Genomic DNA, 57,671 nt, shown 5'->3' on the forward strand with positions numbered 1-57,671 from the left:
GCTGGCAAGAACTTCCCTGAAGAAGCTGCCGCAAAACTACGCGACAACATCATTCATGCGCAGGGACTTCTCGCTGACATGAAGCTGCAGTCAGCAGCTGATCAGAACGCTCTGGACGGTATCGACCGCAACATGCAGTACCTGCAACAGCAGGTATCCACCATTGTTTCAGGCTCCTATCAAAGCAACTATCACTGGGGTGATCGCTGATGCTTGAGATATACACCATTTATGGCGGGGGTATGTGGAAAACGGCGCTGGACGCCGTTGTTACCCTTGTCGGTCAGAATACCTTCCACACCTTAATGCGTATTGCCGGCACCTTTGGGGTGCTGGCCGTACTGCTTACTTTCATTAAACAACGTAACCCAATGCTTTTCGTCCAGTGGTTGGCTGTCTTCATGATCCTGACATCCATCCTGCTGGTACCGAAACGCTCAGTGCAGGTTATTGACCTCTCTGACCCGGGTACGGTCTGGGTCACCGATAACGTACCGGTTGGCCTGGCGGCTATTGCGTCTCTTACGACCAGTATCGGGTACAAGATGGCGTCGGTTTACGACATGCTGATGGCCAGACCCGACTCAGTGACCTACAGCAAAACCGGGATGCTTTTTGGCTCGCAGATTGTGGCGGAAACCAGTGACTTCACGACGCAAAATCCGGAGCTGGCGCAGATGCTGCCGGACTACGTGGAAAACTGTGTGATCGGCGACATTCTTCTGAATGGAAAATACACCATTAATCAGCTGCTCAATTCTACTGACCCGCTGACGTTGATAACCAGTAACCCAAGCCCGCTGCGGGGAATCTTTAAGATGACCTCCACCTCGCGTCAGTTCCTGACCTGCCAGCAGGCCGCAACGGAGATCCAGAAGCTTGCCAATACTGACGTTAACCCGGGCAGTGCGACGTTCACCTGGCTGACGAGAAAGGTCTTTGGCAACAAGCTGAATGGTGCGTCGCTTCTGGCCAACTCAATGGGGGACAGTTATGGGTTCTTCTATGCCGGTGGTATGACTGCTGCGCAGATCATGAAGAACAACATCACGAACAGTGCAGTACGGCAAGGGATCAAGGGCTTTGCCGCTCGCTCATCAGACACGGCTAACCTGCTTAATCTGGCCACCGAGAACGCTGCAACAAAACAGCGTCTTGCCTGGGCTGCAGGTAACGAGCTGGCGACCCGCACGCTGCCGTTTGCACAGTCTCTGCTGATGCTTATCCTGGTGTGCCTGTTCCCGCTGATGATTGCGCTGGCCGCGTCAAATTACACTATGTTTGGCCTGAACACCCTGAAAATATACGTTTCCGGGTTTATCTATTTCCAGATGTGGCCGGTGATGTTCGCCATTCTTAACTATGCCGCCAACTACTGGCTGCAGAGCCAGTCCGGGGGCACGCCGCTGGTGCTGGCCAACAAGGATGTGGTTGCGCTGCAGCATTCGGACGTGGCGAATCTGGCAGGGTATTTGTCCCTTTCCATTCCGGTGCTGTCGTTCTATCTGACCAAAGGTGCTGCGGCGATGGGCTCTCAGGTGGCAGGGAGTGTACTCAGCTCGGGCGCCTTCACGTCAGCAGGTGTGGCCGCGACCACAGCGGACGGAAACTGGTCGTTTAACAACATGTCGATGGACAATGTCAGCCAGAACAAGATGGATACCAACCTGATGCAGCGTCAGGGTCAGCAAACGTGGCAGGCAGATAACGGCTCCACGCAGACTCAGACGGCCGGTGGCCATACGGTTATCGACGGCTCGGGTGCAATGTCGAACCTGCCGGTGAACATGAAGCTTAGCCAGCTGGCAAGCAGTGGATTCCAGGAGTCCGCCCGTCAGTCGCAGGTACAGGCGCAGACTGCACTCGATGGCTACAACCACAGCGTTACCAGTGGCTGGTCGCAGCTCTCTCAGCTTTCTAATCAGACCAGTACCAGCGACAGCCTGATCAAAGGCAGTGAAAACAGCCAGGCCACTAATGCAACACGCGGTGCTGGCATGATGTTGTCTGCCGCTGAAAGTTATGCGAAAGCAAACAACATCTCGACGCAGGAAGCCTATAACAAACTGATGGATATCAGTAATCAGGGATCAGTATCTGCAGGTATTAAAGGTACTGCTGGGGCAGGCGTCAATTTAGGTGTTGTTAAATTTGGTGCTGAAGGAAGTGTTTCTGGCGATTTGCGGCACTCGACGGGCAGTTCAAGAGGCGTTCAGGACTCGGGCTCCCAAACACAAGATTCGCGACATGATCAGAACAGCCAGGCAGTTAATGACTTCCGCCAGGGGATGGATATGGTTAAAAGCAGCCGTATCACTGATGGTGCGAATCATTCCGAAAATGCTGCAAGCAGTAATGTTCAGCAGCTGGCCGCAACACTCAATGATGCTGAAAGCAAGTACCATCAGTACACCACCAGTTCTACACAGAGTAGCGAGTTCAGTCGGATGGCCACCGTTGCGCAGAATCAGAGCGCAAGCCTCGATACGAACTATACGCAGGAGTTTGTGGACTGGGCGGCTAATAAATACGGTGATAAGGCTCAGTCCATGCTGACAAGTGCGCCGTCGGCGCGAGAAGCAGCGATGGAATTCGTAAATGAACGTCTCAAACCTGAAATTATGGGGGATTATCAGCAGGGTCGTTCAGATCTCACCAGCGGCCAGGAGCATGCAGCATTCAGTGGTGAGCATATTGTTCAGCCAGCGCGTGGCAGTCAGCAGGTATCAGGTTCATCTGGTCATGATGCTGGAGTCAGTTACAGCTCTCAGGATGGCGGTACTCTTAGCTCGGTAGGTGTTAGCAGTATCCAGCCTTACGGAACGACTCAGGTTGCTGAATATGGAAGCCAGCAGGGTGGGAATTATTCTGCCAGAACAAACGATTCTGTTTCGCCGGGTATTGAGCATTCAACTGTACATCAGGGACAAGCAGCCGGACAGAGAAGCAGCTCGGGTAATATCACCTCGTCGGCAGGCATGGTTGTTTCCGGTGGACGCACCACTGCAGATGAAAGGACCGGTCACATTGCAGAATCGCACCCGGAGTTCCATCATTCAGGAGCCATTAGGGAGAAAGGAAACACGTATGGCCAGGAGAGTGAAGTTACTCATAGCCGTTCAGGAATTAATGTTGGCGGCGAAAAAGTACGTGGTGATGCTATGCAGGAGTCCTACAAAGAAAATCAGGCTAAGTTGCATGAACATTCTACTCAGGGTTTTGCTCCCCAGAATGAATTACAGCGCAGAGTGGCGGAACAAAGATCTGAAAATGAGCATAAAATCAACGAATCTGCTGGAGAAATTGATAAAAAACAATCCACTGTTCAGGCATCCAGTGATATCCTGAAAGGAGAGAATTTAAACGCAACCGGTAATTTCAAAATTCAACGAAAAGAAGCCGAGATTGACCAGCAAACGCCAGTTATAGACAGTGCTGAAAAAAGGAAGTTAGAAGAGCAGTTGCTGGAATTGAGGAAAAGAGCCGGCTAGGAGGATAAATGCTAAAGGCTAATCTATGTAGAATTTCGTACATTCCTGTATTTAGTATATATGCTGCTATTCCACTCATTCATGATGTAATACCTAACCATAACGGGTATTACAGCGAGGATTGGATCGCATTGGCAGGGATGTACGCGTTAGGCACATTGATATCCTTACCATTGTTCTATCTTCTTAAAAATGCGGATAAGAGCGGCAGTGGTGTTTCAATTGCCTCGCTCTTTCCACGCTTGATTGCTTCAATTTTAGCGCAAGTAATATGTCTCTATTTCCTCTGGGAAAATTCAGTATATCTTTATCTGTCGATGTCCACAGTTATGGTTCTTTCCGCCGTTTTATTTGGGGCTGGAAGGAAGGGGTTAAACCTCTTGAAGGATAAAGATACAGGCAATGTCTATGAAATACGCGGGAGTAAAGCGTATAGACTCTCAGATGAAATGGCCGCCAGATATCAAACAAGTATGTCTGGCAAGGGAATAGCATTGGCTGAGTTTTCTTCGAGCCAATATTCAGGGCTAGACACAAATTCATCTGTTCTACCTATCAATTTCGGTGCGAGTCATACGGATATCAGTCAAGGGATTGCTATAAATCCTTCGTCAGGAATGCCAATGGTTGGTGGCATTTCTGGCCTTGATATACACGGAAACAGTTGGGGAACAAACTTCAACGAACCTTCAAATACGTATGACCCTAACCGGGGATACTGAGAGTAAGGGGGCATTGGCCCCCTTAATTTTTGTAGTAATCTAAGTAAGCCATCTATTTAACCTAAATTCCCTTTCAAATCAGCCGATAACGTCTCTGTTAGCTATATCTCGCTAACGGGGACGTTTTTCTATGCACAGGATGAATTCATGAAATTAAAACAATTAGCCGTTGTTGGTCTGATCGCGTCTACTCTCGCTCTGTCTGGTTGTGGTGCCATGTCCACAGCGGTGAAGAAACGTAACCTCGATGTCAAAACCCAGATGAGTGAAACCATCTGGCTGGAGCCATCATCAGAGAAGACTGTTTATTTGCAGATCCGTAATACCTCTGACAAGGATATGTCTGGTCTGCAGGCACAGATTACAAATGAACTGGCCGCGAAAGGTTACCGCGTCTCCAGCTCCCCGGACACGGCCTACTACTGGATTCAGGCAAACGTGCTGAAAGCCGAGAAAATGGATCTACGTGATGCCCAGGGCTTCCTTAAGACCGGGTATGAAGGTGCGGCAATGGGTGCGGCACTGGGCGCGGGTATTACGGCGTATAACTCGTCGTCTGCTGGCGCAACGCTGGGTGTAGGGCTGGCCACCGGGCTGATTGGTATGGCTGCTGATGCAATGGTCGAAGACGTTAACTACACGATGGTGACCGATCTGCAAATCTCCGAGCGCAGCAAAGCTGCCGTCACTACCGACAATATTGCCGCCCTGAAACAGGGCACATCAGGTATTAAGCTGCAGACCAGCACGGAGCAGGGCAACCGCGCTAAATACCAGACTCGTGTGGTATCCAACGCCAACAAGGTGAACCTCAAGTTTGAAGAGGCAAAACCTGTCCTGGAAGCACAGCTGGCCAAGTCCATCGCCGGCATCATGTAATACCCGCGGCTGCGGCGATCGTCGCAGCCGTTCTCCCTCACAGCTGATTTTTAACCGTGTTCATTCCGGGCAGGGTGCGTCAGTGCTTTCTGTCAGTTACCAGTAATTACGCTTCCTCGCATGACTGCGCCTGGCGCAGCCCTGTCTGCGGCGAGCGTTGCGTCCTTAATTTCAAAGGAGTTCGTCCATCATGATGCATCAGATATATGAACGTGCAGATTACTCAGCTGAATTCTGGTCGCTTATCCATCTTGAAAGCGAGCTGATGGTGGCGAAGGCCTATCTGAATGTATTTGGTTCACTTCCGGAGGGGCAGGGAATGACCATCATTGCTGGCTGGGCTGGCTATGAATTCACCCTTTATGATCTGAAACCTCAGGAATGGCATTCAGCGGTTTATAAGGATGTGGCCTCTTCAGTCCGTTCTCTGGCCGCATGTATTAATGAACAGGACTGGGAGGACGGGTGCCAGCAGGCCAGATATGAGCTGAGCCTGATGTAATAAACCGGCGCTTTACCCTCGCGATACCACGTTTTACAGCAACCTTTTCAACTTTTCTTCTCTGATAACACACATCACCGCGCAGGTGATGCGATAACGGCCGGACAACACTCTATGAGCTTCGCAGGAAAAAACCTCACACAGGGCGGGCAGATGACCGCCTATCGCTGGCGCATGTTCATTCAGGTGAACAACTGGATAGGATTCTGGATCTTCATCCTGTTCGCCGTGCTGACTACCGCCATTTTTCTCTGGCGAATTCCACAGGAAGCCCTTGATAACGGCTCCCTGTGGTGGTTCGCCAGTATCAACAGCAGTTTTATCGATCTGATGCCGGCAACGGGGACGCCAAAAATTTACGACGTCCACTACTGGTATGCGCCAACGGCGACGATGATGGTGCTCAAAATGACCATGCCGCAGATCTATGCGGACCCGTACATGCAGGCTATGGGTGACCAGTGCCTGACTGAGCTGCAATGGGCGGCTGGCGCCAGTGGGTTGTTCAGTATGGTGGTGTTTATCGCCGTGACATGGTTTATCGCCAATATCGGTCGTAAGGAAAGTGAAGACGAATACATTTCCGGTATGCGGCTGACCGACAAACCTGCTGAAGTGAATAAGCTGCTACGTAAAAACGGTGAATTGTCCGATCTGCGGGTGGCTGATTTACACATGGTTAAACGGGCTGAGGTAATGAACTTCCTCATGCATGGCACCATTAACGTGGGTAAATCAACCATCATCCGCTGGCTCCTGGACTACATACGCAAACGTGGTGATCGGGCCATCATCTACGACTCTGGCTGTACCTTTACCGAAACCCATTACAACCCGTCCACCGATTTCATCCTGAATGCCCACGACGAACGCTGTGCCAACTGGCAGATGTGGGGTGAGTGTATTGATGCAGTCGATTATGACAACCTGGCTGCCAGCCTCATTCCGGTGGAAGGGGAGTCCGATCCATTCTGGGTTTCAAGTTCACGGACCATCTGCGCTGACCTCGCGATACGTATGTCGGTTGACCCGGACAGGAGTATAGAGAAGTTTCTCAAAACCCTGCTGTCACTCAGCATGAAAAGTTTACGTGAATATCTTGTCAATACGCCTTCAGCCAACCTGGTTGAGGAGAAGATCGAGAAAACAGCAATCTCCATTCGCTCGGTGGTGACCAACTACGCCAAAGCGCTGCGGTTTCTTCAGGGGCTGGATGACGGCACCAAACCACCTTTCACCATTCGGGAGTGGATGACGCAGGAGCGTTATGACAACAGCTGGCTGTTTATTTCCACTCAGGCCCGACACCGCAAGAGTGTGCGACCACTGATTTCACTCTGGGTGTCACTGGCCACATTGTTACTGCAGAGCATGGGTGAAAACAGCGAGCGCCGCGTGTGGTTCATTCTTGATGAAGCCCCGAGCCTTCAGCGCATCCCGGAACTGGCTGAAACGCTGGCGGAAGCGCGTAAATTCGGCGGGTGTTTTGTTCTGGGCATGCAGAACATGGCGCAGCTGGTTCACGTTTACGGCCGCGAGCTTGCCAGAAGCATCTTTGACCTGATGAACACCCGTATGTACGGCCGTTCGCCGAGCGCCGAGATGGCCGAAGTGGTGCAAAAGGAGCTGGGCAACCAGCGTAAGCGCAAAATCCGTGAGCAGAACAGCTACGGTCTGGACCAGGTGCGTGACGGTGTGTCCCTTGGCAAGGACGAGGTGAATAACCCGATTGTTGACTACGAGCAGATCATGCGTCTGCCAAACCTCAACTTCTACGTGCGACTCCCGGGTGAGTATCCGGTCGTCCGCCTGAAGCTGAAATATCGTCCATTCAAAAAACGTCATGCTGGCCTTATTGAGCGCAATATCCGTGATGCGCTCAGTCCGGAGCTGGAGAGGGTTATTCAGGAGAACGAGCGCGCAGCTGCAGCTGCAGGTCTGACGTTCCCAACCGGTGATGAAGTGCTGGAGAAGGGGAGCGAGACATCCTCTGCAGATGACGGTCCTGCTCCGGTTTCGTCTGCAGGGGCATCCGGCTCGCCGGCAACATCGGCCGTCGAAAAAGTGGCGCGTACTCCGGCGGAAGAAAATAAACCTTCGCGCAGCGCTGCACCTGAACGGAAGCCAGTACCAGCCAGGGAGCCCGTCACATCGCGAACAGCGCCTGTGGTTACGCAAGTCGTAACTGAAAATCACAGCGCGGTGACAGACCCTGTCACCGAAGACAAAAAAGACAACGTCGTTTCACTTCGGTCTTCTCCTCCTTCAGTAACTCGTCAAAAAGAGACTGCGCCCCTCAAACCGGAAATACCTGCAGCACTGCAAAAAATCCGCAGCAGAACCCAGCTGGATGCTCCCTCCGAGCCAGCTGCAGTCGGCGCGCTGGGGATGCTGAAACGGAGGCTCAATACCGGAGCGACCTCAGGCGGAGGCGAAGATCAGGCCAGCGAGAATGCGGGCGAATCAATGAACCTGGATATGAAGGTGACGGCACTGCCTGACGGCGGCCTGAGTCTGACGACGGCAGGGAATTCAGTGACACCGCAGACCCAGGATGAAGCCCACAGCACCCACCGTCAGCTGGCGCAGGAAGAAGAGAACATTTTACTTCACCGCCACGCGGACGACCCGGGTTACGACGAAAACGACCATCACTATTACGAGAGAGAGCATGACCTATGATGTCTGTCGCCCCAGTAGCGTCAGCCGGTGAGGCTGCAGGCTACTACAGCAATTCCGATAACTACTATTTTCTGGGCAACCTGCAGAGCCTCTGGATGGGGGAAGGTGCAAAAGAGCTGGGCCTTGAGGGCAATGTTCGTGGCGATGATCTGACGGCCGTGCTCGAGGGCCGTCTGCCGCACGGCTCACGGCTTGGAAAGGAGGTTAACGGACAGCACGTCCACCGCCCGGGCCATGACCTGACCTTTTCCGCTCCCAAGAGCGTGTCCATTCTGGCGCTCATTGGCAATGATAAAGAAATGGTGGAAGCACATAACCATGCCGTCCGCGTGGCGGCCGGCTATGTGGAGAAGCTCATCTCGGCCCGCGACACGAAAGACGGCGTTACGTCCATCGTACACACCGGCAAGATGGTAGCGGCCGCCTATACGCATGATACCTCGCGCAATCTTGATCCTCAGCTGCACACCCATCTCCTGATTGCCAACATGACGGAGTATGCGGGCAAATGGAAAGCCCTGGCCACGGACTATATCCATAACGCCGGCTTTATCGAAACCGTCATGAAGCACCAGGTCACCCTCGGGAAAATCTATCGCAGCGCGCTGCGCGAGCGGGTTGAAGCGCTCGGCCATGAAGTGGAAGAAGTAGGCAAGCATGGGATGTGGGAAATCAAGGGCGTTCCGGAAGAAGTCAGGGACGAATATTCATCACGGGGCCGGGAAATTCAGGGGGCCGTGGGGGCTGAAGCCACGCTGCGCAGCCGGGATGTGGCCGCCAAAGACACCCGCAGGGCGAAAGTCGATCCTTCGAGGATGCGCCTGATGGAACGCTGGCTGGGACAGATGAAGGAGAAGGGATTTGACCTGAAGGCGTATCAGGAAAGCGTGGTGCCGCGTGATGCAGGTCTTCGTGAGACCGCGCCGCAGCCGGAGCGAGATCACCAGGCTAAAGCGGTTCCTGCCGTGCCTGAACAGGCTTCTTTGCAGACGTCGTCCACGGCAGAAAAGAGCGTCGACACACCTGCTCAATCCGCAGAACGGGAGAGCCAGTCCCGTCAGCCAGTACCACAGCAGACTGACACGCTGAGTCAGCCGGCACAGACCGTTCCCGAAAAGACGCCGGCGACCAGGAGCTTACCTGCCGCGCAGCTGGACACTGAAATACCCCGCCCGGAACTGACTGAAGCTGTCCGGCTGGCCATCTCGCAGCTCAGCGACAGTAAAACGCGCTTCACCTTTGGCGAGCTGATGATGACCACCGCTGAGCTGAGTGAACGGCTGCCGGAGATTAAGGATATTCGTGTGGCCATCGATGCGGCGCTGAAGAACGGCATGATTGTGCCGCTGGACAGTGAGAAAGGGGTTTTCACCTCCCGTATTCACCTGCTGGATGAACTCTCGATCCAGGCGCTGAGTCAGGAGCATCTCAAATCCACAAAAGTCGTCAGTTTCACCCGCCCGGCGCAGTACGCGCCGGCGGCGCTTGAAGTTGTGGAGAAGGACGCCCTGGTTCTGATAAATGCCCCGTCAGGCGTGGCGGGCATCCGTGACCTGACCGCGCAGCTGGCCGGTATTGCCGGCGCGAACGGTCGTGACGTGCAGGTGCTGGCCAGCTCTGCCGAGCGCGCCATTTCGCTGGCGAAATCCGACGATTTGCGGGAACGGATTATCAGCCGGCAGCATGTTCTGAGCGGTGATTTCCACCTGAAACCCCAGAGCACGCTGATTATCGAAGGGGCAGAGCGTCTGGGATTAAAGGAGACGCTGGTTCTGCTGGGCGAAGCGCGCGCGCAGGACGCACAGCTGGTCTTTCTCGACAGTGCCGGACGGCAGGCGAACGGTAACGCCATGTCCGTTCTGGAGTCCGCGGGGGTTGCCCGCTCCCGCCGCACGGAGCCTGCGCCCGGGCTTGAGGCCGAAGTGGTCAGTATTCCGAACAAACGCGACCGTTACGAGGCGCTGGCCAACCGGTTTGCAGAGCTGAGCGGAGGAACTGATAACGTCACCGCCGTCGTGGTCGGCAAACGTGAACAGGCGCAGCTGACGGGCCTGGTACGTGAGGCGCTGCAGAACGCAGGGCAGCTGGGGCGTGACGGCGTGGAGATAGAGGCCCGGCAGCCGGTGTGGCTCGACAGCAAAACGCGCCGCATGCCAGGTTCGTACCGTCCCGGCATGGTGCTTGAAGATCGCACGGACGCAAAAGAGCGTAAGTCCTATGTGATTGACCGGGTGCATGAGGACACGCGAGTCCTCTCGCTCATCGACGGGGATGGCGTGCTGACCCGGATGAAAATCGGTGATATCAGCGCTGACTGGCGTCTCTTCAGCCGTGAAACCCTCAGCGTGGCCACCGGCGAAAAACTGCTGTCCGTGGCGGGCGACCGCGAGCACAGCCTGAAGGCCAAAGATCGTCTTGAGGTGACCGGGATAAGTGAAAAGGGGATTGAGGTTAAACGGGGGGAAGACACACTGACGCTGCCAAAAGACCAGCCGCTCTATCTGTCACATGCTTACGTGACCGCGCCGTGTGGACGGGATAACGACACCGGCGTGGTGCTGGCCGCGCTCAACAGCCGCGACATATCGACCCAGACCATGAACTCGCTGGCACAGAGTGGCCACCGGGCGGAAGTGTTCACCGCCGAAGTGCAGGACCGGGCTGAAGCCCGGCTGCAGCGCATGAAGACCAATGCCTCTCCCGTGCAGCTGGTCAGAAACCTGAGCGGTCACCAGGACGTCAGTCAGGCGGTTGATTCACTGCATCACAGCGTCCGGACGGACGCGGGTCTGGCCGTGTGGCGTGCCATTAACGACCAGCGCACCGTGGTGATCAGCGAGCTTAAACTGGCGACGGAAGCGCAGAAATATCATCCCGACCTCGAAGCCATCGGGAATGAAATTGGCGCGATGATTAAAAATGGCGAGCTGTTGTCCGTATCCGCAGGGGGAGAGCCGGTACTGGTGTCCCGGTCCACCTGGGAGATGGAGAAAGCCATTCTGCGCGTGGTGGAGGAAGGGAAAGGTACGCAGCAGCCGTTGCTGGAACAGGTACCGGAGGCCGTGCTGAACAGACTCACCGATGGCCAGAAAAAGGCGACCACCCTGGTGCTGGGTACCACGGATCAGTTTATCGGGATTCAGGGCTATGCCGGCGTGGGGAAAACCACGCAGCTGAAGGCGGTGATATCTGCACTGGAGACCCTACCGGCTGACGTTCGTCCGGTGATGACGGGGCTTGCTCCTACGCATCAGGCGGTGAAAGAAATGAGCGACGTCGGTGTACGGGCGCAGACCATCAAATCCTTTGTCGTTGAGCATGACCAGGCGACGGCCGCAGGCGGGAAACCTGACTATAAAGGACAGGTGTTTCTTATCGATGAATCATCAATGGCAGGCAACCAGGATACGGCGGCATTGTTCCATGCCATAGCCAGCGGCGGCGGACGTGCAGTCTCGATGGGGGATATCGACCAGTTTGAAGCGGTCGACGTGGGCGCGCCGTTTAAGCTGATGCAGGAGCGAAGCCCGATGGATGTGGCCATCATGAAGCAAATCGTCCGTCAGAAAGACCTGCAGTTGCGCGGCGCCGTTCACGACATCATCGATAACCGGATCGATGCGGCCCTGCAGCGCATTGAAACCCAGCCGGCTGACCGTGTGGCGCGTAGCGCTTCAGCCGCGCTCCCGGAAAGTGCGATTCAGGAAACGGAGACGCCTGTTAACGACATCGTGGCGGACTGGAAGGACCGGACGTCGGAGGCGCGGTCCCGTACGCTCATCATTGCGCAGCTGAACGCCGACCGTAAAGCGATAAATGCCGGCATTCATGCCGCGCTTGCAGCGCGGGGAGAACTGGGGGAGAAGGCCATTAAGGTGCCTGTGCTCGATAAAATCACCCATACGCGCCATGAATTCAACAAAACAGAGGCCTGGGAAGCCGGGATGGTGGTTAAACGCGGTGACCGCTACCAGGATGTGGTGGCCGTTGACCGTAACGGCAGAACGGTGACGGTACGTGATGAGGAAGGGAAGATTGCTCTGGTTTCACCGAAGGAGCTGATCACCGGTGACGTGCAGCTGTTTCGCCGCAGCGAGATGGAAGTCCGTTCCGGCGATCTGCTTAAGTTCACGGCGACCGATCGCGAACAGGGGCAGATGGCCAACCAGCGCTATACGGTGGAGTCAGTCAGCGAGGAGGGGAATATCCGTCTGAAAGGGGAGAACGGTCGCGTCACCATCAATCCGGAGAAGGTCCGGGCGCAGCAGCATATCGACTACGGCTGGGCCGTCACCGGCTACGGTGCACAGGGGGCCAGTAGCGATTATGTCATTGCGCTTGAGGGCACGAAAGACGGGCGTAAGGCACTGGCTTCCCGTCGTGCCTTCTACATTTCAGCCTCACGAGTGAAAGAGCACGTCCAGATATACACCGACGGGAAAGCGGACTGGGTTAAGGCGGTAAAAACACCGGAGCGTGATATCAAAACGGCGCACGATGCGCTGGCACCGGAAACGCAGCGCAAACAGGCGAAAGCCATCTGGGCAATGGGGCAGCCGGTGAATAAAACGGCCATCGGACGCGCCTGGGTGCGCCATCAGGGCATACAGGAGGCGTCACTGAAGGCAAAAATCATCCCGGCCACCCGGCGCTTTCCTGAACCGGCGCTGGCGCTGCCGGTGTATGACAACAATGGCAGGAGTGCGGGCCTGGCCCTGGTTTCCCTGGTTTCCAGCCCGGAAGGACGGATGACTCAGGGGGAGACACGAATGGTCATGACAGAGCGTGCCCGTGGCGCCGTGCTGCAGCGGAGTCAGTCCGGAAACACGATTGTGGCCAGCAACCTGACGGCTGCACTCGATGCAGTACGAAATCATCCAAAGGACGGCGTGGTCTGGCAGACCGGTGATGAACCGCCTTCAGCATGGCTGCTTAAGGTAAGCGGTGGGACAAAACAGGATGTTTCCCCGGGTATTGTCTCCACGCTGTCGGACGAACAGAACGTACAGCAGCTGCGCGAGCAAATGCTGGCAGACCAGGTTCGCAATGAAGAAGCCGGACGGCGCAGGCAGCCGGAGTCGTTGCTGGCGGAAGTTCCACAGGAAGAGGTGATCAGACTGAAACCGGAAGACATTAACCCGCGTAAACCGGAACCACTCAACCCGGATGCGGATGTGATCGCCAGGGTCAGAGGTGAGGAAAACACCGATGGACAGGAAATGAAAGCCGCTGCAGGCGTCAGAAGCGAGCTGGAAGGTGCTGACAAGACCGCCGGTGAACATTCGCGGGCATCGCGTGTGATTGCAGATCTGGCAAACGCTGAACGAGACATGCTCAGGGCGGCAGAAAATACTGAACGCGGGCGCATGCCGGAGCGTGAAGAACAGACCCTCACCCGAACCATTCAGAAAGAACGTTAATCTCCCTTTTAACCATGAGAATCAGACAATGAAAGCAAACAAATTAGCCGCATTAATAGTTACAACATACATTGGCTTTATTTCAACGGCACACGCTTCGGCACCTCAGCCCTTATTCAGCCCGGAGCAGGAGGCTCGTATCGGCGAAATCGCTGCCGACTATCTGGTATCTCACCCGGAGATTCTGGTGACCGTCAGTAATAAGCTGCAGGAACAGCAGGAGGCACGTAAGCAGAAGATGTTTGCACTCAACGTGATGGAGAATCAGGCGAACCTTCTGCATGATCCGGACACCCCGGCTTACGGGCCTGATAATGCAAAGGTCGCGGTGATTGAATTCTTTGATTACCAGTGCGTGTTCTGCAGCCGCTTCGCGCCGGAGCTGGAGAAGGTCATGAAAGCGCAGCCGGACGTCCGCTACCTCTTTAAGGAGTGGCCAATATTTGGTGGTCGCTGGGAAGCTTCACTTCAGGCTGCACAGCAGGGGCTGACGGTCTGGCAAAAGAAAGGGCCGCAGGCCTATGTCACCTATCACAATGCCATCTACGCCACCGGCCATAATGAAGGCAAGCTGACGGCAGATGATATACTCGCGGCAGCGTCAAAGGCAGGGCTGGCCGCCTCTGTGCCGGGCGAACATACCGCATCCCTTGAGAAAAACAGTAACCTGGCTGAGGCGCTGGGACTCACCGGAACGCCGGGGATCGTCGTCATGCCCGTTAGTGGGGCGACTCCTGACACCATCACGGTTTTCCCGGAAGCCGTTACCGATGAAAGACTCCAGGCAGCAATCCGGAAAGCCTCACGCACACAGTGACCCCGGTCCTGTAGATCGTCTCCCGCCAGAGGCTGATCTTGAGATTCAGCGCGTAAATGCCATCTTCCCGTTCCGTTCTCCTGCGCTTCCTCGATCGGCCTGATACTGCGGCGAGCGCTGCCGGTTATAGTCTATAGTCCCTTAAGGGCAATTAACATGCAAACTATGGACGGTTATCTGGTCTAACATCTGGAAAAATTACTTACGAGAAGGTAGTATTCGGATCGTCAGCGATCGTCTTGTGGTGGGACAGATTGTTGATTCAGATTACTTTCGTGACCTAACTCAAACTGACGGTTTGACTGCTTTGTGGTGAGGCAGACGGGTGGCAGAAGATGGTTTTACGGAAGAAATGCGGACTTCCGGAAACAAACAGGGACAGGACGTGTCCAGTAAAACGTTCAGGAGCAGGTGACGGGATTTCCCGGAGCCTGAATGCACAAACCCCCCGAAATCTGTCATCAACTTGGCGGAAGAGTCAGATATCAGGGGGTCCAAAAGCAGGCGCGTTGCCCGTGAAGGATTATAACGCATGCACCATAGAAAACAACACCCGGCCGCCATAAGAACAGGCCGCCGTGAATGACAATCAGATTTCTGTTCACTGGTCAGATCTACCGAAAGATGAGCTAACCCGTTTCTGGCAGGATGTCGATGCCGGTACTCAGGGTAATTTCCTCATTGCACCGGTCAAAAAACTGACCCGCCGCAAACGCGGTGAGCATTCCACAAAAGCCAAATGTGAGAACCCGGCCTGGTATCGCCCGGAGCATTATAAAAAGCTCTCCGGACAGCTCGGTCATGCCTACAATCGCCTGGTGAAAAAAGATAAAGAAACCGGGCAGGTCAGCCTGCGCATGCATGTTTCTCGTCACCCTCTCTATGTCGCCGGCCGCCGTAAGGCGGGACGTAAATATGGCTTCCGTCCGGAACGTCAGCGCCTGCTCGATGCGCTCTGGCCAGTGCTCATCAGCTTCTGTGATGCCGGCAGGCATACCGTCGGCATGTGTATCTCCCGTCTTGCAAAAGAACTCAGTGCAAAGGACGCAAAAGGCAATGTTATTCCTGAAACGGAGGTGACAGTGTCACGCCTTTCTCGGCTTATTGAGGAACAGGTACGGTTTGGCGTGCTGGGCCTCGCGGAAGAACGCGCCTGGGATCGTGAATCCCGCACCTGGCTGCCAACGTATGTCTATATCACCCCCGTGGGATTCCAGATGCTGGGCGTCGATATGGACAAGCTGTTTAAAGAGCAGGAGAAGAAGCTCCGTCAGAGCGCCGAGCGTGAGCAGCTGATCCGGGAAGGGGTGATGAGCGAACATGATGATGTTCAGGCCCACTCTGCGCGGAAATGCTGGTCCGGCCGTAAGCGCCGGGAGGCACTCGTTTACCGCCGCAAAAAAGGCGCGGAGCGTAAACGTGCCAACAATCTGATTAAGCTGCCGGCAGATGAACGACTCCATGCAATGTCTGAATGGATTTACCGCACCCTGCCGCCTGACGAAGCGTACTGGTGCACATCTGAGCGCCTGAAGGCTCTGGCTATCCAGCATCTTTACCAGCTGGATCTGGCGCTTTCTCCACCGGACTAGTCACAGACGACACAACAGTCTTCTTGTTTACAGGCCCCTCACCGGGGCTTTTCGTGCTTGTTTTTTTCGGCCGTTCTGCTCATTTTTCATCCTTCACTCCTTTCTTCTTCCGGTCACCATGACGTTCTGCCGGTTGTTATGGCCCGCAGTGGCCACAGTCTCTTTTTTTTACACAGAAAACCGCAAATGAATAAATGAAGTAACCCGGAAATGAATAAAAGACATTCCGCAAAACAATCTTACTTCACCTTTTTTATCTCTCTGTTCATTACATTCCAGAGTAGATCTTTGTCTTCGGCCACTCTGTGGATAACGTAAAATGCCTTCGCATGCAGCGGCCTCACGGCCGCGCGCTCAGAAAGAAATCAAAAGTACCTCCCGTCGCAAGCGCCGGGCCCCGTTCTCGCCAGAACCAGGCGCGCATACATACCTGACCCCTGCTAAACCGACGCCGCCCCGGCCCAAAGGGCCGGAACACCCTCGTTTTAAAAGGGATGTTGTAACTAGAGTTCAGCGTGGCGGCGGGAAAAGTGGCGGTGAGCTCTGCGTACACGCTCGTAAGCGCCTGACGGCGCTAACGCGGAGATACAGGCCGCAAGCGGCCTCACTCCGACCGCGTAAATCCGGTACTGTGCAACTGTAAGCGGGTATCGCTTAGCAGGAAGGGGGATGGGCAAGGCTGAAACTATCAATCCGTAACGGCTGACGCCGGTCACGACGCCCCTTACCGGCAGCAATCAGTTCAGCACCTGCTGGCGTCTCTATGCCGCTTCGCGGCATTATTACCGGGAGCTATAGAAAATACGTACTGCGGAGAGGACTGGATGGACTATTCAGATACCTTCATGCGCCAGCATGAGGAGATGTGCCAGGTGGTGGGCAGTATTGTTTTTGCACTTACCGCAGCCGGGCATGAAACCTAGCGCGAAAATATTGTGACCGTACTGCGCAGTGAGCTGGCAGAAAGCGGTAAATGGCAGCCAGACCAGGTCCTGTATCTTCAGACGGCCATTGATTTACTGGAGCAGGGTCCCTTCATCCCGGGGCAACGGTAATCCCCCGGGGCTGTGCACCTCTCACCAGAGATGCATCAGGATGAGCAGTATCAGCAGATGTCCGGCATAAGCGATGTAGAAAAAATGCCGGGGCATAAAGCGTGGACAACCATCCGGAAACAGCTGAATGCTCAGTGAAACGGCCATCAGGGGGAGAACCAGCGTGGGAAGCATGGCGAACAGCAGCGTGTCGGCAGACAGACTCAGCAGGTGCGACACCCCGTTCAGACTGCACAGCGACAGCCCGGACACGATCACTCCCGTGCGCTGCACGCCAGGTGTCTTCCCGCCCGTCACCATCACCAGACCGCCGGCCAGCATCAGGCCTGACAGCCCGTAGCTTGCCGGACTCAGCGGCCAGACCAGGGTGCCCAGGAGCAGAATGCCTGCCATCAGTCCTTTTTTCCCGTACCGGTACTGAAGGGCAAGCAGCTGCGTGACGCCCACGAACACGAACAGGATGTTCAGTGCCCACCAGGGCTGATGTCCGGAAAAAGCCAGGCTGAAGACCGGTTGGGTGAACGCCGCCCACATCCACAGCCGGTTTGCCCTCTTCTGAAGCCGTTCCAGCGTGCGTTGCACGTTCATCGCCCAGATAAGCGTGAACAGGGGGAAGGCCATCCGGCCAAGCGCATACATCAGGGGTTCCGGTGGCGTCAGCAGCAGGGTATTGACGTGGTCGATGAGCATGGCACCCAGTGCCAGCATTTTGACCATATCCAGGGCGGCAGGACTGATTTTCCCTGGTGTCTGAAGGGGATGAAGAAGGTCGGAAACCACTTGATTCATTGAGTGTACTCTCCTGACGGCACGCCGTCAGCAGCCAGTCCTGAACATGATGCCAGAATGCCCTGCCCGTCTGTGACGTTACGCGAACCTTTAATTTTTCCAGAATTTTGCGCGCCGCAAATTCTGATTTATCACGCAGCACGCGCATGGCACCTGCCACATCCTTATTCTGAATACAAAGACTTAAAATATGAAAATCGTTCATAACACTCCCTTCCTGACCTTATTATTATCGGCCATGTCTAAAATATTTTTAGATTAAGGGAGTGACATTATCCGTAAAGAATAATTTCAGGACGGGCTCATCTGAAATTCAGAATCATTGTCATATTCAATTGATATTATAAAGTCTGAAAGTTCCGCTGCTTAATCATCTGTCACATTGTTGTCAGTAGTGTACCTTTGCCTTCCGCTTAAGGTCTCCAGGGGAGCGAACGTTCTGACCGGATTTTCGCGTTCTTCACGTGTGATATTTTCTTCATCGCAAGTAATGGTATTAAGAGCGTCAGTGAGTAATTCCGTTTTAATTTCTTTTAATTTAGCTGCCATTAAATATTGCCTTCTTTTTTGCAAGGACTGGAGAGTAAATACGTGCGTGTTCTATATGGGGAATGCTCTCAGACCTTACCCTGTTTAAACTCAGGATCGCCTCGCTCCGGGTTAATACTCTCATTGTTCTGCACCCGGACCTCAATACCGTTGTGGACAGCCCACCCGTGGGCGGGCTGATCAGACTGTCATTTGAAATAGCTTTCCTCTTTAACCTGTGTCCAGCTGCTGACCGGAGAATCATCATGGCTTCTTTCTCTGTGACCATATACAGCTTCTGCTGTCGCGTCACAGGGCTAATCAGATTCAGTTCAGTGAATCTTCCTACGAGGTTCTCAGCAACCACATAGACGTGAATACCGGCTTTCCCCGATGCAGCCCGATCAAGTATCTGCTCCTTCGTTGTAGGGGTACGTAACCCACTGTTGTAATGGGAAAAATAGTACCAGATGCGTGCCGTGACCACCTTCTCTTCCTGAATGTTCATTCTGTTCTCCTTCGAGTTAATTTCGCTACAGATGCTCATCGGTCGTTTTGGGGGCCGTCTGGAAAATGGAAAATAACCTAAGCCAGGACTATTTGCAGTTCCCTCAGGTTATCTGCACCGTCGGATAAAAAGAATATCTGCTGGTTGGCCTGCATTCCCTGGGCCGAAAGGTGTGCCATTAGTCGGCGTTCCGGATGGCAGTCGCCCTTCTGGACAAAACCAAAGCGGCGCGTGTCCGCCGGAATCCCCAAAGAAAAAGATTTACCGGCAATAATTTCAAAATTACGTTTTTTGTCATCCCGATCGCGAACATTACCACTATCAATACCCACCACAAGCGGTTTTCCTGGTTTTGGCAGATTCCCCCAGTCCCGGGGGCCGCCGGAAAGAAAGCCAGAATGTGATTCTGCTTCAGCATCAAGACGCTGCACCACCTGGCACAAATGATTCCTCACCGTTGAGGCATTCAGAATGTGGCCCACCTGCAGAACATCTTTCAGCAAACGGGTCGTCATTTCATTCGATATTAAAGAAGCCCAGCGGGTTTCTATATATTTCAACGCCGGGTGAGTGTGATCGCCGGCCCAGTCACTGAGCAGACTGACGGTCTTTATTGCACTTTCTTCGCAGCGGCACCGGTATACCCTAATCCCCGATACAGGAATAACGCCAAAAAGTGTCCGGTACTGAATTTTCTGTTGGCCTTTGATTCTGCGCGCCGCAAGGCAATGAGGGCACTGGATATGCTGGCCAGTATATTCATCCACCTGCTGTTGAACCACCGATTGCTGGACGGTATTCAGTAACCGCTTCGGCTCTGAAACCGATAATCCGATATCATTCAGAGCATCTCCCGACCTCTGCAATGTCATCAGTTCTTCCGTTCGACTTACGCCTGATTCATCGGTTATTCCTATCTGGGGCGTCAGTTGCATCATTGCCTCCTGCGGTGGTGGATGATTATCTTCCGGCTACTGGTTGTTCATCTGGTTACGAAGCCTATTAGACATCCGTCAGCGACGACGACCCGGCCAGATCACTTCTAGCTCCAGCCCCGGAGAGTCAAGGTCGAGTTTGCTCAGCTGTCGGTTAATTTTATTGCGGTTGAAGCGGACGGCATCCAGATCATCGATAAAAGGTCTGATATCCCCAACCGTTGCTGCATCATCTGCGTTGATGATTGCCTCCAGGAACGCCAGCGTCTTATCCGCTTCATCCGCAGCCGTTGCTCCGGGCATATACAAAATGGTGCTTTTAGCGTGGAGTCTTCATGAATAGCTTCGACGCGAACGTCATGAAGCCAGAGCTCAAAGAAGTTGTATTCATAGGTAAAGCGATCGCCAGCATCAAAAGCAAAATCATCAATCATAACCCGGAACGGGTTATCAGGAAAGCCAATGCCCCCTTCGTAGGAGATGCCGTAATCTTTGCATAAATATGAATCTGATGAAGGTAGTCATCGCCCCAGCCCTGCACGATCTGGATTATATAGTGAAGTGCGGCCAGTGATGTGTTGGCAGAAATTCTCAGTCGACCCAGACCATGCGACTGACGCCATTAACAGCGATTTGATGACATAGATTTTCATCGCGGGATAACAAGCATGGTGGCTAACGGATGCTGGTTATTCTAGCCCCAGCAGAAAACCTATTCAGTGATTGCCCCACACTTTTTCATGCTCTCCTGCGTCGGCGCAAGGAGTGGCGTGCGACCCACACTGCTAGTCGCACGCCACCCGCTGTGGAGGGAGGGAGAGGAGGGAGGGTCACTCGTCCGTGAGGTCGTCAGCGGGGACTCGGTTCCAGATGTGGCGGAAGCGCCGGGGGTTGGATGCGGTGTAGATGACGGTATGGCTGATGTTGCGGTGCCCGAGGTAGTCCTGTATCAGCCGGGTGTCGACGCCGAGGTCGGCGAGGGCGAAACCGCAGGCGTGGCGGAGCATGTGGGGATGGACGGGGACGCTGAGGCTGGCATCCCGTCCTAGCTGTCGAAAAAGGTCGTACGCACTGCTGCGGGAGAGGGAGCCGTTCTTCTGGGAGAGGAAGAGGTAGGGGCTGTCCGCGTCGCGCCAGGTATCGCGTTCGAGAAGCCAGCTCATCAGCACGGGAAGCTCATCCTGTGTCAGGGGATGGATGGTGGATAAGCCGTTCTTGAGGCGTGAGACGCAGAGAGTGCGGTCCTCCAGGTTGATGTCGGAAAGCTTCAGGCGACAAAGCTCGCTGATGCGAAAGCCGTGAATGAAACATAAGCGTATGAGGCAGCGATTGCGCAGGGGGTATCGGCTTTTCATTGCGGCGGCCTCAAGGCGCTGAATTTCCCGGCGGGTGAGGTATTTTCGTGTTTTCATCGTGGCATTTCCGTAGCCGATAGAAGCGGGATGGAAATATACCGCAGCGGGCGTAGAAATGATGCGGGAAATATTCGGTGGCGTGGGAAAATGCACGGATGGTCGTTTCCGGCGTGAGGGGGATATAGGTGAGGTAGTGGCGGTGCCGGAGGTGAAGGCAAGCAGGCTTGTTGCGGCGTGCTTTTGCGTACCGCCCCAGAAAAATATACCTTAAATCAATATTTTAGGTGTCATTTCTGGCGGCGTTGTGGGGCCGAGTTTTAGCCAACACTTTGCATCAGAACGTTTGATATTATTACCGGAAAGGGCCAGAGCGTCAATTTTTGTCAATCGTTACGAGGAGTGTTATTTATAGCATTGTTTTAACTGGATTTTCTGTTTTCTTTGCTCTCGTCATTAGCCACTCCCTCATGTTGCATTATTGTATGTTTCAGAATATTTAATCTTGCATGTTGATCATTTCCTGTGACTACCCATACATAAAATCCTGTAATCATTAAAATTCGGAGTTATATTCTGCCGACTTTTAAGGGTGCGCCTTGCATTTATCCTGTTTCGGTGCTTTTGATGCAAAGTGTCCGGTTTATGAAAAAACGGATACTGCTGAAGCAATGTGGGGTAATGAAACGGTTGTTTCAGGCGTGCTACTTGTTTTTGCTGGGCCATACCCAGTGAGGCTGGAGCCAAGTCCCTAAAATATGGAAATTCACCCCGGTGGGTTTATTAATCGAATATGAAAAGCAGGATTTTATTATGAATATGAAGAAACTTGTTCTTGCGGTAGCCATGGCATCTGGTCTGGGTATGGGGGCGGCGCATGCGGCGGACAATGGGCACGGCAAAATCACCTTTACCGGCACCATCATCGATGCGGCCTGCTCCATCGATGCCAGCAGCATCGACCAGACCAAAGAGCTTGGAGCCATCTCCATGAAGCAGCTGTCTGGTGGCGGTCAGTCCTCCCCGATCAACTTTAACATCCAGTTGCATGACTGCGACACCACCACCGCGAAAAATGCCACCGTCACTTTTAACGGCGTGGCTGGCGACGGCGCTGCTGGTCTGGACGGCGCACTGGCCGTCACCGGTCAGGGTTCCGGCGTGGGCGTGGTTATTACAGATATGGGGAAAAACGTAATCAAGCCGAACGTGGCATCTCCTGATATTGCGCTGAACGACGGTGACAATGAACTGCAGTTCCAGGCGTACGTACAGGGCTCCTCTGTCGCTGGCGCGGTCATTCCGGGTGCCTTTACCTCTGTAGCTAACTTCGTGATGGATTACAAGTAATCCCATGGTTGCGCCTGCTGTCCACCCGGGCGGACAGCAGGCGCAACATTTCTGTCATGATTTTTTCGCTTATTCATTAATGGGGGTATGCATGGCTACAGGAATACGACTGACCCGGATGTTGCCTTTCCTGCTGATGTGTCTGGCCGGTGGGGCGGAGGGGGGAAACCACGGGCACGGACGCGTCAACATGAAAGGCAGTATCCTCGACTCTGCCTGCGCCATTGACCTAGGGAGTCAGTACCAGGATATAGGTATGGCACCGGTGCCGGTGGGGCAGATACTCCGCGACGGGCGGGGCACAGACGTGCCTTTCACTATTCAGCTGGTGAACTGCACCCTGCAGCACTGGCGTCCGGATAAGCCGGACTGGTCAACGCTGCAGGTGACCTTTGACGGCGCTACCGCAGGCAATGATGCGTTCCGGGTGAAAGGGAGCGCCGGTGGCGTGGGGCTGCAGATTGCCGACATAGACGGAACAACTGCGCGCCCGGGGGTGGCGATGCCTGCTCGGGCGCTAGAGGCGGGCGGTATGCGACTTAACTATGTCCTGCGCCTGGTCGCTGATCAGGCTGCACCACGGGCGGGCGATTATCACGCCACGCTGCGCTTCAAACTGGATTATTTCTGACGGGGGAGTCGTAATGTCAGCAGTCAGAGTCCGGAACGGCGGACACAAAGTAGACAACGGCGCACCGGCTGCATGCGGGTCGCGTCAGAATGAGACTGGTGCGGGCATGGTTATCCGCCCAGTGGCGGCAGGAATACTCATTGCGCTACTGTGCAGTACGGCCCCGGCGGGCATGGCGGCAGAGGTTGTACTGGATGCTCCTGCTAATGCCACACCTGAAGCGATTGATGTGGATGGAAAACCGGCGGAGACCGGTGACATTCAGTTCAACACGGATGTGCTTGACCTGAAGGACCGCGCAAACATTGACCTGAGTCAGTTTTCGCAGGTCGGATACGTGATGCCGGGGAGCTATACCCTGGCCCTGCAGATAAACAAGAGCAGTCTGCCGGAGCGGCAGATTCAGTTTCTGGCTCCCGAAGACAATCCGAAGGGTAGCTACGCCTGTCTGACGCCGGAGATGGTGACACAACTGGGGCTGACGGAGTCCGCTTCGCGTCAGTTGACGTGGTGGCATAACCACGAGTGTCTCGACCCATCATCCCTGAAGGGGATGACGATGCGTGCTGACCTCGGGTCCGGCGTGCTGTACGTGAACCTCCCGCACGCATACCTCGAATACACTGCGGAAAACTGGGACCCGCCGTCGAGCTGGGATGAAGGGGCTAGCGGGGTGCTGTTTGACTACAGTCTGAACGCACAGACCTCACATCAGCAGCTGAGCAGGGGGAGTAACAATCAGTCGCTGAGCGGTAACGGTACTACCGGAGGGAACCTCGGCGCGTGGCGTCTGCGCGCGGACTGGCAGGCGAACTATGACCATACCACCGGGCAGGCGAACAGCACCCGTCAAAACTGGGACTGGAGCCGGTACTACATGTACCGGGCCATCGCTGCCCTGCGGGCAAAGCTGACGCTGGGCGAGAACTATCTATCCTCCGGCATGTTCGACAGCTTCCGCTACACCGGGGCGAGTCTGGTGACGGACGACAACATGCTGCCGCCGAACCTGCGCGGTTACGCCCCGGAGGTAACCGGGGTGGCGAAGACCAATGCGAAGGTGACCATCAGCCAGCAGGGAAGGGTGATTTATGAGACCACAGTTGCGTCAGGTCCGTTCCGTATTCAGGACCTGAATAATGCCACCACCGGCAAGCTTGACGTGAAGGTGACAGAGCAGGACGGCAGCGTCCAGGAATATCAGGTGGACACGGCGAACGTGCCTTACCTGACCCGGCCGGGGCTGGTGCGTTACAAAATCGCCAGCGGTAAGCCGTCGGACTATAAACATCACAGCGAGGGGCCAACCTTCGGGACTGGTGAGTTCTCCTGGGGGGTCAGTAACGGCTGGTCCCTGTACGGCGGCGCTTTGGTGGCCGGGGACTATAACGCTCTGGCGTTGGGTATTGGCCGTGATCTGCTGGCCTTCGGAGCCATTTCGTTTGACGTGACACAGTCCCGGGCCGTACTGCCGGGACAGGAGACGAAGAGCGGCGGATCTTACCGGGTGAGCTATTCGAAGCGGTTTGATGAGACGGACAGTCAGGTGACGTTTGCCGGGTATCGCTTCACGGAGCGAAACTTCATGAGCATGTCGCAGTATCTGGATGCACGCTACCGCCATAACGACACGGGCGGGGAGGGCAAGGAACTGTACATGCTGACGTTCAACCAGCAGTTCCGGGACCTGAACATGACGGCGTACCTCAACTACAGCCATCAGACCTACTGGAACCAGCCGGCGAACGATACGTACAACATTTCGCTGTCTCGCTATTTTGACATCGGGCAAATTAAAAACCTGAGCATGGGCCTGTCGGCGTTCCGGACGAAGTACAACCACACGAATGACGACGGGATGTACCTGAGCCTGTCCGTGCCGTGGGGCGGGTCCGGCACGCTCAGCTACGACGCGCAACTGAGCAAGGGCAACAACAGCAATACAGTGGGCTACTATGGCCGTCTTGATGACAACACAGCCTATCGCATCAACGGTGGTGTGGGGCAGGACGGACGCGCCACCAGTAGCGGTTACATCACCCACGAGGGTGAAATCGCAGAGATGTCAGCCACAGCTGCGTTCCGGGGCAGTGACTATTCCGCCTTCGGGATGTCGATGCGCGGTGGCATGACCGCCACACCGAACGGTGCGGCACTGCATCGGGTTAATGCCCATGGCGGGACCCGCATGATGGTGGACACTGGTGGTGTGAGCGATGTGCCGGTGAAAGGTTACGGTTCACCGACCTGGAGCAACGTTTTCGGCAAGGCGGTGGTGAGTGATATGAGCAGCTACTACCGAACCAGTGTGAACGTGGACCTGAATAAGCTGGGGAATAACGTGGAGGCCACCCGTTCGGTGGTGCAGGGCACCTTAACGGAAGGAGCCATCGGCTACCGTAAGTTCGGGGTGATTGCGGGCCAGAAGGCGATGGCCATTCTGAAACTGGCGGACGGCAGTGCGCCACCTTTCGGTGCCACGGTTCTGAACGCGGACAACACCCAGACTGGCCTGGTGAGCGACGGCGGCACCGTGTGGCTGTCGGGTATCAAAGCCGGCGAGGTTATGAAGGTGAACTGGGAGGGCGAGACGCGGTGTCAGGTGTCGATGCCATCGCCGCTGCCGGCGGACCTGGAGACCCGGCAGCTGCTGCTGCCGTGTACCTCGGTGGCCGGCACCCCGGCGAAGATTGCGGTGACGCGATAATGATTGATTTTCCCGACGACCACGGAAGGTTGCCACACTGTCCGGCCGGGCGGTACCGGGTAAGGAAGATATGTGTATCAACGAGCTCAGCACGTCCTGTAGCGTACGCTGCCAGGGGAAGGAGACCCTCTAGTGCGGTGATGCTACAGGGAGGACACGGCTGTAACGACGACAAGCCGGGACAGGAGACGCGATGCGTCATGCCGGAAGGCATCCCCGTTCAGCGGTAATAACCGTTCAACAGTAACGAGAGACGACATGGAAACGATAAACACAATAAACCATCCGGGGAGAGGGGCTACCCTGCTGGCGGCAACCCTCCTGGCCGGTCTAATGGCGGCACAGTCTGCAAGCGCTGCCCTGGCGCTTGACCGCACCCGCGTCATCCTGAACGGCGACGAGTCGTCGGTGAGCATGAACGTGACGAACCAGAACAAGGTGCTGCCTTATCTGGCGCAGGGCTGGGTGGAAGACGAGCACGGCACCAAAATAAGCGACCCGCTGGTCGTCCTTCCGCCGGTGCAGCGCGTGGAGCCCGGTGCTAAGACGCAGGTGAAGGTGCAGCAGGCTACCGGTGCGCGTATGCTGCCACAGGACAAGGAGTCGCTTTTCTATTTTAACCTGCGGGAAATTCCGCCTAAGAGCAGCAAGCCCAATACCCTGCAGATAGCGCTGCAGAGTCGCATCAAGCTGCTCTACCGCCCGGCGGCCCTGAAGGTGGATCTGAACAGCAAGCCATGGCAGGAGCTGGTTACCCTGACCCGCCAGGGAGATCACTATGTTGCGAACAACCCGACGGCGTACTACGTAACAATTTCGGACGCCACCGCCACCGTGCAAGGGACCACTGTGAAGGGCTTTAAGCCGGTCATGATACCACCGAAAGGCTCGGTAACCCTTGATGGCAGTGCAGCGGCTCTGGGTAACAATCCGGTGCTGACCTACATCAATGACTACGGTGGCCGTCCGCAGCTGATTTACGGCTGCAGCGACAACAGTTGTACGGTGAAGAGCACGAAGGCGGGCTGAGTTTGCTTAAGCACCTGAGCACCTGGTTGCCGTATGGCCGACAGACACCCTGAGGCATGAAGACATAAGGACGCAACATGAGCAGAGAAACGAGACGGAGCCAGCGTAACCATCGTTATCACGCGATGATAGTGGCGCTGCTGGCCGGAGGACTGGTGTCTCAGACGGTGGCGCAAGAGCCGGACGCCTGGGACGTGGACGGCCAGCACGGCGAGCTTTACGTGCACGGCATGCTGACCGAGGGGGCTTGCCGGCTGGACATGACCTCTGCGTGGCAGGACGTGGAGATGGGTGGCCTGACGACCGTCGACCTGGCGACCCCAGGCGCTCAGGGTGCGCCGGTGCCGGTCATCCTGCACCTGAAGGACTGCATTCGCACCCGTGGAGACAGCCTGGATAAACGAACGTCAACCCATACCTGGGATAATAGAATCCAGCCTGTGGTGACCGTCGCCTTTCAGGCGCCGGCGGACGTGGACAGCCCGGAACTGCTGCAGGTGACCGGCGCAAAGGGCCTTGCGCTGCGGGTGACCGACGCGCAAGGTCGCGACGTGAGGGTTGGCGAGCGCGGCGCACCGCAGTTTGTTACGCCGTCATCGGATCAGCTGACGTACACGATTACGCCGGTGCGCACGGCGGCGCCGCTGGGACCGGGTGAGTACCACGCGGTGCTGAACTTTGGCCTGAGTTATGACTGAGGTGACTGTGATGAAAATGAACACAGGTTTTCGCTGTAATACCGCACTCATTAGCGGGGTGGCGGCTACGCTGAGCCTGGCGCTGACCACCTTCACTGCGGAAGCGCTGGACAATAACGTACAGATCATCGGCAATCTGGTGACCGAGCCATGCGTGCTGGATCCGACCACTGCGGACATTTCGCTAACGTTCGGTAACCTGGTGGCGAAGTTCTTCTACACCACCAGTCGTACGCCCGGCGAACCGTTCATTATCCGCCTGCTGGGCTGTGACGCCAGCGTTGGGAAAACCGCCACAGTGACCTTTACCGGTACCGAAAGCGCATCCCTGCCGGGGCGGATGGTTCCTGACGCGGGTGACACGCAGGGGATTGCGTTTGGCATTGAGACGGACGATGACGCAGCGCAGCCGGTACCACTGAACAGGCCGTCACCCGTCTTTGAACTGAGTGACGGCACCACAGAGCTGCGCCTGCGGGGCTACGTGCAGGGTGAGCCGGACGCCATCGCGAACCAGAGCATTCTGACCGGGCCGTTTACCGGAACGGCGACCTTTGAGATTGCCTATCCATAGGCACCGGACCACAGGAGAAGGTGGGCGGCATCATGACAGACAAAACGAACGAAATGGACGGGGCGGGCAATCGCAGCTACCGGATGACAGCAGCCGCGGCGTTGCTCGCGTGGCTGATGGCACTCAGTGCCACGGCGGGCGCTGCCTCGCACAAGACCTCCCGCGCAGCCGGCGACCAGTTCAAGATGAACATTAACATCACCGGCACTGTACTGGCGACGGGGGCGTGCACTTTTAACCAGGGGGGAACCGTGAGTGTAGACTTCGGTACCCTGCAGTATACCACCACCGGTGGTAATAACGCCTTGAAGGATGGCTACCGCCAGCCGCTGGCTAGCGGCATGACATGCACGGGCGATACCGATGGTAGTACGGTGATGACGCTTAATTCCAGCAACGGCGGGAGTGTGGACTACCAGGGAAACAGGCTACTGCCTGTTACCAACGACGCGAGCAGGACGCAGAGCACGGACCTGGCAATACGTCTGCTGGTTAACGAGCAGGTGCAGGATGTCAACACGGCATTTGCGGTGGATATGCAGAACCCGCCGCTGCTGGAGGCGGAGGTGGTGCAGACCGGCAGCGGGAGCACATTTGTGAGCGGTGCCACGTTCAGCGCGAACGCGACGCTGACGATGGCCTTTAACTGAGGAGTTGCAAATGACGGGATACGGAAAATTGCTGCTTCTGCTGGCAGTCACAGGCGGGCTGACTCCTGGGGTATCAGAAGCGGTATCAAACCAGACCGGTGACAGCGTAACTTATAAGTTTTCGGGACGGCTGCAGGCGGCGACTCCTTGCACGATTAGCAATGACCAGGTCATCACGGTGGATTTTGGCAACGTGGCGGTGAGCCGGCTTAATGGCGGTGCGTACATTCAGCCGGTCAATTACACCCTGGAGTGCGGCAGCGCCGGCAGTGCGAACACGGTGAGTATGGTGTTTAAGGCAACCCCTGTGGCGTCGGATGCGGCGACGTTCTCCTCGACCATCAATGGCCTGTGGGTGAAGGTGCTGAAGGACGGCCAGCCGCTGGAGCTGAATAAGGCGTTCACCGTGGCGGACCCGCTGAGTCCGCCGGCAATAGAGGTACAACTGGAGAAGGACCCGGCGACGGACCTTGCAGAGGGTAGCTTCACGGCAACCGGTACGCTGATGGCGGAATATATCTGATCAACTTTGTGCTATCAGATACCGGTAACGGCGAACCGAGGGATGTGGAGTGGATAGTTCATCACTGTGAGTGAGTATTGATGGGGGCCCCACTGTAATCTCCCGTTGGACACTACCCTTGGATCCGCACAGATAACTTCGTCGCGATACAAAATACTACTTAAGGAACTACCATGAGAATATTTCTCGCTTTTTTTCTTCTTTTTTCATTTTTTGATGTATCTGCTTATGTTTATTCGATCACGGGGACTGATGAGAACGGCTGTGAGTTTCTTCCTGGTGCTGCTAACGTGATTGCATGGAATTCAAAATGCTCTGGAAGCACAAATGCAGCAACTGCTGGCTATTACAGCTGGGGTAGAGGTACTGCCGCAGGTTTTGGAAACATCGGTGGAGCCAGTGGGTATTTTAAAGAAGGCGGGAGCTATGCAATGCGCCTGTATATATGCACCACGCACGCCCCGTGCACAACGAGATCCAGTGCCACCATGTACCAAAGCTACGAAAAAATAGATTTTCCAACCGGCTACAATTTCAATGCTGGTGATTATTGGTGGCAGTTTTCGAATCCAACAATTTTTAATAATGCTATTAATACTCCATGCTACGCACTCTACAACACCTCGACAGGTAATAAGTACCGCCCGAACAATGATAATACTCATATATGGTGCAGTGATGTACCTAAACTCGCTCCTGAACCTTCGGTCTGCTACCTTAACTACGGCAACGACCTGGAGGTGGCTCTGGGGGGGCTGGAGCGCTCCTCGATTGGCATCCAGGCGGGCACCACGACGACGGTGAAGAAGTCCGTCACGGTCGATTGCAGCGGTAACGCGGCACTGACGGCATCGATGCAGTTCCAGTACACCCCAATGGCTGTGGGGGCTGACCAGGTTGTGCAGTCGAGCACGTCCGGGCTCGGTGTGGCCATTCTCTACAACGGGATGGCGATGAAGCCGACCGACGCCGAACTCCTGACCTTTCAGCCGGGCATCAGTCAGCTCGACCTCGAGTTTGAGGCGTTGCGCGACCCGAACGTAGTCGTGAAGGACATCGCCACCGGGGGCTTTACCGCCAATGCCGTACTGGTCATGACCCAACAGTAGGTTGACCCGTCGCCGGTGCGGGAGATCGCTCCGGCCTTTCTGAGGATATTCTCCATGCCTGTTTCTTTATCCGATCGCTGTCGCCGCCGGGGGGGCCTGTGTGTGCTGGTGATGCTCTGCGTTGCCGGTCTGTTCGGCTGCTCGGTGGCTGAGCGCCCGGTCTCCGCGGTGTCAACCGTAGGTGCGCAGCCCAGCCCGGCTGCGGTGTCATCGGGTGCGTCATCGTCTTCTGCGGGGGCAACTTCCGTGCCTACGGCTCCTGCCGGCACGGATTCACGTCTGTCGCAGTGTACACGCGAACTGGAGGCGCTGAAGACCTTCGATGACGCGAAGTACCGTCGCTACCAGGCGCAGATGGCGCGCATCACCCGCACCGGGGCGCAGTACCTGGCCGTGTCCGGTGGCATCAGTCAGGAGATTAACGACCTGGTACAGCCACGCTACCAGTACGCCCTGACAAGCCTCTGCCAGCAGGTGCGGGCCGACCTTTCCTTCGCACTGATTAACCAGGTGGCCATCAAATGACAGGACGCAAAGCATTCCAGGCCGTATTCTCTTCCTCCGTGCCCACGGAGGCCCATTATTTCTCCGGCCTGCGACGCCGCGCGCTTCAGTTGACCTCCCTGACCCTTATGACGCTGTCAGTGTCCATGAGTGCAGCCCGGGCGGAGTCCGGGGCGTACGAGCCGCCGGATAATGGCGTTGCTGGGCTGATGACCGGAACTGGCGGCGTCAACGACTACGGCCTGGGGGCGCTGATGGCGCAGCAGGGGGGGGCGACCTCATCTGGCGGCGCAACCTCCGCGCTGTCGTCTTCTGCACCGGGTGGTTCGTCATCGGCGATGTCGGCGCCTTCATCCTTGTCTTCCACCGCTGCGGCAGCACGTCAGGCCATGCGGACACAGAACCGTCAACTGAAGGCACAGGTGGCGGATCTGAGTGCGCAGGTGAGGGCCCTGCAGGCGAAGGTGGCTGACGGTGCCGCGAATGTGCAGGATCGGGCAACAATAACGCAGCAGGCATCTGACCTGACAGCGCTGAGGACACAATTGTCGGCCCTGACCACCCGGCTGGAGAGCAGCGAGGGTGGCCGGAAGGCGGCAGAGGACAAACTCCGTAACGGTACTCCCGCATCGTCCACCTCCGCAGACGCGCTCAAGCAGGCACAGCAGCGGATCCGCACCATGACCACGCAACTCACTGACAGCCTTGCGGTGCAGAAGGCCGTGCAGGTGAAGCTTGCCGCAGCGGAAGCCTCACTGGCTACCCTTCGGGCGCAAACGTCAGGGCGTGATGAGGCCAGGACAAAGCTGGAGGCTAGCGTGAAGTACCTGCGTGACCAGCTGGCGCAGGCAAATGAACGGGCGGCGGCGGCCGGGAAGGTGCAGACCGTTCCGCTTGACTCTGATATGCGTAAGGAAGCTTATGTGGTGGGGCAGGCAATGGCAGCAGGGCTTCGCGAGAAGCTCTCGGGCTACACCGCCACCGGCGTGAGTCTGGATGTCATCCGGGTGCGGGCGGGTTTATCTGATGGCCTGCAGGAGAAGATGAAGCTCTCGCGTAGGGAGATGGACCGCTACTGGCAGTCTTTCGCTGACCGCCTGAATAAGCAGGTAGCGACGCAGGTGAAAGCCGGTGAGGCGCTGATTGCGTCGAAGGTTAAAGGGCGCAAGCCTGACCGTGTGGCGGACGGCATCACCTACGTGGTGGTGAAGAAAGGGATGACCATTAAGGATGACGCGGCTCCTGTCACCCTGTCACTGAAGGAGCAGGTTGCCGACGGACGGGTTATCAGCCAGCTGAAGTCCCTGACGCTTGCACCGGACGATGATATGCCGGCAGTGGTCCGCAATGCGCTGACACTACTGGGCGAGGGAGCGGAAGTGACCGCCTGGGCTCCGGCGAAGGTGGTGTACGGCGACCGTCCGTTGCCGCCAGGCGTAATGCCGTTTACGGTGCTCGAATATCACCTGACCGGGCTGAAAGCGAAGTAAATCGTTGCCACCTGGCAGCGTCATACCATATTCACACTGACACTTAACCGGCTGCCTGCGGGCGGTTAGGGTCGCCCTGTGCCGTTTTCAGGCGGATGAGATCTCAGAGAGGTAACGCTATGTTTAAGCATCCGACAGCCCGGAACGACGGGAGTAGCCTGTGGTCGCTGCTGAGCGAACATGCCGGTCTGCGGCGTCTGCAGCGACTGGAAAACGCCGTCACATACTACGGTGGTGGCTGGGACAGTCTGGCGCTGCGAGCCCTAGAGCAGGCGGAGGCCCTCCGAAATACTGACCCGCAAACGGCTCGACTGCTGAACGATGTGGTGCAGTACCTGCGGGATGTGGCCATCGCCGGCAACCTGCCGTCGTCGGACTGGCGACATACTACCCTGTCATTCCGAAACGATTATGAGTGACTAGTGTGAGAGCCCACCGCCGCTCTGAGGCGGTCGTACTCTGCCGTGAGGCACGCGGTCACTGGCCAGCCAGACCCAGCATTATCTGTGAAGGAGAAAAACATTAACGTCACCCGTTTAGATACCCTGCCGGTCAGACGCCCGGAGGTGCTGATTGTCACCCAGGACCAGATGGTCCGGACCGGCCTGACACGGCTGGCCCGGTTAGCCTGCCTGGGTTGCCGCTACGCCGAATCGCCGGCGCAGGCGCTGGCTCGTTGCACCCCGCGAACCCTCCTGGTGGTGTGGATGGTGAGCCGCCATGCGCCGCTCGCCGGCACCCTGACCGCACTGGCTGAGGCACGCTTTGGGCACCAGGCATCCTGGCTGGTGCTGACCGATACGCTCGCAGGCGTGTACGCCTGGCTGGCCCTCCAGTTAGGGGGAGTGACCGTCACCACCGCGCGCCTTTCGGTCGCCACGCTGTTAGGGCTGATGGTAGGGCTGGTATGGCGTGGTGGGGACGTACCGAACGTGTCGCCTCCTGCTCTAGCCCGTCCGCTGACCGGGCGCCAGCGTGAGATCCTGCTGCAGATGATCCATTGCACCGGATCGCCGGCAGCAGTGAGCCTGCCGGGGCTGGCCGCTAGCACCGTGGCTTGCCATCGCTGGCGTGTGGTCAACTACCTGCGGCTGCGAAACCTCCACGAACTAATCCGCCACCCAGGCCTTGTGGACGAATTGCTGTCGCTGATGCCCCCCCCGGAGTGGTTGAGACCATGTGGGTCTGCGCCACGACCATTCCGGGCTTCGCCAGATGGTTCTGACGGACGAGGTTTCCTGGTGGGTGCTCGTGCCGGGGGAGACACCCTGTGCCGACATCAAGACGGGTGCTGTGCGTACCCGGTGGACGTGTTCGGTATCCCCGCTGGCGCCGGGCACCGTTGTGGTCAGGATGACACGCTGGAGCGCCCTGAACTATGACGGCCAGCATTCCGGCGGTGGTGATTGTGGGCGACAACGCACCGGCGGCAGTGGGGCTGCTTGCTCTGCTGCGGGACCGCTACCCGGAACTGCCAGCCCGCTGGCTACCGGACGTCCGGTTTGCCCGACAGTGGGTGTCGCAGACGCCGGGCTGCCGGGTGATAGCTCTGCTGTCCCTGCTTCCCCCGTCGCTGCCCTCACAGCTGCACCGCCTTCTATGGCTGTGGCGGCGGACCCGGAAAGAGAACTGGCTGGTGCTGTATGAAGGCGGGATTACCCCCCTGCCGGTGCGGCTGTTGGGAATGCGGATGCTACCCCTGAACGCGCCGCTGGTCGCTATACGGCAGGCGCTGGAGCGAGTGACGTACTCCCCGCTACCTGCGCGCCAGTGGCCCCTGACGTACAGGCAGTGGGATGTGCTGCGTTTGCTGGCTCGGGGGCATAGCCCTAAGGAGATTTCGTGCAGGCTCCACATCTCTGAGAAGACCGTCAGCGCCCACCGGACAGGGGCCCTGGCGAGTCTGGGTCTGTCCCGGCACTACGAGTGGCTGCTCTTCTGCGCACTCGCGGCCCTGAAGCCGTGAAGTGAGCCTGATTTTGAAGAGACTTTTGTTTTTATCTTTTTTGGACGCCCCGGCAAGGCCGGAATGGTCTCCCTGGTTTAAGAAGAGTGCAGTGACCCGAATGTCCTTTCAGGAAATCCGTCTGCTGAAGCGCTATGCCCGCCTGATGCTTCACTACCGAATCGACTGGGCTGGTGCGGGAGACGGATTGGCCGGCGGCGGGGTACAAAAAACCGTCGATATTCAGCTGGATGTTCTATCAGGCGACTGGGCTGTCGCCGGTGCAGTACCTGCCACTGGCTGGCGATGAGGTGAGGTGAGGAAAGGCGGAGGATAGACGGATGAAGAACCTGGTGCTGACGCTGCTGAGCGATGACGCGACGCTGCGGGTGACGGCGCTGATGGCGCTGCGGGAGCTGGCGGATGAGCGGCGGTTCAGCTTCCGTTCTGCAGGGCAGGTGCCGTGGGAGGATGTGGCGCTGTGGGTGGTGGACATCACGCCGGAGGCCCAGTGGGAGCGTTTTTTGCAGCTGGCACGAGCACCGGAGGACTGCTACCTGCTGGTACTGTGTCGCAGCTCTCATCCGGCAGTGGCGCGTCGCCTGGCTGGCCTGACGCAGTGTTACCGGGCGGTGTCGCTGCCCGAAGAGGTGGAATATCTGCCTCACGCGCTGACGGGGCTGCTGTCGGCGATGGGGGCAGGGGAGTGTCCGTTCCGATCGGAGCCATTCCCGGCCCCCGCGCGCGGGGAACCGGAGGCGGACAACCCGGAGAGCAGCGGCAGCCCGTGGTGCAAAGCGCCGCTATCTCCCTGCGCCCGCCGGCGCAGGCGCAGGCGCAGGCCCTTCTGCCGCGGCATCTGACCCTGGCGTACCTTTGTATTCCGGAGCTGACGTGTCTCTCGGAGCATCTGGCAAAGTGCCTGCGCTACCGCGGCTGCCGCCAGTGAGCGCGGACCGGTGGCGATATCCCCATTTATGCTGTCAGACAGCGGCGAGCTAATCAAAAAGCTGGCTAAAAACTTAGTGGGAAGAACATTCTGGGGTGAGGAGAAGGCAAAATAATATCGCCAGTACGTTAGGCTGCTAAGTCGTTTATCTGTCGTCTGGATATGACGAAAATCTTCACTGACGGGCTCAAAAAGATTAGATAAAGGGGTTCAAAGCATGTGGCAGGTGGAAATGGAAGGCCCACTTTGAGCAAGGAGCGGACATTTGTAATTGAGTCGTCATCGACGTTGCTAACTGATACGTTTCCAGTGTGTCGTTTATGGCTGATAGATGCAGGGCGCAGAAGTGCATTTTCTGTTGCCGATAACTGTTTTCGAGCCGGTACCGATCGGCTACCGGCACATTGACGCTGTAAACCGTGCGCATATATTCCTGTGCGGCGTGATCGTTATCGATGCTTGCACTATCTAAATTCATTAACCAAGGTTATTTTCAACATCTCTCATTACATATTTTAACATTTTCCTAAATTCATCATGTAAAATTTAATAATCTGTCTTTGGTATCGTCCGTCTGTTTCATGAATACTGACAAATAATACAGCTGTCTTATTTATTCTGCATCTTGTTGACGACCACAACCAATCTCAACATTTACATTCTTGATACAAAATCTGTCGGGATCTTCCTTTGGATCTTACAGGGATCGCTTTAAGGATCTTATTACTGGATCGAACGACTGTATATGTGGATAACCTGCTGACCAGAAAGGTAATTCAGATGGTTCTCCAATGATCACTTGTCGTGACTCCAGTGCGTACCAGCCCCCTTCAGCTACTGTGTTATTGCGCTTCCTCGCCGGTTCTCGGGCTTTAGCCCGGTCACCGGACTGCGGCGAGCACTGATGTGTTCAGCCCTCAATGTAGAGTATGCCGTACCTGAATTTCTCCCAGAGCCATAATACGGTTGCAGTTATCAGATCCAACAAAGACAGTCTGAGCCAGCTCAGATTAGCGTCGTGAGTCTCCTCACTATACCTTTACGTGCTATACCCGGATCCATAGCAACTTGTGGTTGAAACCTGCATACCATAACTCTATTATGTTTGTACGGCTTATTTCCGTACGTGTTATCAAAATATCACCACGACAGGCCTGGATAAATGTAATCGCCTTAAGGCCCGAACTTAACAAAGCTGACCATTCTTTCAGAATTAAGAGTGGTCAGGGAGAAAAACCATGTCAGCACTGAAGAAGCAGCGCATCGATCTGAGATTAAATGAAGACGACAAACACATGATCGAAGAAGCTGCAGCAATGACTAACCAGTCAATTTCACAGTTCATGGTCAGTACCGCTTCAGAACGCGCTGCAGAAGTTATTGACCAGCACCGTCGACTGCTCCTCAATGAGGAATCCTGGAACCTCGTTATGGATGCAATCACTAATCCGCCAGTACCAAATGAACGACTGAAACGAGCCGCTAAACGTCTCCGGGAACTGGAGTAACAAATGGACGGTTTAAGGATTGAGATTTTTTCAGAGGAAGTTGAATATGAATTAAGCAACTTCTATTGTGGAGAAGAGTATCTGAATACTTTTCTCACCGATCATCTGAAACGTCAGCACAACAGTAAGATTTTACGTGGTTATCTGCTCGTGACGAGAGAGGATAAACCACGTGTCATGGGATATTACACCCTGTCTGGCAGTTGCTTTGAGAAAACACTTCTACCCAGCAAAACACAACAAAAGCGTGTGCCCTATAAAAATGTTCCTAGTGTGACTTTAGGCCGTCTGGCAATTGATAAAAATCTTCATCGCCAGGGATATGGAGAAACACTTGTTACTCATGCTATGAGAGTTGTGTGTCAGGCCTCGCAAGCTGTGGGTATACACGGAATGTTCGTGGAAGCACTGAACGACAACGCCAAAAAGTTCTACCTTCGACTGGGTTTTATACAGTTAAAGGAAGAAAACTGTAATTCTCTCTTCTACCCGACAAAATCTATTGAAGAATTATTCGAGGTAAAAGATGAATAGAACAGGTTTAGACCGCTCCAGCAAAGCTGTGCAGTATTGTACAATACTGCCTGTTCTGATTACAGTATTTTGCAGAAATCAGGCCATATTATTTCAGGCCTATCCACTCATTGGTGTTTTGTAGGAACAATACCTTTTCATCTCACTAAAAGATCCGATAACCCTCAAAGCCGGATCTGGCAGTGCCTCCCTGTCGAAACATCTGTTTTAGATGCCAGACTTATTGCCTAAATTGAGGTAATGTACCTGGCATTAGTCCGACTGTTAACATATGAAGGAACCGGTCAGAATGGCTGCCAGGCAAAACATTCCAGCACAACTACGCTTGAAGGAAATTCAGATTCAGAGCCTAAAAGGGATATCAAACTGTACCATCAACTTTCCTGCTGATAAGAAAGTTACGGCTATTATGGGGATGAATGGGTCCGGAAAGTCGACGATCATCCATGCCCTTGCCTGCTGCTATAAACCCCGTACTGCTACTTCGAAAGAAAATAACCGATTCTCTGATTTCTTTACTCCGCATGATGATAACAACTGGCGTGACAGTGGTTTTACTGCCCATTTTTATGCAGGCTCCCTGAATAACCAGGGAAATAGAATAATGTTTGTTCCCACACCAGCACCGGATGACACCTTCACTCAACTCTATTCTAAAGTCGCCCGCTGGCAGCCAGTTTATGCCCGTCGACCGGTCAAGGAATCCATATACCTCGGACTTCAGACACTCGGGACTTTATCTGATGATCTCGCTGCGTCCCGTCATGCAAAGTACGTTAGCCATGTTTTCGGCCCTGCACACCTCAAACAAAAAATACTTGATTCTATGTGTCGGGTTCTTGAGGCTGATTACTCCGATTTGATGGTCTGTACTACTCAAAAGGGCTACACCTTCTATAAATTTACCAAAAATGGTATCTCCTATACTGAGCACACCATGGGAGCCGGTGAGAAACGTGTATTTGAAGTGCTAAAAGCTGCACATGACCCCTCCATAATGCCAAATGGATTGCTTCTTATTGACGAACTCGATGTTCTCCTCCATGAGAAAGCCTTCAAAAAGTTGGTCACTGAGCTGATCGTCATAGCGGATGAGTCTGTGCTGGAAATTGTTTTTTCAACTCACAGGGAATCTGTCGTTCAGTTCAAGCGAGCGATCAATATCGTCAGTATTTTTAATATGGGTACAGGGATCAGGGCATTTCCCGGTGTATCTGCTGATGCGCTACGTCAGTTGACTGATGTTCAGCCTGAAATGGTCAGTGTTTTCGTTGAAGATGAACTGGCGCGTACGGCTATCAATGTCCTTCTGGAGCGGGAGGCACTGACAGATAAGGTGGACGTTCAGCTCTTTGGTGCTGCAGAAAACTCTGCGGTTGTGCTTGCAGGACTTCTGCTTTCTGGCCGCAATATTGGAAAGGTGATGTGTGTTCTTGACGGCGATGTGCACCGTACGGTTCAGGAAAAACTTAAAATCATTCAGAAGTGCCTGACAGGAACGGACAGGGTGATAAAACAGCAACGACGTGACGTGTTGGGCAGACTCTTTGAATTTACTCTTCAGACGGCTCATCAAAAAGGTGCTCCGGAGTTTAACCATAAATGCTGGTTTGAAGCGATTGACCCGGCAACAGTATCGGCGGACGAGGCCGCTGAGTATGCCAAACTAAGGCAGTTTTCAGTGTCAATTAATGGACTAGCTGATTGGCATGATTATTACGACAGGCTGAATAACCTGGCACGGAAATCCAACATCGAACATACCATTCTGAGCTATATCAGCAAATACTCACCAGCATGGGATAATTATATTTCAGCTGTACGTCAAGAGATCATTGAACGGGCTGGTGAACTCGAATGAGAGCAAGGCAGGGCAGCAAATTTGTTGCCCTGTTGCCAAACGAGTTCAGCACATTTTTCAATAAGGTAAACGCACCACGCAGACATAACCGAACCGGCAGCGCAGCCCACTCAGGGTGTCTTCCTCACCTTTCACTGTGCCCCCCTGACCAGCGTCTCAAACGCTCGGTCAGCAGAGAATTACTTTTTGAAAGGAAGCGCTAAGAATTAGAATGGAATATCATCGCCTGCCGCAGCATCATCAGAGACAAGCGCAGCATCAGGTAATGGAATATTACTTACTATATATAAATTAAGAATGTCTTCCCGGTCCATAAACATGATCTGACTTCTTTTACTCGCGTCAAGTTTCCCGCCCAGCCAGTTTCTCGCCTGTTTAGTGATTTCTCCGCCGGCAACAATAAAGGCGTGGTCAACCAGCACCTTTCTGTTGGTCTCTGGATCAAATATTTCGTGGCCAAGCATCATCAGTACCTGGTTGTGAATTTCGGCCACATTTGAATTTGTGGATTTACTGACGCCGGATGCATCCAACTTGCCTTTCTTTGCCTGAATACCAAAATAAAGGACATGCTGAGTTGGCAGAGTGAACTTCATCCAGATGTCTTTTCCGTATTCCAGCGCTTTATCTTTATGTCCTGCTGCTGTTATCCGGTGAAAGCCGAGTTGCCTGAATAAAGGAAGCAGCACCTCCTCTATCAGTTCATCCTCAGAGCAGGTTTCGAGGAACGCTGTCAGCAATATTCTGCGCTTTATTTCGAGAGGCGTTAAGGGGCGGTGAGGATTATTGTTTACAGAGACTGTATTTGTGCCGTTATGACGAATATACAGCAGGTTATCGTTACCATAGAATGCCTCATAGCCTTCCCGCATCAATGGTTTATTCAGTTCTTCAAGGGCTTTTGATCTCCCGGGATCGTCATCCATGGCATCTTCTTTTAACATTAAGGTTCTGAGCACATGAACAAACCTTTCCGGTAAAGCGTGGGCCTTTGGCTGTGGCTCATTAAGAAGCTCTTCAAGCCTCAGGGCCGTCCATGCCCACCGCGTTGATCCGTCATGAACTACCTCCATGTCGCAATCCTGGAAAAATTCAGTGATGCGACTGCCTGAGCGATACAGGAATGCCGTATTATCTCCGATGACACATTCCGCGAGAGCCCTTAGATTTCTGTCCTTAAATTTCATGTGTAATGACCTCACTCCTGTTCAGTTCTACAGAGATAATTGCAGACATTATCTGTTCTGTTAACGTTTAACGATCCACTCCCGGCATGTACTGGATCATAATAGAAACGACCGGGTCCGGCATTATATGGATATTTCCTGTATCAGCCTGCCTGCAGCTAACCAGTCCAGTCTTCGAGCACCAGGCCCGGCACCCGCTCAAATTCTCTCACATTGTTCGTCACCAGCACCGTGCCGGCGGCGATGGCGTGCCCGGCGATCGCCGTGTCGTTCGGGCCTATCGGCGTCCCGGCGAGGCGAAGCGCCACCTTTATCTCCGTGGTAGCATCCACCGCTGCGCGGTCCCAGGGCAGGATGGCATCGAGGCGTGTGCAGAACGCGTCAACCAGCTGCACGTGGCGCGGCGAGGCCTTCGGGCCGGTGGCACCGAAGCGCATCTCGGAATAGGTGATGGCCGAGACCACAATGCGGTGACCGCGCAGCACAGCCAGCTCCAGACGCTTCAGCACGGCTTCCGGCTGCTCGCGCATGATGAACGAGCAGATGTTCGTGTCGAGCATATAGATCTTTTTCACAGGTTAAATCGTCCTTCGTCGCTGACAACATCCTCGCGCTCCGCCATAAAGTCCGGGTCAGCTTTTTCGAGCTGCGCGAACGAACCCCAGGTCGGCCGGACGGGACGCAGGATGATGCTGTCCCCTTCCCGGACGATCTCCAGTTCGCTCACCCCCTCAAAATCCAGATCGCGGGGCAGGCGGATGGCGCGGTTGTTGCCGTTTTTAAAAATGGATACGGTTCTCATGATTTTTCTCCCGGGTAAGTATGGATATGTGATGCATATCCGGAATGAGGTTCATTGCACCGGGTGTGTGCATATGTTCAGTATAGGCAGATGTTCAGCATATGTATAGATATGGCATATGCAGATGGTGAGTATATGCGTATGTCATACCTATGCAGATGCCAGGCATATGGATAGGCTTCACATATGCTTTCTTCTCTCTTTTCCCGCTCAGATCCGAAAACCCTGAGTTCCGGATCTTACCGAACCACCCCGGTGTGCTGTATCCACAAAACACAATATGTGCCACTCGGTCAGCTGAGATTAATTCTATATGTTGTGTTCCTCCCCACCCCTACTTCCCACCTCTAAACACCACAAAGCGACCCTTTGCTTATTCCGTTTGCGTGCTACACTTCCGGAAACTATGAGATAGCAGAAAAGTCGGATCACCAAGAACCGCGCTTCCGGTAATTTAACAACGTGGTTATATGGCTACTTATTATCATCCTGCAAATGATGACAGCAGGGGGAAATCATCCGTGTGACAGACGCAGGGTTGTGCGAAGCTGATGATGCTGCGCGTCATAATTACTCTTAATAATTATAAGTTTGGTAAGGAAAGTATGGGTTATGAGGATGTGATCGACGGGCTCATCGCTGAGGGCTATAAAAAAGTGACCCTTTTCTCGCATATGCTGATTACGGAGGATGACAGCAGTATTCAGCAATTATTCCTTCTCAGCGAAAATGGTCATGTGGTTGCCAGAAAGCTCAACCTTCCAGGCTGTGACGGATGGACAATACTGCACTGGCCGGTCGCGCCGTACCGCAGTTCTGATTTGAAGGAAATATGGGGCATCGACTTGTCGCAAAGGGATGAGGCCGTGACGAGACTGTGTCTCTTCAGTTAACCGGTGGCGGGACTTCCATAGAGCAAGAGGAGAAAATTGATGGGGAGCACGAAAGACTGGCTTTTCGAAATGCAGGAAGAGCGTTCAGCTCAATGGATTAAAGAAAATTTCCCGGATGCTGAAGAAGGTACACCGGAATGGGAATTGGCCGCCCAGAATTACAGTTGGATGCTGGATTCTCTAGCAGAGCAGGCTGAATGGCAGTGGTTTCAGGATTCGCTTAACGATCTCGATGACCGCTACATTCACGCCGTCCGTGAACTCGATGAACTGAAGGAACTGGTCACTTCTTCTAATTCTGGCATTGTGTTCCGCATGGCCTATGCCCATACCGTAACGGTGATGGAAGCTTTTCTTATGTATTCCGCACGGGCTCTGCTTAATGATGCGGAACATCTGGACCGTTTCTATTCCCGTATTGCTCCATTTTTCCAGAAAAAAATAAACCTGTGCAAGTCTGAGGTTCTCAGCCAAGCTCAGTTGCGTACTGAGGCATCTATCGATGAAACAGATCTGAAACGTCGTACGGCTAAGTTATTTGTCAGTCAGCAGACCTTTCACAATCTGGAGCATTTGCAGAAATATTTCTCTTCGGTACTTTTGCAACCGTATGACTGGCCTTTTGTGCCTCTTAAATATGTTGTTGATACCCGCCAGGATTTAGTGCACCGAAATGGGGTCAGCAAACATGACGAGCGAATCCATATTGGTAGCTGGAGTCTGGAACACGCCATCCGTGATGTTCGTGAATTTGTAGACATGGTGGCTCTCACTTTGCGTCGTGAAACTGGTGCAGGCGATACGTTGCCGGTTGTCCTCCCCAGGAATTCATTCTGAGAATTAAGTAATATCTATATTGGAGATACCTTATGCTGCCCGCCATTACCGGCAATGTTGCTCATGCAGCAGCCCCGCAATTTCCTGTTGCCATCGACTACCCTTCAGCGCTGGCACTGCGCCAGATGGCGCTCGTTCAGGACGAACTGCCGAAATATCTGCTGGCGCCCGAAGTGAGTGCCCTGCTCCACTATGTACCCGACCTCCACCGCAAGATGCTGCTGGCCACCCTGTGGAATACCGGGGCGCGCATTAACGAGGCTCTGGCGCTGACCCGGAGTGATTTTTCTCTGGCGCCGCCCTACCCGTTCGTGCAATTGGCCACACTCAAGCAGCGGGCGGAAAAAGCGGCCCGAACGGCCGGCCGTTCGCCTGCCGGCAGTCAGACGCATCGCCTGGTTCCGCTTTCTGATGCGAACTATGTCAGCCAGCTGGAGATGATGGTGGCCACTCTGAAAATACCTCTTGAACGTCGTAACAAGCGAAGCGGCAGAACCGAGAAGGCACGTATCTGGGAGATTACCGATCGGACGGTCCGCACCTGGCTCAGCGAAGCGGTTGAAACGGCTGCGGCCGATGGGGTGATGTTCTCCGTGCCGGTGACCCCGCACACATTCCGCCATTCCTACGCGATGCACATGCTGTACGCAGGCATACCGCTGAAGGTGCTGCAGAGTTTAATGGGACATAAGAGCATCAGCTCGACGGAGGTGTATACGAAGGTGTTTGCGCTGGATGTGGCAGCACGGCACCGGGTGCAGTTCCAGATGCCGGGCGATGAGGCGGTGGCGTTGCTTAAAAAAACAGGTGACTAAGATAGCAAGGTAACAAGATGGTAAGTTACTATCTTACTATCTTACTATCTGATTAACTTAGTAACCATGCCACCTTTAACCACCAACTTCACAAGTTGTTAAGTTGTTAAGTTGTTATTACTTTAATCTCGATTTTTCAATCAGTTGAGAGATTTCTTCTCGTGATAAATTTTCTAATGCCATCACTGCAGCTCTAACTACATCGGATCTATTTACTCTCCTGTTCCCTGATAACATCTCTTCCTTAATGACATTATCGATTGAGTTAAGATTCTCTTCAGCAAGAGAGATACTGACTGGTTTTGCTTTACTAGTCGCAGATTTATTACTTGGTTCATCTGGATTTTTTGCAGTGAGGCCAGCTGTGCCTCCGTTTATAAACGAAGCTTCGTCTCTTGGCGGTGTATGTGCTCTATTCCTCACAGAATGATCTCCTTAACCAGAGCTTCAATTTCTTCTTGGGCTTTGATGTTCTGTGTTTCAAAAATAGTCATTGATTCGGCCCAGGCATCCCTGTGAGCTTTTCTGTCACACACGCGAGCATTAGACAGATTCATTTCCGGAAAGTCTTTGAGAACATCCGCTGCCTGATTAGCTTCATTAACGAACATGTTAGTTGGTGTCATATTCAACACTAAATACCCACGTACAGACTCGTTGAAATCTTTAGCTGCAGTAAAAACAGAGCATGTATGTGGTACGACATCCAAATCCATTTGGGACGGTCGTAAAGGGGAAATAAACACATCTGCAGCCATTAATCCGCTTCGCATCTCTGCACTGTCACGGCCAGCACAATCGGCGATTACAAAGTCATAAGATTTTTCATGCTCTTTTAGCATGGCTTTGATGTTGCCGGACGCTCCAGTCACAGGCATATGAGGCAAGTTCTCTGGTCGATTGTTATACCAGGTCAGTACTGATTTTTGATCGTCGGCATCTACAATGAGAACTCGCTTTCCTAGCGCCATAAGATATGCAGCGATAGAAACTGCCAGCGTACTTTTACCTACTCCACCTTTTTGACTACCAAGAACAATGATCATATTCCGCACACCTTGTTTGTTACCTTATTAAGATAATAGGATATTAAAAAATAATTTTCAATATTCCGGCGCTTGTATCTTACTATCATGTTAACTTGTTATGTTAATAATGTAATGTAATTCAACAAGATATTACTAAGTTTAAATGCCTTGCTATCTTAACAAGTTATTATGATGCCAAGATATTATCTTGATATCATAATCACACTTTTGAGTGAAGGAGTAAATCAATGGACCTTGTGTGGAAAAAAAATCCAAGGGGAAGGCTTGAAAGGAAACTGAATCTGGCAGAGAGAGAGGCATTGCTGCATGTTTTCAGCAACAGTCGAAAACCCGCTCAGGCTGATTTACGTATAGCAAATTCTGTGCTTGAAGAAATGGACCGCCGTAAGCTGTGGTTAAAATGTGATTGCGTCGAACATGACCCGAACATTGAAGGTCCTTTTAACTGCGAGGTTAACGTTGCCAGGTTACGCCACGTCAAGACGACAAGACAGCATGATGAACAGTGCCCTTTGTTCAGGCTAAAGAAAAGTAAGGATGCTGATAACACTATCACTGAAGGAAAAACCAGCCCATTAAATCCGGTTGGCGGGAATGACTGGTTACCTGACAAGAAGAAAGACAACAAAATCAACGCTGTGGAAGGGCCGGTAGTGCCCCGTAAGCGTCGACGCAAAACTCTTAAACCCATTCCGGCTCTGGGCCGAAAATTGCTGACTCTCATTCAGGCAGCTGGCCTGAACCAACTTGAACTAGTACCTGAATATAAAAGTCCGGGGTTAGTCGGTTCGGTCAATAGAATAAAAGAAGTTCTGGATGAACATACAATGGGCAATGGAAGACAGCTTAATATGCTGTTCAGTTGCGCGCCCTGGCTGTCCCTCGAACGGATTAACGACATGCTGACTCAGCTGGAAATTTCACTGCAGACTGATAGCAGTGATAAGGAGGCATGCGTGTATATCATTGGTATTGCGACCGATGCCAATCGGGAAGAAGTAACCTTTAGCGTTCGTAGTAATACTTTTATCCATAGGCCTGAAGCCCGAGTCAGTATCAATGGAGAAAGCACCTACAACACTGGCAGTCGGGCCCCATACTGGGCAATTCTGGAATACCGCAGAGGTAGGGATGGTAAGGTTTACTGCCATGAGGGCTATGCGCATGCCGCGTATACGCTTGATAATCCTGTGCCTGTGGATAGCAACAAAGAACGCGACACACTGAAGGTAATAATAAACGCCAGCAGCTATGCTGGCCGTCAGGAAAATCATCCGGATGCTATCAGCCTCAGCAAGCCACTTTTTACGTCTAAAAGCACTAAAAATGGGGTGGAGGAGGTCATTCATCCTGACTTCATACTGAATGTGGTTCCGAGCAAAGAAAACACAGTTACCACTTTCATCATCGAAACAATGGGCTCTGAATCCGAGGAGTATGTCGAGCGTAAACTACAAACACATAGCTGGATGGAGCAGGAAGGTGTGCTCTTAACTGATCCTCCGGGCTGGCCAGAACATTCAGACAGGACATTTAACAGCTGCCTGCTCAAACAAATTTTTAGTGCAGGGAGAATGCACCAATAGTTACAGGCAGCGGTTTTGAATTCAAATAGTGACAATACACCCTCAGCCAGAAGTGGAAAGGGCGCTCTTAAGTGTGACAAACGACACTCAGGGCTGAGGGGAAATGTGACAAGCTGCACTGAACTAAGTGTGACAAATTGCCCTCATTAAGTGTTTCTAAAGCACAAAATAGGTACCATTTAGTTCCTGAAAACCAGTCAGGGCAAAGGAAGGCAAACTTTTCTGTGACAAATCACCCTCAAAGCTCACTCAGGTGTGATCGACATTATGTCGCTGAAAGAAAAGACTATATGAGTCGTCTGGCGGCCTTTCTTTTTCTCGATATAAGACAGGCGCATTGGCGTTCTGCTGTTAATCTCATCGACACTCGCCTGCAGGAACCGACGGCGAAAGTCCGGCATACGCTGATAACTTTGCGGAAGCTGATAGCGCTCCATGATCCAGTCTATTTTCAGGGATACCACGCCAGAGCCATCCGGCTTACGGTACTGGCATAGTGACTCGTACAGGCGCATGGCATAGGGATTTGTGATCTCTTTCGTTTCACTTAGTCGGAACTGTGTGAAACGGTTCTGAAGGCCAATAAAGAAAGGAATGAGGTACGGGTTAATATGGACGCTGTAAAGCCCTCTGGAGGGACTATGGGCACGTTTGATGAACCAGGGAAAGGACTCATAACCTTTTTCTTCCCCGGCATCCTCTTCAGGCCGATAAAAGACCACTTCTTTACCCGCGAATCCCTTGAGAGCCTGACGGATATCTTTGCTGGCCTCGGCGGAGGTCAACCCGAAGGTTTCAGCATACTTGGCGACCTGAATTTCACATATCCCGTCATGCTCCTGGAGCGTACCGTCAGATTTTCTGATCTGGTCCACAAAGAGATAAAGCATACGCTTTTGATCGCGAGAAAGACTGTATGCCGCCTCAGTCAGTTCGTTTGACTGGACAATTCGCGGGCTATTCTTACGTTTTTTATGGTTGATAACCGCAACTTCCGTCATGACAGGTCCGTGTAAAGTGTGACAGGAATTTAGATTGTCACACTAATTGAAAAAGAGTCAACAGGTTGGGATAACTTTGTGGAATACAGCAAATCATGAGGGCAATTTGTCACAGGGTTAAGGGCAATCTGTCACTCTTTAAGAGGGAGGTTGAGGGTGATTTGTCACACTGAAAGGGCAAATTGTCACAATGATCCTTCTCAAACCCGCATGAATAAAGGGCTGAGAGGAGTTCTAAAAAGGTAAACCTAACAACCTATTAAAAAGATCTTATAAAAATATGTCCGTGGATAAGTGGATAAACTTTAAGGAGCTAACCTTTAGAATTCGAGCGTAAGCAGAATTTGTCAGTGCAGTTCCCTGGTGCTTCCTCGCTCACTCGCGGGCTTCGCCCTGTCGTTCGGCTGCGGCGAGCACTACTGGCTCTCTCTGAAAAGCGAAATTTAACTGATCCTCGCTATGGGGATATCTTTCCAGCGGGTGGTGTACGCAGGGGAGAGCATGTCGCGTTTCATTTGCCATGATGGCGCTATCCCTCGTCCGGCAAACCAGACCTGTCCCAGCCCGGAATGATTAATGCCATCGAGAACCTTCATCAGCTCAGCGCTGTGAGGACGTGGAGGACGTTCGTCGAACAGCTGCAGCTGCGAAACGCCGGAGCCGGTGAAGTCATTCAGCATCACACCGGCTTTGGCATACCGGTGCCCATCCTTCCAGATACGCTCCAGAGCCGTTGTGGCGACCGCAATGATGTCCCGGGTGTCCTGAGTGGGAGTAAGCAGTTTCTCCGTGGCCACGTTGCCGTAGTAAGGCTCTTTAACGGCGAACGGAGACGTTTTGATGAATACGGAAATATGCCGGCAGTACTGGCGCTCTTTACGCAGCTTTTCTGAGGCCCGCTCTGCGTACTGACAGACAGCCTGGCGGAGCGAATCGTATTCAGTGACCTTCTCGCCAAAACTGCGGCTGCAGACAATCTGTTGTTTCGTAGGCGGGGCTTCCTCAAGCGACATACAGCTTTCCCCGTTCAGTTCGCGCACCGTTCGCTCGAGAACGACGGAGAAATTTTTGCGGATGAAGGCCGGGTTCGTCAGGGCCAGATCGAGCGCGGTCCTGATACCCAGTACATTAAGTTTGCGTGCAATACGGTTTCCCACACCCCAGATCTCTTCGACCGGCTGCAGTGAAAGCAGTTTCCGCGTTCGCTGAGGATTCCCCTGGTTAGGGCGAGCACGCCACGAAACTGTTTCCACTCCTTTGAGGCCCACTGGGCTGATTTTGCCAGGGTTTTCGTCGGCCCGGCACCCACGCCGATGGTCAGACGGGTACAGTCATACACGTGCTGGCGCAGCTGCCGGCCGAAGTCCTCCAGGTCCATGCAGTGCTCAACGCCGGTCAGGTCGAGGAACATCTCGTCAATCGAATACTGTTCCACCCTGGGGGCCAGCTCCTCCAGGCAACTCATCACGCGCGCTGACATCGAGGCATAAAGTTCATAGTTGCTTGAGAACACGTATATTTTTTCCGGGGACTTTTCGTTTTTCATCTGAAACCACGGCGTGCCCATTTTGATCCAGGGCTTTGCCTCGGCACTTCTTGCGATGACGCAGCCATCGTTATTACTGAGCACCACAACCGGCTTTCCTTTCAAATCAGGGCGGAAAACACGTTCGCAGCTGGCATAAAAGCTGTTCACATCGGCCAGGGCAAACATCAGTACATCTCCCTCGGGCGGTGGATGATGTGCGTGACGACGCCAAAGATATCCAGATCGTCCGGGTCGGGATAAATCGGAGACCAGGCCGCGTTCATGGGCTGCAGCGTCAGTCGTGGCGTCAGCAGAAGCCGTTTAACCGTAAACTCCCCCTGCACGCTGGCCACAACAATATCGCCGTGCCGGGGCTTCTCTGCACTGTCCACAACCAGCAGATCGCCATTGTAAAGGCTGCCGTCGGACATGCTGTCACCGCTGGCACGGAGATAGTAAGTCGCGCTCGGGTGCCGTATGCAGTAATCATGGAGATCCAGGTCGGACTCGACATAGTCAGCTGCAGGGCTGGGAAAACCGCAGCTGGCCAGGTCTGCAAACAACGGGTGGGCCTGTGGCGGGATTTCTTTCCCGGTGCTGAAAAGCTGCAGTTTCATCTTTCCTCCTGACGTTAAAATATACTGGTTATAAATACAGTGCATTTAACAGCGTGAGGATAATCCAGATCACCTTCCTCATGAACAGGGTGAGTAACCTAAGTTACTCAAAATGCTACTTAATATCATCATGAGATATTTAAATTACTCATAATGAGAAATAAGTCTTTTATTTTGCCATTTTGCTCTTATAATATGTATCAAATTGAGTTTAATTGGCGGAGCATAATGATGAATATTTACTGCGATGATGGTTCAACTAATGTTAAGCTGGCATGGTTTGAAGGAAACGAGCTGCAGACCCGGGTTTCAGCTAACTCCTTCCGGCATGGCTGGAAAGTGGCGGAATTCAGTGCCGCAACGTTCAACTATCAGGTGGGCACGCTGAAATACACCTGGGACAGCGTCAGCCGGGATGCCATCCCGACGACAAACGTGGAATACCAGTACGGTGATCTCAACCTGCTGGCCGTGCATCATGCCCTGCTGAACAGCGGACTTGAGCCGCAGCCGGTGAGCCTGACCGTGACGCTGCCCCTGAGCGAGTATTATGACGGGGACTGCCAGCGGAACGAGGGGAACATCCGACGCAAACGGGAAAACCTGATGCGTGAGCTGGTTCTGAATAAGGGCAGGGCATTTACCGTAACGGACGTGAAGGTGATGCCGGAATCACTGCCGGCGGCGTTCTCTCGTCTCGCGGAGCTGAAGCCCGGACCCGCTGAGACCACCCTGATTATCGATCTCGGCGGAACCACGCTCGATGCCGGCGTGATTGTCGGACAGTTTGATGATATCAGTGCGGTACACGGCAATCCGTCTGTCGGCGTGTCACAGGTCACCCGCGCAGCTGCAGGCGCGCTGCGGGCTGCAGACAGCGAAACCAGCGCGCTTATTGCTGACACGGTCATCCGCAACCGCAATGATCGTCAGTATCTGCAGCGAGTGATCAACGATGCCGGAAAAATTGACGATGTTCTGAACAAAATTACAGAGGCAATCACTTCCCTGGGGGCGCGTGTCACCAGTGAGCTGACGGCCTTCAGGAACGTTAACCGGGTATTCCTGGTCGGGGGAGGGGCATCCCTCATTGAAGAGGCTATCCGTCAGGCCTGGCCTCTGGCTCCTGACCGTATCGAGGTTATCGGCGATCCGCAGCTGGCGCTGGCCAGAGAGATTGCCCTTTACAATAAAGAGGACTAAACGTGCCGGACGGCCAGTATTCTTTCTATCTGCACAGCGACGATCGCACCGACATCGCGGCGATGGCGACCATCAGCACCATCTCACAACCCCTGCGTGGTGACTTCATCCGGACCGCCGCCACCGCCGGGGCGGTGATGTACCAGACGGATGCACGTTTACCGGCGCTGATCCCGGTGTTCTTTGACGGGCATCTGAGCGCCATCCGGCTTTGTGCCGTGATGGCGCTGGTATCCGGCACCTGGTCTTCACTCTCAGGACTTCCTGATGAGCCTGATGGTGGCGTGGCGGCTCTGGCCATGTCACCGGAGACGGAATACCAGCGCCGGCGTTACACCCTGACGCTTCAGGATGACCGGAGCAGTGAACGGGTTGAGCGTGTGCTGACGGGCGTGTCATCCCGCCTGCGCGGAGAGCTGCTGAGAAACCTGATTATCACCGGTCTGGCCCTGCATACGACCGCACCGGAGCTGCCGCGTCTGCTGGCCAGTATGCCGGTACCGCCCGGCACGGTCAGCGAGCTGCAGGTTCTGGTTCAGCAGATGGCTGGTACGGCTGACGTGAGCATGGCTGCAGTGCCGGAGAAACCAGCGGAGCCTGCCGCACCGGTATCCGCTGAAGCGACCAGGATAAAGAAAAATATGCGCCGGGCATTCGGAGACTAGAACATGTCAGTGATTAAACAAAAAGCAGAGCAGTGCATTCATAACTTTCTGCGCGCCCGGAACGTGCCTGAATCTCAGTGGCCGGAACGGGTAAAAAAGATCGGCAGGGGAATGATACTGGCAGGTGTTGCCGTCGTGGTTCCCGGTGTTCTGGTTGATAATATCTCCCTGCCGGTGACAATTGCGATGCAGGTCTGCTACGCCTCGCTGATCGGCCTCGGTGTTCTCCTGGCGTTTGACGATAAAAAGCCGAAGAACCGATCCTGAGCAGGAACATCATTCAGAATGGTAACCAGACAGCCCGGGAGGGACTGATGCAAAAGGTTAAGAGAGCGGGGCTGACGCTGGCGGAGGCCAGCGAGCTGTTGAACTGTCAGGAAATAAAGGAGATGAACAACAATGAGGAGGACAAATGAAGTGTAATACTGCAATTTTGTTTGTGGCGCTCACACTGGCAATACCCGGTGCGGTGAATGCCGCAGCCACAGTGGCGGTTCTTGACCAGATGGCCACGAAAAAGCAAAAGGAACGTGAAGACCAGCTCGAAGCCGTGGAACGTGATGCTTTAGCACAGCCAGATGCATGGAAAGCATATCTACAGGTGTCTGACGCAGTGCCTGCTGATGCCCCCATCATGCTGCAAAACCGCTACCGCAGCCTCGCCATTTCACTGGCACTGAAGGCTGCAATGGCCTGTTCGTCAGACGCTCCAAGCTTCTCGAGCGTAACGACGTAATTGAGTTTCGCGTACTCCGATCATCGTTAGTCTCAGCCTGCAAAACAGCTAAATAAGTTTCGTGCCAGCTGCCCACTTCCAGATTCCAATCTTCGGCAGGCATTCTCTCAATCCTGTAACCCTCTGTCCTGCATTGTCCTCTTCAGGACAAAAAAAACGGCAGGGTGACATCTCATCCCTGCCGTCAAAACTAATCGCTTAATTTTTCGGCGATTATAATGTATTGTTTTGTGATGTAAATCACATTTTAATTTAATGTGAAATTTTCCCTCCGCTTTATATCTCCCGTAAGAAATTACCCGCCGTGCCTTCACGCTAACCCGGCCGCTGCGGTCGCCAGGGTTCACGTTGTCTCCGTCCTCACCCGTTCGCGCCCTGCACGGTGCATTCAGCCCGTGAAGGGCTTGCGCTGCGGCTTCGGCGTCGCCCTGCCGTCGCGTCCTGCATGTCGTGATGATGTGACGGTGGCAGGGCTCATCGCCAGGCTGAAGCAGTATCCACTGGATGCACTGTGTATGGGGACGTTCTGGCTGGAAGATGATTTTCTGTCGCTCGATGACAGTCTGTCGGAGGAAGAAATTGCAGAAGCCATGCGTATCTGGGACCACAGCCACGATGCAGGCATCGGTTTTAACTGGGACACGCTGCAGTTCGCTATCGACCACGTGAAGGGGCGCTGAAAAAAAAGACACCATCCGGGGAGGGGGTGTCCTGAAGCCATGCAATTCGTTACAGGTGAAAACCCTTAAGATGTTTTCGGCGCTGATAATCACATAATCACTTCGCACTTTCACCTGCCATATATCCGACTCAAAAAAAAGACGTCTCCGGTTGGGGACGTCCTGAAATCAAAGGCACACATGTCAGATAACGGCGCGAATCCATTATCAGTGTGCATTCTGCCATACACTCACGGACTCATCAGCTACCAGAACCGGTACCGAAGGATGTCGGTTCCCTCCGCCTTATTGCCGCCAGCCGGCGGCGTGTTCAACGCCGTGCCTTCACGCTAACCCGGCCGCTGCGGTCGCAAGGGTTCACGTTGTCTCCGTCCTCACCCGTTCGCACCTTTCACGGTGCATTCAGCCCGTGAAAGGCTTGCGCTGCGGCTTGCGGCGTCGCCCCTGCGCCCTCCGCTTTTCGCCGGGTTTTTGTGGCGGCACGGCGCAAGAGGGTGCCGCATATCAGAGAGGAGTGTGTCTATGTCCCGTTTTATTCTGGGTGACTGCGTGCAGGTGATGTCCCGTTTTCCGGCGCGTGCCGTCGATTTTATTCTTACCGATCCACCGTACCTGGTTGGCTATAAGGACCGTACCGGCCGCACCCTGGCCGGGGACAACTCTGCCGAATGGCTCCAGCCCGCCTGTCATGAAATGTACCGCGTGCTGAAAAATGACAGCCTCATGGTGAGTTTCTATGCCTGGAACCGCGCGGATCTGTTTCTGAATGCGTGGAAAACGGCCGGTTTCCGGGTGGTTGGCCATATCGTCTTTGCCAAGAGCTACGCCTCAAAATCGACGTTCGTGGGTTACACCCATGAGAGTGCCTACCTGCTGGCAAAGGGAAGGCCGCAAACCCCGGACCGTCCCATCCCGGACGTGATCCCCTGGAAATACACGGGCAACCGACATCACCCGACGGAGAAGCCGGTGCAGAGCCTGCGGCCGCTGATTGAATCGCTCACGCGTCCGGGGGCTATTGTCCTTGACCCGTTCGCCGGCAGCGGCTCCACCTGCGTGGCCGCCGCCGAAGCCAGCCGCCGCTATATCGGGATCGAGATGCTTGAGCAGTATCACGCCGCCGGCGTTCGACGTCTGGCACAGGTTGAACGGGCGAGAAGGATGCCGGCGGCCAATGACGGCGCGTTTTATCCCTACTATCCGGAGGCGGCATGAACTACCCTGGCCTTGAACACCTGCGCGCGGACGTGGCCGCGCTCAGCAATGCCATGTGTGACGTGCGGATGCTGCTGAACCGCCTCGAATCGCAGCACCGGCATGACGCGGCAACGCTTACCGAACGTATGGCTGCGCAGACTCTGCGCCGGATCAACACCCTGCTTCTTGAAGCCTACCGCGAAGCCCTGGTGCTGGACGAAACCTTTCAGGACTGACTGACCCTGCCGGGCTGATGCCCGGCCTGAAACCCCTTACAAGAGAGAAAAAACGATGTACGGAACCCGCGAAGAACTTTGTGTACAGCTTGAAAACATGTTCACGTTTGACGAACCCCTGGTCCTGCTGGTCTGGACGGAAGAGGGGATTAGCGTAGCCTGCTGTGAAGCCCGGCCAGAACCGGGCGGGACTGAAATCCGGAATCTGATGAAGGCGATCGGCGAAATGAAAATGACGCAATACCGCCAGGAGGGGGTAAATAATCTGACTGTCAGTGATCTCCTGGCCCGTCAGCGGGAAGCGGCAAACCGTCAGGTGAGTGTTCCGGCGGCACTCCTTTCCTGCGTCCTGCGTAACTATGAATGCGCGCTGGAAAACCGGATCGGTATGGCCTGGGAAGCCGGGCGGCAGGAGCCTGAATCCATCAGGAATGAGCTGAAGAACGTTCACGCATTACAGGAGACGCTGGCCGCGTAAGGGAGAGAGCCGGGATAACGCCCCGGCAACCGATGGCTATCCACAGCGAATAAAATACCCTCTTCAACTGCAAGCTGCGATTGGGACTGAAACCGCTTTGTTTGAAGAGGGCAGGGCTCATAAATGTTTGCTTTGAGTTAAAAGCGGAAGTTCACATGTGATGGATGTATGACTTATAATACTCCTCGCTAATTAACTGGTAATCAGAGTGTCGGTCATTTATAACATCTCCAGACATCGGACTCTTCTTGTGCCACTGGGCATTTTCCGCTAACTGAGTGATGTTTGATTAAAACTAAAAACCTCCGGGATGTAACAATACATATGTCAGAACTAGAAATTAGAAGCCCTCTTTTGCACCTTGCACTGCTTGAGACCCTGAAGTCTGATGAAATACAAGATGAAATTGACCTGTTTCTTCCGTTTATTGCTGTTACTGCGTCGGAAGTAGGTAAACAAGTTATTAATGAAACCGATATCCAGGAGCGTCTTCTGCAAAGTTTCGGTTTCAAACCACCGATGTCTGCTGTAAAGGTACTGATGACCAGAGCTAGAAAGCGCGGGTTATTAATAAAAGAGAATCATGCTTTTATACCTTGTCATGAAAAAATCAATGATTGGAAGAATGGTTTTGAGCATAAGCAAGAAGATGTAAGAATATCTCTAAATAGTCTTAAGGTTGAATTTGTTAATTTTACGCAAGAAAAGTTTCGTAAAAAAATAACAGAAGATGAAGCGGAAAAACTAATTCTTCGTTTCATAGAAATTAATGTGAGTAGCGTTATCAGTGAGCGGGCTTATCGTAAGAGTGAATTAAATGACACCATCAAGAACACTGATCATCTAATTGCTTCATTTATAAGTAATATACATCGAAGTCAACCAGTATTGCTTGAACATTTCAGCCGTTGTGTTAAGGGGATGTTGCTTGCTAACTATTTATTTTATGCAGATAAAGCTACAACTAAAAAATCTTACGCAGGTATAACTATATATCTGGATTCGCCAATAGTATTAGGTCTTCTTGGATATAGCGGAAAACAATCCAAGGAAACTTACCATGACTTTCTTAATCTTTTGCAGTCTCTCCATATTCGAGTTTGTATATTCGATAGGACTTTCGATGAGATCGAAGGCCTTCTTCAGGCTTGGAAAAGTGATCTGAGCCGTAAATATTACGGAAGATTCAACACTAAAACACTTGAATGGCTCAGGGGGGAAGGGTATGACACTGAGCGTCTTGATACAGAGATAAAACTGCTAGACTCAAGTATAGCCCGATTTGGTATTAATGTTATTCAAGGGTTTAGAGCTAAAAAACAATTCCAGTGTGATGAAGAAGCATTGCAGAGTGCTATTTCACAAAGATTCAGTCCAAACAAAAATTATGAACATGATACAATCTGTATTTCGCGAATTCATAACCTCCGTGAAGGTCAGATTATTAATAACCTGAACCAGAGTTTCAGCGTGTTCGTGACGCATAACATCCCCCTTCAAAAGCTCGCTTATGAATTTTTTAAAGAAGAGATAGGTCGCAACGCTATTCCGCTAGTTGTCTCCGAACAGTGGATGACAGCAATGTTTTGGCTTAAAAGACCTGATATTTACGGTAATTTACCACAGGAACAGCTTTTATCTACCGCTTATAGCCTTCTTTATACAGACGACAAGTTCTGGAATGCGTTTCTTGTAAGATTTGAGGGGCTTCAGAAGCGTGGAGGTATCAGCGAAGATGATTTCTTACGTATTCGTTGGGATAGTGATCTGCTGCGTGTAGTTCATCGTGTGTCTGTTGATGTAGGGGAAGACTTTTCGGAGGAAGATATTTTTGATGTCGTAGCTACGATTAATAAAAAACATACTGAAAAGCATGATGCTGAGATGGAAGTGTTACGCACAGAACATCAGGAAATGCTCAGGCTAATTAAACATGAAGCAGAAGAACAAGTAAGGCTTGCTGCTGAGGGGAAGGCTGATGCTCAAATACAATTAGGCAAGCTTGAACAACGAGTTAAAAAAATCTCCAATGTAATTTCAAAAGTTGTAGCATGGGGTATAACCATGCTTTTTGTTATGGCGTTGACGTTTACCGGTCTTAAAGGTATTCCTGAAGAAATCCAGCCAGATTTTTTAAAGAGTGAATTTTTGCAGGGTTCAGTACTTTACGTTGCAGGTGTCCTGACGTTAGTTCTTGGTCTGTTAGGTAGTGCTTTTGGAAAAGACTTGTCCTTTTTCCATAAAAAAATATCAACAACACTTGAGCGATGCTTTCTTAATTGGATATACGGAAAGCGATAATGAGAATAATATTGATTAATGTTATTTACATTCGGCATGCATATTTCTAAACCCATTCCATTATTTTCCCATGCCAATCTTTTTGCTTTGAATTTATTATAGGCCTGCTTCTGCAGGCCTTTTCTATACTCATTGAGTTCAGCACTGGCCTACCTTGCAAATACAAGCTCACCGGTGTGCGGGGCCTTAGATACCCTTCGGTCATTCGCTGAATTAAAGGCAAAGCGGTAGTTATCTTATTCACTGGCTTGTTAGCCTCAGGATATCACCGTCCTGCTTTGCCCTGAACATGGTCTTTAACGTACAGAATCAATTCATTCTGTATAGCCGATAATACAAGGATGTCAGTACCTTCCGCTTTTATCCGCCGCTGCCCTCCGGGCCACGTCGGGACAATGAAACTCCCCTGAAGCCCCGTGCAGTGACGGCATGCGCCGTGACTTCACTGTAGCCCGGCCGCATCGGCCACAAGGGTTCGCTGACGCCTCCGTCCTCACCCGTTCGCACCCTTCACGGTGCATTTAGC

General features: G+C 53.6%; 54 protein-coding genes and 5 pseudogenes. 42 read left to right on the forward strand and 17 right to left on the reverse strand.

The window, feature by feature from the left end; all coding sequences use genetic code 11:
* The 10 genes and pseudogenes from N037_RS25060 to N037_RS25200 form a co-directional block, all read left to right on the forward strand.
* Window positions 1–210, forward strand: a pseudogene (locus tag N037_RS25060) (conjugal transfer pilus assembly protein TraH); the annotation flags it as partial.
* Window positions 210–3,491, forward strand: a complete 3,282-nt coding sequence (gene traG / locus N037_RS11995; RefSeq protein WP_032641140.1) for a conjugal transfer mating-pair stabilization protein TraG — start codon at window positions 210–212, stop codon at window positions 3,489–3,491. The pseudogene N037_RS25060 and the gene traG, both read left to right, overlap by 1 nt.
* 8 nt (window positions 3,492–3,499) lie before the next feature.
* Window positions 3,500–4,213 carry a hypothetical protein gene (locus N037_RS23900; protein ID WP_032641142.1) on the forward strand — a complete coding sequence of 238 codons (714 nt, stop codon included), beginning with the start codon at window positions 3,500–3,502 and terminating at the stop codon, window positions 4,211–4,213.
* A 147-nt stretch (window positions 4,214–4,360) separates the two neighbouring features.
* On the forward strand, window positions 4,361–5,092 hold the full coding sequence (gene traT / locus N037_RS12000) for a conjugal transfer complement resistance protein TraT (protein WP_032641144.1): 732 nt from the start codon (window positions 4,361–4,363) through the stop codon (window positions 5,090–5,092).
* Between the two features lie 190 nt (window positions 5,093–5,282).
* Window positions 5,283–5,594 carry a hypothetical protein gene (locus N037_RS12005; protein WP_032641146.1) on the forward strand — a complete coding sequence of 104 codons (312 nt, stop codon included), beginning with the start codon at window positions 5,283–5,285 and terminating at the stop codon, window positions 5,592–5,594.
* Window positions 5,595–5,708: 114 nt separating this feature from the next.
* The gene (gene traD, locus N037_RS12010) at window positions 5,709–8,276 is read left to right on the forward strand and encodes a type IV conjugative transfer system coupling protein TraD (RefSeq protein ID WP_032641148.1); all 2,568 of its coding nucleotides are present in this window, start codon (window positions 5,709–5,711) and stop codon (window positions 8,274–8,276) included.
* Window positions 8,273–13,696 (forward strand): conjugative transfer relaxase/helicase TraI, encoded by a 5,424-nt coding sequence (gene traI, locus N037_RS12015; protein ID WP_032641152.1) that lies wholly within the window; start codon window positions 8,273–8,275, stop codon window positions 13,694–13,696. The genes traD and traI overlap by 4 nt, the downstream gene beginning before the upstream one ends.
* A 28-nt stretch (window positions 13,697–13,724) precedes the next feature.
* Window positions 13,725–14,513, forward strand: coding sequence for a DsbA family protein (locus N037_RS12020; protein ID WP_032641154.1), 789 nt, complete (start codon window positions 13,725–13,727; stop codon window positions 14,511–14,513).
* Window positions 14,514–15,091: 578 nt separating this feature from the next.
* On the forward strand, window positions 15,092–16,105 hold the full coding sequence (gene repA, locus N037_RS12025; RefSeq protein ID WP_032641159.1) for a plasmid replication initiator RepA: 1,014 nt from the start codon (window positions 15,092–15,094) through the stop codon (window positions 16,103–16,105).
* Window positions 16,106–16,929: 824 nt separating this feature from the next.
* On the forward strand, window positions 16,930–17,028 hold the full coding sequence (locus tag N037_RS25200) for a DUF2767 family protein (protein ID WP_072163948.1): 99 nt from the start codon (window positions 16,930–16,932) through the stop codon (window positions 17,026–17,028).
* 153 nt (window positions 17,029–17,181) lie between these two features.
* Here the strand turns inward: N037_RS25200 and N037_RS12035 are convergent, their stop codons facing one another.
* The 8 genes and pseudogenes from N037_RS12035 to N037_RS12060 all read right to left on the reverse strand — a co-directional run bounded on the left by N037_RS12035 (window position 17,182) and on the right by N037_RS12060 (window position 21,332).
* Window positions 17,182–17,949, reverse strand: coding sequence for a TraX family protein (locus N037_RS12035; RefSeq protein WP_032641162.1), 768 nt, complete (start codon window positions 17,947–17,949; stop codon window positions 17,182–17,184).
* A 366-nt stretch (window positions 17,950–18,315) separates the two neighbouring features.
* Complete coding sequence (locus tag N037_RS12040) at window positions 18,316–18,498, reverse strand: hypothetical protein (protein ID WP_032641163.1); 183 nt, start codon at window positions 18,496–18,498, stop codon at window positions 18,316–18,318.
* Entirely contained in the window at window positions 18,488–18,985 is a 498-nt protein-coding gene (locus tag N037_RS12045; protein ID WP_032641165.1) for a hypothetical protein, read from the reverse strand. Before N037_RS12045 ends, N037_RS12040 begins: the two co-directional genes overlap by 11 nt.
* Before the next feature lie 92 nt (window positions 18,986–19,077).
* Window positions 19,078–19,920 (reverse strand): annotated as a pseudogene (locus N037_RS12050) (ISKra4 family transposase); the annotation flags it as partial.
* Between the two features lie 78 nt (window positions 19,921–19,998).
* Window positions 19,999–20,223 (reverse strand): hypothetical protein, encoded by a 225-nt coding sequence (locus N037_RS25205; RefSeq protein ID WP_032641167.1) that lies wholly within the window; start codon window positions 20,221–20,223, stop codon window positions 19,999–20,001.
* A 56-nt stretch (window positions 20,224–20,279) separates the two neighbouring features.
* Window positions 20,280–20,354, reverse strand: a pseudogene (locus N037_RS25325) (plasmid pRiA4b ORF-3 family protein); the annotation flags it as partial.
* The gene (locus N037_RS25330; protein ID WP_331456749.1) at window positions 20,351–20,524 is read right to left on the reverse strand and encodes an IS1096 element passenger TnpR family protein; all 174 of its coding nucleotides are present in this window, start codon (window positions 20,522–20,524) and stop codon (window positions 20,351–20,353) included. The pseudogene N037_RS25325 and the gene N037_RS25330, both read right to left, overlap by 4 nt.
* A gap of 226 nt (window positions 20,525–20,750) precedes the next feature.
* Complete coding sequence (locus N037_RS12060) at window positions 20,751–21,332, reverse strand: tyrosine-type DNA invertase (protein WP_032641169.1); 582 nt, start codon at window positions 21,330–21,332, stop codon at window positions 20,751–20,753.
* 753 nt (window positions 21,333–22,085) lie between these two features.
* On the opposite strand from N037_RS12060, the gene N037_RS12065 reads away from it, so the two are divergent.
* From N037_RS12065 to N037_RS12140, 16 genes are all read left to right on the forward strand, one after another.
* Window positions 22,086–22,622, forward strand: coding sequence for a fimbrial protein (locus tag N037_RS12065; RefSeq protein WP_032641313.1), 537 nt, complete (start codon window positions 22,086–22,088; stop codon window positions 22,620–22,622).
* A 91-nt stretch (window positions 22,623–22,713) separates the two neighbouring features.
* Entirely contained in the window at window positions 22,714–23,253 is a 540-nt protein-coding gene (locus N037_RS12070) for a fimbrial protein (RefSeq protein WP_231686687.1), read from the forward strand.
* A gap of 13 nt (window positions 23,254–23,266) precedes the next feature.
* Window positions 23,267–25,960 carry an outer membrane usher protein gene (locus N037_RS12075; protein ID WP_231686688.1) on the forward strand — a complete coding sequence of 898 codons (2,694 nt, stop codon included), beginning with the start codon at window positions 23,267–23,269 and terminating at the stop codon, window positions 25,958–25,960.
* A 258-nt stretch (window positions 25,961–26,218) separates the two neighbouring features.
* Entirely contained in the window at window positions 26,219–26,989 is a 771-nt protein-coding gene (locus N037_RS12080; RefSeq protein ID WP_050511246.1) for a fimbria/pilus periplasmic chaperone, read from the forward strand.
* Window positions 26,990–27,066: 77 nt separating this feature from the next.
* The gene (locus tag N037_RS12085; protein WP_231686689.1) at window positions 27,067–27,687 is read left to right on the forward strand and encodes a fimbrial protein; all 621 of its coding nucleotides are present in this window, start codon (window positions 27,067–27,069) and stop codon (window positions 27,685–27,687) included.
* A 10-nt stretch (window positions 27,688–27,697) separates the two neighbouring features.
* Window positions 27,698–28,261 (forward strand): fimbrial protein, encoded by a 564-nt coding sequence (locus tag N037_RS12090; protein ID WP_032641174.1) that lies wholly within the window; start codon window positions 27,698–27,700, stop codon window positions 28,259–28,261.
* 32 nt (window positions 28,262–28,293) lie between these two features.
* Window positions 28,294–28,911: a fimbrial protein gene (locus tag N037_RS12095; RefSeq protein ID WP_156369726.1), complete on the forward strand. Its 618-nt coding sequence runs from the start codon at window positions 28,294–28,296 to the stop codon at window positions 28,909–28,911.
* Between the two features lie 10 nt (window positions 28,912–28,921).
* Window positions 28,922–29,434 carry a fimbrial protein gene (locus N037_RS12100; RefSeq protein WP_032641176.1) on the forward strand — a complete coding sequence of 171 codons (513 nt, stop codon included), beginning with the start codon at window positions 28,922–28,924 and terminating at the stop codon, window positions 29,432–29,434.
* Between the two features lie 173 nt (window positions 29,435–29,607).
* A complete protein-coding gene (locus tag N037_RS12105; RefSeq protein ID WP_050511248.1) occupies window positions 29,608–30,543 on the forward strand; it encodes a hypothetical protein in 936 nt (311 codons plus the stop codon).
* Window positions 30,544–30,597: 54 nt separating this feature from the next.
* A complete protein-coding gene (locus N037_RS12110) occupies window positions 30,598–31,068 on the forward strand; it encodes a hypothetical protein (RefSeq protein ID WP_032641178.1) in 471 nt (156 codons plus the stop codon).
* Window positions 31,065–32,537 (forward strand): FKBP-type peptidyl-prolyl cis-trans isomerase N-terminal domain-containing protein, encoded by a 1,473-nt coding sequence (locus N037_RS12115; protein ID WP_032641180.1) that lies wholly within the window; start codon window positions 31,065–31,067, stop codon window positions 32,535–32,537. Before N037_RS12110 ends, N037_RS12115 begins: the two co-directional genes overlap by 4 nt.
* Before the next feature lie 95 nt (window positions 32,538–32,632).
* On the forward strand, window positions 32,633–32,956 hold the full coding sequence (locus N037_RS12120; protein ID WP_156369727.1) for a hypothetical protein: 324 nt from the start codon (window positions 32,633–32,635) through the stop codon (window positions 32,954–32,956).
* An 87-nt stretch (window positions 32,957–33,043) separates the two neighbouring features.
* The gene (locus tag N037_RS12125; RefSeq protein WP_032641184.1) at window positions 33,044–33,919 is read left to right on the forward strand and encodes a hypothetical protein; all 876 of its coding nucleotides are present in this window, start codon (window positions 33,044–33,046) and stop codon (window positions 33,917–33,919) included.
* Complete coding sequence (locus tag N037_RS25215) at window positions 33,916–34,503, forward strand: helix-turn-helix transcriptional regulator (RefSeq protein WP_050511249.1); 588 nt, start codon at window positions 33,916–33,918, stop codon at window positions 34,501–34,503. Before N037_RS12125 ends, N037_RS25215 begins: the two co-directional genes overlap by 4 nt.
* A 91-nt stretch (window positions 34,504–34,594) precedes the next feature.
* The gene (locus N037_RS12135; RefSeq protein WP_156369728.1) at window positions 34,595–34,792 is read left to right on the forward strand and encodes a hypothetical protein; all 198 of its coding nucleotides are present in this window, start codon (window positions 34,595–34,597) and stop codon (window positions 34,790–34,792) included.
* Between the two features lie 31 nt (window positions 34,793–34,823).
* Window positions 34,824–35,345, forward strand: a complete 522-nt coding sequence (locus N037_RS12140; protein WP_032641189.1) for a hypothetical protein — start codon at window positions 34,824–34,826, stop codon at window positions 35,343–35,345.
* 381 nt (window positions 35,346–35,726) lie between these two features.
* Here the strand turns inward: N037_RS12140 and N037_RS25220 are convergent.
* Window positions 35,727–35,903, reverse strand: a pseudogene (locus N037_RS25220) (hypothetical protein); the annotation flags it as partial.
* Window positions 35,904–36,669: 766 nt separating this feature from the next.
* Between N037_RS25220 and N037_RS12150 the strand changes: the two are divergent.
* The 3 genes from N037_RS12150 (at window position 36,670) to N037_RS12160 (ending at window position 39,334) form a co-directional block, all read left to right on the forward strand.
* A complete protein-coding gene (locus tag N037_RS12150; protein WP_032641193.1) occupies window positions 36,670–36,939 on the forward strand; it encodes a type II toxin-antitoxin system TacA family antitoxin in 270 nt (89 codons plus the stop codon).
* A 3-nt stretch (window positions 36,940–36,942) separates the two neighbouring features.
* Window positions 36,943–37,473, forward strand: a complete 531-nt coding sequence (locus tag N037_RS12155; RefSeq protein ID WP_032641195.1) for a GNAT family N-acetyltransferase — start codon at window positions 36,943–36,945, stop codon at window positions 37,471–37,473.
* Window positions 37,474–37,762: 289 nt separating this feature from the next.
* Window positions 37,763–39,334, forward strand: a complete 1,572-nt coding sequence (locus N037_RS12160) for an AAA family ATPase (protein ID WP_032641197.1) — start codon at window positions 37,763–37,765, stop codon at window positions 39,332–39,334.
* A 206-nt stretch (window positions 39,335–39,540) separates the two neighbouring features.
* On the opposite strand, the gene N037_RS12165 is transcribed toward N037_RS12160, so the two are convergent.
* The 3 genes from N037_RS12165 to vapB all read right to left on the reverse strand — a co-directional run bounded on the left by N037_RS12165 (window position 39,541) and on the right by vapB (window position 41,323).
* On the reverse strand, window positions 39,541–40,521 hold the full coding sequence (locus N037_RS12165) for a hypothetical protein (protein WP_032641199.1): 981 nt from the start codon (window positions 40,519–40,521) through the stop codon (window positions 39,541–39,543).
* A 158-nt stretch (window positions 40,522–40,679) separates the two neighbouring features.
* Window positions 40,680–41,096: a type II toxin-antitoxin system VapC family toxin gene (locus tag N037_RS12170; protein ID WP_032641202.1), complete on the reverse strand. Its 417-nt coding sequence runs from the start codon at window positions 41,094–41,096 to the stop codon at window positions 40,680–40,682.
* A complete protein-coding gene (vapB, locus tag N037_RS12175; protein ID WP_021312767.1) occupies window positions 41,093–41,323 on the reverse strand; it encodes a type II toxin-antitoxin system VapB family antitoxin in 231 nt (76 codons plus the stop codon). Before vapB ends, N037_RS12170 begins: the two co-directional genes overlap by 4 nt.
* Before the next feature lie 605 nt (window positions 41,324–41,928).
* Here vapB and N037_RS12180 point away from each other — a divergent pair.
* Genes N037_RS12180 through N037_RS12190 form a run of 3 tightly spaced genes read left to right on the forward strand, consistent with a single transcriptional unit; the run spans window position 41,929 to window position 43,868 of the window.
* Window positions 41,929–42,216, forward strand: a complete 288-nt coding sequence (locus N037_RS12180; protein ID WP_197278579.1) for a hypothetical protein — start codon at window positions 41,929–41,931, stop codon at window positions 42,214–42,216.
* A 39-nt stretch (window positions 42,217–42,255) separates the two neighbouring features.
* Window positions 42,256–43,053: a hypothetical protein gene (locus N037_RS12185; RefSeq protein WP_050511250.1), complete on the forward strand. Its 798-nt coding sequence runs from the start codon at window positions 42,256–42,258 to the stop codon at window positions 43,051–43,053.
* Window positions 43,054–43,085: 32 nt separating this feature from the next.
* Window positions 43,086–43,868, forward strand: coding sequence for a site-specific integrase (locus tag N037_RS12190; protein WP_032641207.1), 783 nt, complete (start codon window positions 43,086–43,088; stop codon window positions 43,866–43,868).
* Window positions 43,869–43,985: 117 nt separating this feature from the next.
* Here N037_RS12190 and N037_RS23940 read toward each other — a convergent pair whose 3' ends face one another.
* Both N037_RS23940 and N037_RS12195 read right to left on the reverse strand, forming a co-directional pair.
* Window positions 43,986–44,291 (reverse strand): hypothetical protein, encoded by a 306-nt coding sequence (locus N037_RS23940; RefSeq protein WP_014172326.1) that lies wholly within the window; start codon window positions 44,289–44,291, stop codon window positions 43,986–43,988.
* On the reverse strand, window positions 44,288–44,914 hold the full coding sequence (locus N037_RS12195) for a ParA family plasmid-partitioning AAA ATPase (protein ID WP_008502208.1): 627 nt from the start codon (window positions 44,912–44,914) through the stop codon (window positions 44,288–44,290). Before N037_RS12195 ends, N037_RS23940 begins: the two co-directional genes overlap by 4 nt.
* A gap of 230 nt (window positions 44,915–45,144) precedes the next feature.
* Here N037_RS12195 and N037_RS12200 point away from each other — a divergent pair, with 230 nt between their 5' ends.
* On the forward strand, window positions 45,145–46,503 hold the full coding sequence (locus tag N037_RS12200; RefSeq protein WP_032641209.1) for a hypothetical protein: 1,359 nt from the start codon (window positions 45,145–45,147) through the stop codon (window positions 46,501–46,503).
* 245 nt (window positions 46,504–46,748) lie between these two features.
* On the opposite strand, the gene repE is transcribed toward N037_RS12200, so the two are convergent.
* The 3 genes and pseudogenes from repE to umuD all read right to left on the reverse strand — a co-directional run bounded on the left by repE (window position 46,749) and on the right by umuD (window position 49,649).
* A complete protein-coding gene (gene repE / locus N037_RS12205) occupies window positions 46,749–47,504 on the reverse strand; it encodes a replication initiation protein RepE (protein WP_008502210.1) in 756 nt (251 codons plus the stop codon).
* 443 nt (window positions 47,505–47,947) lie between these two features.
* A pseudogene (locus tag N037_RS12210) lies at window positions 47,948–49,218 on the reverse strand (Y-family DNA polymerase).
* Window positions 49,218–49,649: a translesion error-prone DNA polymerase V autoproteolytic subunit gene (gene umuD, locus N037_RS12215; protein ID WP_032641211.1), complete on the reverse strand. Its 432-nt coding sequence runs from the start codon at window positions 49,647–49,649 to the stop codon at window positions 49,218–49,220. Before umuD ends, N037_RS12210 begins: the two are co-directional and overlap by 1 nt.
* 231 nt (window positions 49,650–49,880) lie before the next feature.
* Between umuD and parM the strand changes: the two genes are divergently transcribed.
* The 9 genes from parM to N037_RS12260 all read left to right on the forward strand — a co-directional run bounded on the left by parM (window position 49,881) and on the right by N037_RS12260 (window position 57,145).
* Window positions 49,881–50,852 (forward strand): plasmid segregation protein ParM domain-containing protein, encoded by a 972-nt coding sequence (gene parM, locus N037_RS12220; RefSeq protein WP_082440893.1) that lies wholly within the window; start codon window positions 49,881–49,883, stop codon window positions 50,850–50,852.
* Between the two features lie 2 nt (window positions 50,853–50,854).
* Window positions 50,855–51,517: a plasmid partitioning/stability family protein gene (locus N037_RS12225; protein WP_032641215.1), complete on the forward strand. Its 663-nt coding sequence runs from the start codon at window positions 50,855–50,857 to the stop codon at window positions 51,515–51,517.
* A gap of 3 nt (window positions 51,518–51,520) precedes the next feature.
* Complete coding sequence (locus N037_RS12230) at window positions 51,521–51,784, forward strand: hypothetical protein (RefSeq protein WP_023345612.1); 264 nt, start codon at window positions 51,521–51,523, stop codon at window positions 51,782–51,784.
* A 145-nt stretch (window positions 51,785–51,929) separates the two neighbouring features.
* Window positions 51,930–52,253, forward strand: a complete 324-nt coding sequence (locus N037_RS12235) for a hypothetical protein (RefSeq protein WP_032641216.1) — start codon at window positions 51,930–51,932, stop codon at window positions 52,251–52,253.
* A gap of 395 nt (window positions 52,254–52,648) precedes the next feature.
* Complete coding sequence (locus tag N037_RS12240; protein ID WP_231686690.1) at window positions 52,649–52,933, forward strand: hypothetical protein; 285 nt, start codon at window positions 52,649–52,651, stop codon at window positions 52,931–52,933.
* Between the two features lie 522 nt (window positions 52,934–53,455).
* Window positions 53,456–54,148: a DNA methylase gene (locus N037_RS12245; protein WP_032641218.1), complete on the forward strand. Its 693-nt coding sequence runs from the start codon at window positions 53,456–53,458 to the stop codon at window positions 54,146–54,148.
* Window positions 54,145–54,366: a hypothetical protein gene (locus tag N037_RS12250; RefSeq protein WP_013087144.1), complete on the forward strand. Its 222-nt coding sequence runs from the start codon at window positions 54,145–54,147 to the stop codon at window positions 54,364–54,366. Before N037_RS12245 ends, N037_RS12250 begins: the two co-directional genes overlap by 4 nt.
* 55 nt (window positions 54,367–54,421) lie before the next feature.
* Window positions 54,422–54,844, forward strand: coding sequence for a DUF1380 family protein (locus N037_RS12255; RefSeq protein ID WP_032641220.1), 423 nt, complete (start codon window positions 54,422–54,424; stop codon window positions 54,842–54,844).
* A gap of 324 nt (window positions 54,845–55,168) precedes the next feature.
* Complete coding sequence (locus N037_RS12260) at window positions 55,169–57,145, forward strand: hypothetical protein (protein ID WP_032641224.1); 1,977 nt, start codon at window positions 55,169–55,171, stop codon at window positions 57,143–57,145.
* Window positions 57,146–57,671 lie beyond the last annotated feature (526 nt).

Source organism: Enterobacter sp. EGD-HP1, assembly GCF_000733275.2.
Lineage (GTDB): Bacteria > Pseudomonadota > Gammaproteobacteria > Enterobacterales > Enterobacteriaceae > Enterobacter.

Coding starts and splice junctions, on each gene's coding strand:
- N037_RS12255 (WP_032641220.1), top strand. CDS start 54,422: ATGTACGGAACCCGCGAAGAACTTTGTGTACAGCTTGAAAACATGTTC.
- N037_RS12245 (WP_032641218.1), top strand. CDS start 53,456: ATGTCCCGTTTTATTCTGGGTGACTGCGTGCAGGTGATGTCCCGTTTT.
- N037_RS25205 (WP_032641167.1), bottom strand. CDS start 20,223: ATGCCCGGAGCAACGGCTGCGGATGAAGCGGATAAGACGCTGGCGTTC.
- N037_RS12105 (WP_050511248.1), top strand. CDS start 29,608: ATGAGAATATTTCTCGCTTTTTTTCTTCTTTTTTCATTTTTTGATGTA.
- N037_RS12075 (WP_231686688.1), top strand. CDS start 23,267: ATGTCAGCAGTCAGAGTCCGGAACGGCGGACACAAAGTAGACAACGGC.
- N037_RS12045 (WP_032641165.1), bottom strand. CDS start 18,985: ATGAACATTCAGGAAGAGAAGGTGGTCACGGCACGCATCTGGTACTAT.
- N037_RS23900 (WP_032641142.1), top strand. CDS start 3,500: ATGCTAAAGGCTAATCTATGTAGAATTTCGTACATTCCTGTATTTAGT.
- N037_RS12150 (WP_032641193.1), top strand. CDS start 36,670: ATGTCAGCACTGAAGAAGCAGCGCATCGATCTGAGATTAAATGAAGAC.
- N037_RS12005 (WP_032641146.1), top strand. CDS start 5,283: ATGATGCATCAGATATATGAACGTGCAGATTACTCAGCTGAATTCTGG.
- N037_RS12235 (WP_032641216.1), top strand. CDS start 51,930: ATGAAGTGTAATACTGCAATTTTGTTTGTGGCGCTCACACTGGCAATA.
- N037_RS12120 (WP_156369727.1), top strand. CDS start 32,633: ATGAGATCTCAGAGAGGTAACGCTATGTTTAAGCATCCGACAGCCCGG.
- N037_RS12115 (WP_032641180.1), top strand. CDS start 31,065: ATGACAGGACGCAAAGCATTCCAGGCCGTATTCTCTTCCTCCGTGCCC.
- N037_RS12250 (WP_013087144.1), top strand. CDS start 54,145: ATGAACTACCCTGGCCTTGAACACCTGCGCGCGGACGTGGCCGCGCTC.
- N037_RS12155 (WP_032641195.1), top strand. CDS start 36,943: ATGGACGGTTTAAGGATTGAGATTTTTTCAGAGGAAGTTGAATATGAA.
- N037_RS12195 (WP_008502208.1), bottom strand. CDS start 44,914: ATGATCATTGTTCTTGGTAGTCAAAAAGGTGGAGTAGGTAAAAGTACG.
- traI (WP_032641152.1), top strand. CDS start 8,273: ATGATGTCTGTCGCCCCAGTAGCGTCAGCCGGTGAGGCTGCAGGCTAC.
- N037_RS12160 (WP_032641197.1), top strand. CDS start 37,763: ATGGCTGCCAGGCAAAACATTCCAGCACAACTACGCTTGAAGGAAATT.
- N037_RS12180 (WP_197278579.1), top strand. CDS start 41,929: ATGGGTTATGAGGATGTGATCGACGGGCTCATCGCTGAGGGCTATAAA.
- N037_RS12065 (WP_032641313.1), top strand. CDS start 22,086: ATGAATATGAAGAAACTTGTTCTTGCGGTAGCCATGGCATCTGGTCTG.
- repE (WP_008502210.1), bottom strand. CDS start 47,504: ATGACGGAAGTTGCGGTTATCAACCATAAAAAACGTAAGAATAGCCCG.
- N037_RS12260 (WP_032641224.1), top strand. CDS start 55,169: ATGTCAGAACTAGAAATTAGAAGCCCTCTTTTGCACCTTGCACTGCTT.
- N037_RS12085 (WP_231686689.1), top strand. CDS start 27,067: ATGAGCAGAGAAACGAGACGGAGCCAGCGTAACCATCGTTATCACGCG.
- N037_RS12100 (WP_032641176.1), top strand. CDS start 28,922: ATGACGGGATACGGAAAATTGCTGCTTCTGCTGGCAGTCACAGGCGGG.
- N037_RS12020 (WP_032641154.1), top strand. CDS start 13,725: ATGAAAGCAAACAAATTAGCCGCATTAATAGTTACAACATACATTGGC.
- N037_RS12140 (WP_032641189.1), top strand. CDS start 34,824: ATGAAGAACCTGGTGCTGACGCTGCTGAGCGATGACGCGACGCTGCGG.
- vapB (WP_021312767.1), bottom strand. CDS start 41,323: ATGAGAACCGTATCCATTTTTAAAAACGGCAACAACCGCGCCATCCGC.
- N037_RS12200 (WP_032641209.1), top strand. CDS start 45,145: ATGGACCTTGTGTGGAAAAAAAATCCAAGGGGAAGGCTTGAAAGGAAA.
- N037_RS12185 (WP_050511250.1), top strand. CDS start 42,256: ATGGGGAGCACGAAAGACTGGCTTTTCGAAATGCAGGAAGAGCGTTCA.
- N037_RS12110 (WP_032641178.1), top strand. CDS start 30,598: ATGCCTGTTTCTTTATCCGATCGCTGTCGCCGCCGGGGGGGCCTGTGT.
- N037_RS25215 (WP_050511249.1), top strand. CDS start 33,916: ATGACGGCCAGCATTCCGGCGGTGGTGATTGTGGGCGACAACGCACCG.
- N037_RS12095 (WP_156369726.1), top strand. CDS start 28,294: ATGACAGACAAAACGAACGAAATGGACGGGGCGGGCAATCGCAGCTAC.
- traD (WP_032641148.1), top strand. CDS start 5,709: ATGAGCTTCGCAGGAAAAAACCTCACACAGGGCGGGCAGATGACCGCC.
- N037_RS12080 (WP_050511246.1), top strand. CDS start 26,219: ATGGAAACGATAAACACAATAAACCATCCGGGGAGAGGGGCTACCCTG.
- traG (WP_032641140.1), top strand. CDS start 210: ATGCTTGAGATATACACCATTTATGGCGGGGGTATGTGGAAAACGGCG.
- N037_RS12190 (WP_032641207.1), top strand. CDS start 43,086: ATGCTGCCCGCCATTACCGGCAATGTTGCTCATGCAGCAGCCCCGCAA.
- N037_RS12090 (WP_032641174.1), top strand. CDS start 27,698: ATGAAAATGAACACAGGTTTTCGCTGTAATACCGCACTCATTAGCGGG.
- umuD (WP_032641211.1), bottom strand. CDS start 49,649: ATGAAACTGCAGCTTTTCAGCACCGGGAAAGAAATCCCGCCACAGGCC.
- N037_RS12060 (WP_032641169.1), bottom strand. CDS start 21,332: ATGAAAACACGAAAATACCTCACCCGCCGGGAAATTCAGCGCCTTGAG.
- N037_RS12035 (WP_032641162.1), bottom strand. CDS start 17,949: ATGAATCAAGTGGTTTCCGACCTTCTTCATCCCCTTCAGACACCAGGG.
- N037_RS12040 (WP_032641163.1), bottom strand. CDS start 18,498: ATGGCAGCTAAATTAAAAGAAATTAAAACGGAATTACTCACTGACGCT.
- N037_RS12165 (WP_032641199.1), bottom strand. CDS start 40,521: ATGAAATTTAAGGACAGAAATCTAAGGGCTCTCGCGGAATGTGTCATC.
- traT (WP_032641144.1), top strand. CDS start 4,361: ATGAAATTAAAACAATTAGCCGTTGTTGGTCTGATCGCGTCTACTCTC.
- N037_RS12070 (WP_231686687.1), top strand. CDS start 22,714: ATGGCTACAGGAATACGACTGACCCGGATGTTGCCTTTCCTGCTGATG.
- N037_RS12230 (WP_023345612.1), top strand. CDS start 51,521: ATGTCAGTGATTAAACAAAAAGCAGAGCAGTGCATTCATAACTTTCTG.
- parM (WP_082440893.1), top strand. CDS start 49,881: ATGAATATTTACTGCGATGATGGTTCAACTAATGTTAAGCTGGCATGG.
- N037_RS25200 (WP_072163948.1), top strand. CDS start 16,930: ATGGACTATTCAGATACCTTCATGCGCCAGCATGAGGAGATGTGCCAG.